The organism is uncultured Sphingomonas sp., assembly GCF_913777625.1.
Classification (GTDB): domain Bacteria; phylum Pseudomonadota; class Alphaproteobacteria; order Sphingomonadales; family Sphingomonadaceae; genus Sphingomonas.
In genome coordinates, this window is record NZ_CAJYTI010000015.1 from 1 (window position 1) to 56,124 (window position 56,124).

Annotated in this window: 54 protein-coding genes and 1 tRNA gene (1 of these 55 only partly in view); 27 read left to right on the forward strand and 28 right to left on the reverse strand. The window is 66.8% G+C overall.

All coding sequences use genetic code 11. The features are described from left to right. The 9 genes from QZ814_RS08690 to QZ814_RS08730 all read right to left on the reverse strand — a co-directional run. On the reverse strand, positions 1 to 230 hold a 230-nt coding region (locus QZ814_RS08690; RefSeq protein ID WP_294331023.1), incomplete at its 3' end, for a hypothetical protein. A 28-nt stretch (positions 231 to 258) separates the two neighbouring features. Continuing rightward, positions 259 to 873 (reverse strand): OmpA family protein, encoded by a 615-nt coding sequence (locus tag QZ814_RS08695; RefSeq protein ID WP_294331024.1) that lies wholly within the window; start codon positions 871 to 873, stop codon positions 259 to 261. A 150-nt stretch (positions 874 to 1,023) separates the two neighbouring features. Beyond that, positions 1,024 to 2,103 carry an AI-2E family transporter gene (locus QZ814_RS08700; RefSeq protein WP_294331025.1) on the reverse strand — a complete coding sequence of 360 codons (1,080 nt, stop codon included), beginning with the start codon at positions 2,101 to 2,103 and terminating at the stop codon, positions 1,024 to 1,026. Positions 2,104 to 2,356: 253 nt separating this feature from the next. Further along, a complete protein-coding gene (gene gltB / locus QZ814_RS08705; RefSeq protein ID WP_294331026.1) occupies positions 2,357 to 6,883 on the reverse strand; it encodes a glutamate synthase large subunit in 4,527 nt (1,508 codons plus the stop codon). Then, the gene (locus QZ814_RS08710) at positions 6,883 to 7,470 is read right to left on the reverse strand and encodes a DUF2059 domain-containing protein (protein ID WP_294331027.1); all 588 of its coding nucleotides are present in this window, start codon (positions 7,468 to 7,470) and stop codon (positions 6,883 to 6,885) included. The genes gltB and QZ814_RS08710 overlap by 1 nt, the downstream gene beginning before the upstream one ends. After that, positions 7,467 to 8,156 (reverse strand): DUF2059 domain-containing protein, encoded by a 690-nt coding sequence (locus tag QZ814_RS08715; protein ID WP_294331028.1) that lies wholly within the window; start codon positions 8,154 to 8,156, stop codon positions 7,467 to 7,469. Before QZ814_RS08715 ends, QZ814_RS08710 begins: the two co-directional genes overlap by 4 nt. Continuing rightward, the gene (locus tag QZ814_RS08720) at positions 8,153 to 9,619 is read right to left on the reverse strand and encodes an NAD(P)-dependent oxidoreductase (RefSeq protein ID WP_294331030.1); all 1,467 of its coding nucleotides are present in this window, start codon (positions 9,617 to 9,619) and stop codon (positions 8,153 to 8,155) included. Before QZ814_RS08720 ends, QZ814_RS08715 begins: the two co-directional genes overlap by 4 nt. A gap of 123 nt (positions 9,620 to 9,742) precedes the next feature. Further along, positions 9,743 to 10,549 carry an undecaprenyl-diphosphate phosphatase gene (locus tag QZ814_RS08725; RefSeq protein WP_294331031.1) on the reverse strand — a complete coding sequence of 269 codons (807 nt, stop codon included), beginning with the start codon at positions 10,547 to 10,549 and terminating at the stop codon, positions 9,743 to 9,745. 67 nt (positions 10,550 to 10,616) lie between these two features. Beyond that, positions 10,617 to 11,552: a complex I NDUFA9 subunit family protein gene (locus QZ814_RS08730; protein WP_294331032.1), complete on the reverse strand. Its 936-nt coding sequence runs from the start codon at positions 11,550 to 11,552 to the stop codon at positions 10,617 to 10,619. 145 nt (positions 11,553 to 11,697) lie between these two features. Here QZ814_RS08730 and QZ814_RS08735 point away from each other — a divergent pair. From QZ814_RS08735 to QZ814_RS08770, 8 genes are all read left to right on the forward strand, one after another. Beyond that, a tRNA-Leu gene (locus QZ814_RS08735) sits at positions 11,698 to 11,784 on the forward strand. A 154-nt stretch (positions 11,785 to 11,938) separates the two neighbouring features. After that, positions 11,939 to 13,525, forward strand: a complete 1,587-nt coding sequence (locus QZ814_RS08740) for a site-specific integrase (RefSeq protein ID WP_294331033.1) — start codon at positions 11,939 to 11,941, stop codon at positions 13,523 to 13,525. A gap of 60 nt (positions 13,526 to 13,585) precedes the next feature. After that, the gene (locus tag QZ814_RS08745; RefSeq protein ID WP_294331034.1) at positions 13,586 to 15,421 is read left to right on the forward strand and encodes a class I SAM-dependent DNA methyltransferase; all 1,836 of its coding nucleotides are present in this window, start codon (positions 13,586 to 13,588) and stop codon (positions 15,419 to 15,421) included. Then, a complete protein-coding gene (locus tag QZ814_RS08750) occupies positions 15,418 to 16,770 on the forward strand; it encodes a restriction endonuclease subunit S (RefSeq protein ID WP_294331035.1) in 1,353 nt (450 codons plus the stop codon). Before QZ814_RS08745 ends, QZ814_RS08750 begins: the two co-directional genes overlap by 4 nt. Then, on the forward strand, positions 16,767 to 17,810 hold the full coding sequence (locus QZ814_RS08755) for a restriction endonuclease (RefSeq protein WP_294331036.1): 1,044 nt from the start codon (positions 16,767 to 16,769) through the stop codon (positions 17,808 to 17,810). Before QZ814_RS08750 ends, QZ814_RS08755 begins: the two co-directional genes overlap by 4 nt. Next, a complete protein-coding gene (locus tag QZ814_RS08760) occupies positions 17,807 to 20,923 on the forward strand; it encodes a type I restriction endonuclease (protein WP_294331038.1) in 3,117 nt (1,038 codons plus the stop codon). The genes QZ814_RS08755 and QZ814_RS08760 overlap by 4 nt, the downstream gene beginning before the upstream one ends. After that, positions 20,920 to 23,469, forward strand: coding sequence for a DNA-directed RNA polymerase (locus QZ814_RS08765; protein WP_294331040.1), 2,550 nt, complete (start codon positions 20,920 to 20,922; stop codon positions 23,467 to 23,469). The genes QZ814_RS08760 and QZ814_RS08765 overlap by 4 nt, the downstream gene beginning before the upstream one ends. 438 nt (positions 23,470 to 23,907) lie before the next feature. After that, positions 23,908 to 24,462, forward strand: a complete 555-nt coding sequence (locus tag QZ814_RS08770) for a recombinase family protein (protein ID WP_294331041.1) — start codon at positions 23,908 to 23,910, stop codon at positions 24,460 to 24,462. Positions 24,463 to 24,518: 56 nt separating this feature from the next. Here QZ814_RS08770 and QZ814_RS08775 read toward each other — a convergent pair whose 3' ends face one another. Then, the gene (locus tag QZ814_RS08775) at positions 24,519 to 25,523 is read right to left on the reverse strand and encodes a DUF4145 domain-containing protein (RefSeq protein WP_294331043.1); all 1,005 of its coding nucleotides are present in this window, start codon (positions 25,521 to 25,523) and stop codon (positions 24,519 to 24,521) included. A 632-nt stretch (positions 25,524 to 26,155) separates the two neighbouring features. Between QZ814_RS08775 and QZ814_RS08780 the strand changes: the two genes are divergently transcribed. Next, on the forward strand, positions 26,156 to 27,781 hold the full coding sequence (locus tag QZ814_RS08780; protein ID WP_294331045.1) for an alpha-L-fucosidase: 1,626 nt from the start codon (positions 26,156 to 26,158) through the stop codon (positions 27,779 to 27,781). 39 nt (positions 27,782 to 27,820) lie between these two features. On the opposite strand, the gene QZ814_RS08785 is transcribed toward QZ814_RS08780, so the two are convergent. Further along, on the reverse strand, positions 27,821 to 28,453 hold the full coding sequence (locus tag QZ814_RS08785; protein WP_294331046.1) for a hypothetical protein: 633 nt from the start codon (positions 28,451 to 28,453) through the stop codon (positions 27,821 to 27,823). A 111-nt stretch (positions 28,454 to 28,564) separates the two neighbouring features. Here QZ814_RS08785 and QZ814_RS08790 point away from each other — a divergent pair, with 111 nt between their 5' ends. Next, positions 28,565 to 29,227: a response regulator transcription factor gene (locus QZ814_RS08790; protein ID WP_294331048.1), complete on the forward strand. Its 663-nt coding sequence runs from the start codon at positions 28,565 to 28,567 to the stop codon at positions 29,225 to 29,227. Beyond that, positions 29,224 to 30,534: an ATP-binding protein gene (locus QZ814_RS08795; RefSeq protein WP_294331049.1), complete on the forward strand. Its 1,311-nt coding sequence runs from the start codon at positions 29,224 to 29,226 to the stop codon at positions 30,532 to 30,534. The genes QZ814_RS08790 and QZ814_RS08795 overlap by 4 nt, the downstream gene beginning before the upstream one ends. Here the strand turns inward: QZ814_RS08795 and QZ814_RS08800 are convergent. After that, on the reverse strand, positions 30,531 to 31,565 hold the full coding sequence (locus QZ814_RS08800; RefSeq protein WP_294331051.1) for a LacI family DNA-binding transcriptional regulator: 1,035 nt from the start codon (positions 31,563 to 31,565) through the stop codon (positions 30,531 to 30,533). The genes QZ814_RS08795 and QZ814_RS08800 overlap by 4 nt on opposite strands. Before the next feature lie 127 nt (positions 31,566 to 31,692). On the opposite strand from QZ814_RS08800, the gene QZ814_RS08805 reads away from it, so the two are divergent. From QZ814_RS08805 to QZ814_RS08815, 3 genes are read left to right on the forward strand one after another with little or no spacing between them, the layout of a single operon-like run. Beyond that, positions 31,693 to 32,037, forward strand: coding sequence for an L-rhamnose mutarotase (locus QZ814_RS08805; protein WP_294331053.1), 345 nt, complete (start codon positions 31,693 to 31,695; stop codon positions 32,035 to 32,037). 28 nt (positions 32,038 to 32,065) lie between these two features. Beyond that, positions 32,066 to 32,212 carry a hypothetical protein gene (locus QZ814_RS08810; protein WP_294331057.1) on the forward strand — a complete coding sequence of 49 codons (147 nt, stop codon included), beginning with the start codon at positions 32,066 to 32,068 and terminating at the stop codon, positions 32,210 to 32,212. 37 nt (positions 32,213 to 32,249) lie between these two features. After that, the gene (locus tag QZ814_RS08815; RefSeq protein WP_294331060.1) at positions 32,250 to 32,477 is read left to right on the forward strand and encodes a hypothetical protein; all 228 of its coding nucleotides are present in this window, start codon (positions 32,250 to 32,252) and stop codon (positions 32,475 to 32,477) included. Between the two features lie 48 nt (positions 32,478 to 32,525). Here the strand turns inward: QZ814_RS08815 and QZ814_RS08820 are convergent, their stop codons facing one another. Both QZ814_RS08820 and QZ814_RS08825 read right to left on the reverse strand, forming a co-directional pair. Further along, positions 32,526 to 33,731, reverse strand: a complete 1,206-nt coding sequence (locus QZ814_RS08820; protein WP_294331063.1) for a DUF445 domain-containing protein — start codon at positions 33,729 to 33,731, stop codon at positions 32,526 to 32,528. A gap of 91 nt (positions 33,732 to 33,822) precedes the next feature. Further along, positions 33,823 to 34,557 (reverse strand): SDR family NAD(P)-dependent oxidoreductase, encoded by a 735-nt coding sequence (locus tag QZ814_RS08825; protein WP_294331066.1) that lies wholly within the window; start codon positions 34,555 to 34,557, stop codon positions 33,823 to 33,825. 169 nt (positions 34,558 to 34,726) lie between these two features. Between QZ814_RS08825 and QZ814_RS08830 the strand changes: the two genes are divergently transcribed. Together QZ814_RS08830 and QZ814_RS08835 are read left to right on the forward strand one after the other, a co-directional pair. Further along, positions 34,727 to 35,014 carry a DUF1488 family protein gene (locus QZ814_RS08830; protein WP_294331069.1) on the forward strand — a complete coding sequence of 96 codons (288 nt, stop codon included), beginning with the start codon at positions 34,727 to 34,729 and terminating at the stop codon, positions 35,012 to 35,014. Beyond that, positions 35,011 to 35,280, forward strand: a complete 270-nt coding sequence (locus QZ814_RS08835; protein WP_294331072.1) for a hypothetical protein — start codon at positions 35,011 to 35,013, stop codon at positions 35,278 to 35,280. The genes QZ814_RS08830 and QZ814_RS08835 overlap by 4 nt, the downstream gene beginning before the upstream one ends. Positions 35,281 to 35,665: 385 nt before the next feature. Here the strand turns inward: QZ814_RS08835 and QZ814_RS08840 are convergent, their stop codons facing one another. Both QZ814_RS08840 and gyrB read right to left on the reverse strand, forming a co-directional pair. Continuing rightward, entirely contained in the window at positions 35,666 to 36,028 is a 363-nt protein-coding gene (locus QZ814_RS08840; RefSeq protein WP_294331076.1) for a hypothetical protein, read from the reverse strand. 202 nt (positions 36,029 to 36,230) lie between these two features. Beyond that, positions 36,231 to 38,723 carry a DNA topoisomerase (ATP-hydrolyzing) subunit B gene (gyrB, locus tag QZ814_RS08845; protein WP_294331079.1) on the reverse strand — a complete coding sequence of 831 codons (2,493 nt, stop codon included), beginning with the start codon at positions 38,721 to 38,723 and terminating at the stop codon, positions 36,231 to 36,233. Between the two features lie 92 nt (positions 38,724 to 38,815). Between gyrB and QZ814_RS08850 the strand changes: the two genes are divergently transcribed. The 3 genes from QZ814_RS08850 (at position 38,816) to QZ814_RS08860 (ending at position 41,097) form a co-directional block, all read left to right on the forward strand. Continuing rightward, positions 38,816 to 39,811 carry a ligase-associated DNA damage response exonuclease gene (locus QZ814_RS08850; protein ID WP_365898399.1) on the forward strand — a complete coding sequence of 332 codons (996 nt, stop codon included), beginning with the start codon at positions 38,816 to 38,818 and terminating at the stop codon, positions 39,809 to 39,811. Between the two features lie 13 nt (positions 39,812 to 39,824). Continuing rightward, positions 39,825 to 40,430: a heme-binding protein gene (locus tag QZ814_RS08855; RefSeq protein WP_294331082.1), complete on the forward strand. Its 606-nt coding sequence runs from the start codon at positions 39,825 to 39,827 to the stop codon at positions 40,428 to 40,430. A 199-nt stretch (positions 40,431 to 40,629) separates the two neighbouring features. After that, positions 40,630 to 41,097 carry a hypothetical protein gene (locus QZ814_RS08860; RefSeq protein ID WP_294331084.1) on the forward strand — a complete coding sequence of 156 codons (468 nt, stop codon included), beginning with the start codon at positions 40,630 to 40,632 and terminating at the stop codon, positions 41,095 to 41,097. 12 nt (positions 41,098 to 41,109) lie between these two features. On the opposite strand, the gene QZ814_RS08865 is transcribed toward QZ814_RS08860, so the two are convergent. From QZ814_RS08865 to QZ814_RS08895, 7 genes are all read right to left on the reverse strand, one after another. Further along, on the reverse strand, positions 41,110 to 41,760 hold the full coding sequence (locus QZ814_RS08865) for a hypothetical protein (protein WP_294331087.1): 651 nt from the start codon (positions 41,758 to 41,760) through the stop codon (positions 41,110 to 41,112). Positions 41,761 to 41,778: 18 nt separating this feature from the next. Then, positions 41,779 to 42,615: an endonuclease/exonuclease/phosphatase family protein gene (locus QZ814_RS08870; protein ID WP_294331088.1), complete on the reverse strand. Its 837-nt coding sequence runs from the start codon at positions 42,613 to 42,615 to the stop codon at positions 41,779 to 41,781. Beyond that, entirely contained in the window at positions 42,615 to 44,120 is a 1,506-nt protein-coding gene (gene rpoN, locus QZ814_RS08875; RefSeq protein WP_294331091.1) for an RNA polymerase factor sigma-54, read from the reverse strand. Before rpoN ends, QZ814_RS08870 begins: the two co-directional genes overlap by 1 nt. 5 nt (positions 44,121 to 44,125) lie before the next feature. Beyond that, positions 44,126 to 44,860, reverse strand: a complete 735-nt coding sequence (gene lptB, locus QZ814_RS08880; protein ID WP_294331128.1) for an LPS export ABC transporter ATP-binding protein — start codon at positions 44,858 to 44,860, stop codon at positions 44,126 to 44,128. 174 nt (positions 44,861 to 45,034) lie between these two features. Next, positions 45,035 to 45,586, reverse strand: coding sequence for an LptA/OstA family protein (locus QZ814_RS08885; protein ID WP_294331093.1), 552 nt, complete (start codon positions 45,584 to 45,586; stop codon positions 45,035 to 45,037). After that, positions 45,586 to 46,230 carry an LPS export ABC transporter periplasmic protein LptC gene (gene lptC, locus QZ814_RS08890; RefSeq protein ID WP_294331096.1) on the reverse strand — a complete coding sequence of 215 codons (645 nt, stop codon included), beginning with the start codon at positions 46,228 to 46,230 and terminating at the stop codon, positions 45,586 to 45,588. Before lptC ends, QZ814_RS08885 begins: the two co-directional genes overlap by 1 nt. 56 nt (positions 46,231 to 46,286) lie before the next feature. Next, positions 46,287 to 46,907: a ribonuclease D gene (locus QZ814_RS08895; RefSeq protein ID WP_294331098.1), complete on the reverse strand. Its 621-nt coding sequence runs from the start codon at positions 46,905 to 46,907 to the stop codon at positions 46,287 to 46,289. A gap of 351 nt (positions 46,908 to 47,258) precedes the next feature. On the opposite strand from QZ814_RS08895, the gene QZ814_RS08900 reads away from it, so the two are divergent. Next, complete coding sequence (locus tag QZ814_RS08900; protein ID WP_294331100.1) at positions 47,259 to 48,062, forward strand: cold-shock protein; 804 nt, start codon at positions 47,259 to 47,261, stop codon at positions 48,060 to 48,062. Positions 48,063 to 48,226: 164 nt separating this feature from the next. On the opposite strand, the gene QZ814_RS08905 is transcribed toward QZ814_RS08900, so the two are convergent. Continuing rightward, positions 48,227 to 49,012 carry a DUF4019 domain-containing protein gene (locus tag QZ814_RS08905; RefSeq protein WP_294331102.1) on the reverse strand — a complete coding sequence of 262 codons (786 nt, stop codon included), beginning with the start codon at positions 49,010 to 49,012 and terminating at the stop codon, positions 48,227 to 48,229. Positions 49,013 to 49,080: 68 nt separating this feature from the next. After that, positions 49,081 to 50,658: a cisplatin damage response ATP-dependent DNA ligase gene (locus QZ814_RS08910; protein ID WP_294331104.1), complete on the reverse strand. Its 1,578-nt coding sequence runs from the start codon at positions 50,656 to 50,658 to the stop codon at positions 49,081 to 49,083. Between the two features lie 46 nt (positions 50,659 to 50,704). Here QZ814_RS08910 and QZ814_RS08915 point away from each other — a divergent pair, with 46 nt between their 5' ends. Further along, positions 50,705 to 51,532, forward strand: coding sequence for a metallophosphoesterase (locus QZ814_RS08915; protein ID WP_294331107.1), 828 nt, complete (start codon positions 50,705 to 50,707; stop codon positions 51,530 to 51,532). An 82-nt stretch (positions 51,533 to 51,614) separates the two neighbouring features. After that, a complete protein-coding gene (locus QZ814_RS08920) occupies positions 51,615 to 51,935 on the forward strand; it encodes a hypothetical protein (protein ID WP_294331108.1) in 321 nt (106 codons plus the stop codon). Positions 51,936 to 51,985: 50 nt separating this feature from the next. Here the strand turns inward: QZ814_RS08920 and QZ814_RS08925 are convergent, their stop codons facing one another. Continuing rightward, positions 51,986 to 52,480, reverse strand: a complete 495-nt coding sequence (locus QZ814_RS08925; RefSeq protein ID WP_294331110.1) for a DNA starvation/stationary phase protection protein — start codon at positions 52,478 to 52,480, stop codon at positions 51,986 to 51,988. Positions 52,481 to 52,709: 229 nt separating this feature from the next. Between QZ814_RS08925 and rpmG the strand changes: the two genes are divergently transcribed. Continuing rightward, on the forward strand, positions 52,710 to 52,877 hold the full coding sequence (gene rpmG, locus QZ814_RS08930) for a 50S ribosomal protein L33 (RefSeq protein ID WP_010125625.1): 168 nt from the start codon (positions 52,710 to 52,712) through the stop codon (positions 52,875 to 52,877). Positions 52,878 to 52,916: 39 nt separating this feature from the next. On the opposite strand, the gene QZ814_RS08935 is transcribed toward rpmG, so the two are convergent. Beyond that, positions 52,917 to 53,339, reverse strand: coding sequence for a response regulator (locus tag QZ814_RS08935; RefSeq protein WP_294331112.1), 423 nt, complete (start codon positions 53,337 to 53,339; stop codon positions 52,917 to 52,919). Between the two features lie 34 nt (positions 53,340 to 53,373). Here QZ814_RS08935 and QZ814_RS08940 point away from each other — a divergent pair, with 34 nt between their 5' ends. The 4 genes from QZ814_RS08940 (at position 53,374) to QZ814_RS08955 (ending at position 55,773) form a co-directional block, all read left to right on the forward strand. Then, on the forward strand, positions 53,374 to 53,640 hold the full coding sequence (locus QZ814_RS08940) for a DUF3572 domain-containing protein (RefSeq protein WP_294331113.1): 267 nt from the start codon (positions 53,374 to 53,376) through the stop codon (positions 53,638 to 53,640). After that, entirely contained in the window at positions 53,637 to 54,248 is a 612-nt protein-coding gene (locus QZ814_RS08945) for an HAD family hydrolase (protein WP_294331115.1), read from the forward strand. The genes QZ814_RS08940 and QZ814_RS08945 overlap by 4 nt, the downstream gene beginning before the upstream one ends. A 44-nt stretch (positions 54,249 to 54,292) precedes the next feature. Beyond that, positions 54,293 to 54,757, forward strand: coding sequence for a RidA family protein (locus tag QZ814_RS08950; RefSeq protein ID WP_294331117.1), 465 nt, complete (start codon positions 54,293 to 54,295; stop codon positions 54,755 to 54,757). 218 nt (positions 54,758 to 54,975) lie between these two features. After that, entirely contained in the window at positions 54,976 to 55,773 is a 798-nt protein-coding gene (locus QZ814_RS08955; RefSeq protein WP_294331119.1) for a TorF family putative porin, read from the forward strand. Positions 55,774 to 55,902: 129 nt separating this feature from the next. Here QZ814_RS08955 and QZ814_RS08960 read toward each other — a convergent pair whose 3' ends face one another. After that, a protein-coding gene (locus QZ814_RS08960) for a DUF3035 domain-containing protein (RefSeq protein ID WP_294331120.1) crosses the window boundary here: on the reverse strand, positions 55,903 to 56,124 show its 3' portion. It continues 192 nt past the right edge of the window; only the last 222 of its 414 coding nucleotides appear in the window; the start codon falls outside the window, past its right edge; its stop codon occupies positions 55,903 to 55,905.

A 56,124-nucleotide genomic window follows, 5' to 3' on the forward strand; every position in this document is an offset into this window, starting at 1 on the left:
AGCACGGAGAGCAGCAGGTGCGCACCCTGCACCACCGCCTGTTCGCGCGTATCGGGCAGCTGGTCGGCGGGCGGCGGGGTGCGCCCGATCTTCGTCGCGGCGGCGCGTTCCAGCGTGGCGAGTTCGGACGGCTGGCCGCTCTTGCGTTCGCCCGCGATCAGCAGCGCGGTGATGCCCAGCCCCGCGACCAGCCCGCCCGCGATCGCCCCTGCCCAGCGCTTGCCATCCATCACCGTCTCCTGCCCGTTATCTCAGGGCTCAGCGGTTCGGGGCGGGCGCGGTTCCGTCGGTGGCTCCGTCGGTGGCGGGGGTCAGTTCGATTTCCACCCGGCGGTTGCGGGCGCGCCCCGCCTTGTCGTCGCTGCCGTCGGGCTTGGCATTGGGGGCGATGGGGCGCGTCTCGCCCAGTGCGATCACCCGCATCCGGTCGCGGTCGAGCCCCTTGCGCGCCAGATAGTCGCGCGCCGCTTCGGCCCGCTTGCGCGACATGATGCGGTTGGCTTCGTCATCCCCTTCGCTGTCCGAATGGCCGCTCAGCGTCAGCCGCCCCTTTTTGACCGCCGCATCCGCCGCCAGCCGATTGAGCGCCGCCTTCGCCGCGTCGTTCAGCCCCGATCCGCCCTCGGGAAAGCCGATCGTTGCCAGCACGGCGCCAGACGCCGCCGCGATCGCGCCCGGCAGGGTTTCGGATCGCGGCGAACGGGGCGAGGCACCGGCGGCCGGAGGAGAGGCTTCGGGGACCGCCATCTCGATGGCCGCGCCGCTGGTGCCTGCCGCACGCGCGACCGGGGTGGTGCCGCCGTCGCAACCGGCCAGGCCGATCGCCAATATCGGTGCGAGCGCGGTCATCACCGTCCCGGCCCTCGCGTGCATTCGCATTCCCTCGCCCCCCTGGTCGCCGCTGATGTCAGGCCACCCCGCCCGGCGGCGGGACCATAGGGAGCGATTGTTGCGGTGCAAACCGGCTTTGCGTGCTTTCCCGACCGAAAACAGGCCCGTTTCCCGCGCGCGGCCGCTCCGCCCTTATTCCGCGTCGCCCGAGGGCAGGAACACGCCGCGCTGCTCGCTCAAGATACGCCAGCCTGCCAGGAACAGCGCGGCGACCACCGGGCCGACCACGATCCCGCTCAGGCCCAGCAGCTCGATCCCGCCAAGCGTCGTCAGCAGCACGATCCAGTCGGGCAGGCCGGTGTCGCGGCCGACCAGGATCGGGCGCAGGATATTGTCGGCCAGGCCGATGACCAGCACGCCCGAGGCGATCACCACCGCCCCCTGCCAGATCGCGCCGGTCGCGAGCAGATAGAGGGCGACCGGCCCCCAGATGATCGCCGGACCGATCGCGGGCAGCAGCGCGGCGATCGCCATCAGCACGCCCCAGAGCAGCGCGGCGGGCACGCCCACGATCCAGAAGGTGATCGCGCCCAGCGCCCCCTGCACCAGCCCGACGATCACCGACCCCTTGATGGTCGCGCGCACCACCGCGACGAAGGTGTCGACCAGCCGCGTCGCGACACCCCGGTCGAGCGGCAAGGCGCGCACGAAGCTCGGCCCCAGCCGGTCGCCGTCGCGGATCAGGAAGAAGGCGACATAGAGCCCGACGCCGAAGGCCAGCGCGAAGGCAAAGGCGTTGCGGCCGATCGACAGCGCCTGGGTCGCGATCTGGCTGACGCTGCTGCTCAGCGTGCGCGAGACGCGCTGTTGCAGCCCCTCGAAACTGCCGATGCCCGAATTGTCCATCGCCTGGCGCAGCCGCTGGGGCAGCGCGTCGCGGATCTGCTGGAAATATTGCGCGAAGTCGATCTGGCCGCTGCGCACCTTCAGATAGACGCCCGATGCCTGGTCGACGACCATGCTGCCGATCACCAGCGTCGGCACGACCACGGCAAAGGTGATGATGAGCATGGTCAGCCCGGCGGCCAAGCTGCGCCGCCCGCCGGTCTTGACCAGCAGCCACTGGAACAGCGACCGGAACAGGATCGCCGCCAGCGCCGCCCAGAGCAAGGCGGCCAGGAAGCTGGACACCACGGCGAGCAGCCCGATGGTGATGACGGCGAGGAAGAGGAGAAATCCTCCCCGCTCGATCTTCTGGCGGTCGATGGTCATCTGGCCCTCCCCATTCTGCATCGCGGCGTAACCGTCACGGCGACGCAACGGTTCCGTGATGGGGGTTAACCGGATGACGGGGATGTCATCAATGGGCGGGCGTCTCGGTTCAGGCGAAACGACCAGCCTATTCCTCCCCTGCAAGGGGCGGGGGCCCATGCGAAGCATGGTGGAGGGGTGTTCCGGCCAGCGGGGACACCCCTCCGTCAGCCCTTCGGGCTGCCACCTCCCCTTAAAGGGGAGGATTTTGGTCTTACTCCGCCGCGACCGCTTCGACGCTGTCGTCGAGCGGATGGGCCAGGCGGGTCAGCATTTCCTTCGGACAGACCTGCCAGAAATGCCCGGCGACGCGGTCCCAGTCCTCCAGCAAGCCCTTCGACCATTTGCTGTCGGTCCGGTCGGCATGTTCGGCGACCAAATCGCGCAACACCCCTTCCCAATGCGCCGAGGCGAGGCGCTGCCACACGATATTCTCGGGATTGGCCCGCCGCGCGAAACGCTCTTCGGGGTCGTAGATGAAGGCCATGCCGCCGGTCATGCCTGCGCCGAAGTTCGCGCCGACCTCGCCCAGCACAACGGCGGTGCCGCCGGTCATATATTCGCAGCCATTGGCGCCGCAGCCCTCGACGACCACGGTCGCGCCCGAATTGCGCACCGCGAAGCGCTCGCCCGCCTGGCCCGCCGCGAACAACCGGCCCGAGGTCGCGCCGTAGAGCACGGTGTTGCCGATGATCGTATTCTTCTGACTGGCCAGCGGCGAGCTGACCGCCGGACGCACGATGATCGTGCCGCCCGACAGGCCCTTGCCGACATAGTCGTTGGCGTCGCCAAAGACCTCCAGCGTCACGCCCTTGCACAGGAACGCGCCCAGCGACTGGCCCGCGCTCCCGCGCAGACGGACGGTGACATGCCCGTCGGCCAGCTTGCTCATCCCGAAGGTGCGGGTGATCTCCGACGACAGGCGGGTGCCGACCGCGCGGTGGGTGTTCCGCACCGAATAGGTCAGCTGCATCTTCTCGCCGCGCGAGAAGACGGCGCTCGCGTCCTTGATGATCTGCGCATCCAGGCTGTCGGGCACTTCGTTGCGGAAGGTCGACAGGCTGAACCGCCGCTCGGCATCACTCGCATCGACCTTGGCCAGGACGGGATTGAGGTCGAGATCGTCGAGATGCTCGGCACCCCGGCTGACCTGACGCAGCAGCTCGGTCCGCCCGATCACCTCGTCCAGCGACCGCACGCCCAGGCGCGCCAGGATGTCGCGGACTTCCTCGGCGATGAAGGTCATCAGGTTGATGACCTTTTCCGGCGTGCCGGTGAACTTGGCACGAAGCCGCTCGTCCTGCACACAGACGCCGACCGGGCAGGTGTTGCTATGGCACTGGCGCACCATGATGCAGCCCATCGCCACGAGGCTGAGTGTGCCGATGCCGAACTCTTCCGCGCCCAGGATCGCCGCGATCACGATGTCGCGCCCGGTCTTCAGGCCACCATCCGCGCGCAGCCGGATACGCCCGCGCAGACCGTTGAGGGTCAGCGTCTGGTTCACCTCCGACAGGCCCATTTCCCAGGGCGTGCCAGCATATTTGATCGAGGTCTGGGGCGAGGCGCCCGTGCCGCCGACATGGCCCGACACCAGGATGACGTCGGCATGCGCCTTCGCCACGCCCGCCGCGACCGTGCCGATGCCCGCCGAGGAGACGAGCTTCACGCAGACGCGCGCACGCGGGTTGATCTGCTTGCAGTCATAGATGAGCTGCGCGAGATCCTCGATCGAGTAGATGTCGTGGTGCGGCGGCGGCGAGATGAGGGTCACACCCGGCGTCGCATGGCGAAGCTTGGCGATGAACTCGGTCACCTTGAAGCCGGGCAGCTGCCCGCCCTCGCCGGGCTTGGCGCCCTGCGCGACCTTGATCTCGATCTCGTCGCAGGCGTTCAGATATTCCGCCGTGACGCCGAAGCGGCCGGACGCGATCTGCTTGATCGTCGAGTTGGCGTTGTCGCCATTGTCATAGGGCTGATAGCGCAGCTTGTCCTCGCCGCCCTCGCCCGACACGGCCTTCGCACCGATCCGGTTCATCGCGATCGCCAGCGTCTCATGCGCTTCGGGCGAGAGGGCGCCCAGCGACATGCCCGGCGTCACGAAGCGCTTGCGGATTTCGGTGATCGCCTCGACCTGATCGACCGGCACACCTTCCGAGGGGAAGTTGAACTGGAGCAGGTCGCGCAAATAGACCGGCGGCAGATCGCCGACACCGCGCGCGAATTGCAGGTAGGTCGAATAGCTGTCGGTCGCCACCGCCGTCTGGAGCAGGTGCATCAGCTGCGCCGAATAGGCATGGGTCTCGCCGCCATTGCGCTGGCGATAGAAGCCGCCGATCGGCAGTGTCGCGACATGCTGGTCCCAACCCGCTTCGTGACGGACCATCGCCGAATAATGCAGCGAGTTGTACCCCTCGCCCGAAATCTTGGCGGGCATGCCGGGGAACAGGTCGTTGACCAGCGCACGGCTGAGGCCGACGGCCTCGAAATTATAGCCGCCGCGATAGCTGGAGATCACCGCGATCCCCATCTTCGCCATGATCTTGAGCAGGCCGTCCTCGATCGCGGTGCGATGATTGGCGAGGCACTGGTCGATGGTCAGATCACCGAACAGGCCGCGCTCATGCCGGTCGACGATCGCGGCTTCGGCCAGATAGGCGTTCACCGTGGTCGCGCCGACGCCGATCAGCACCGCATAATAATGGGTGTCGAGGCACTCGGCCGAGCGCACGTTGATCGAGGCATAGCTGCGCAGGCCCCGGCGAACGAGATGCGTGTGCACCGCCGCCGCCGCCAGCACGCCCGCAATGGCGACGCGGTCCTCGGAGACATGCTCGTCGGTCAGGAACAGCTCGGAGCGCCCTTCGCGCACCGCCTGTTCGGCCTGGTTGCGGATACGCTGAATCGCGGCGCGCAGGCGATCGGGACCGCCATCGGCCTCGAAGGTGCAGTCGATTTCGGCCGCCGAACGCCCGAAATGCGCCTTCAGCCGGTGCCAGTCCGCGCCGGTCAGGACCGGGGACGGCAGGACCAGCACGCGCTCGCGCCGATCCTCGGTGTCGAGGATGTTGGCGAGATTGCCGAACCGCGTCTTGAGCGACATCACATAACGCTCGCGAAGCGAGTCGATCGGCGGATTCGTCACCTGGCTGAAGTTCTGGCGGAAGAACTGGCTGATGAGGCGCGGCTTGTCGGAGATGACCGCCAGCGGCGTGTCGTCACCCATCGAGCCGATGGCTTCCTTGCCGCCCTCGGCCATGGGCGACAGGATCAGCTCCATATCCTCCATGGTCTGGCCCGCCGCGACCTGACGACGCAGCATTTCGGGCCGCGGCATCCGCACCAGCGCCTCGTCCTCCGACGGCTGGGGCAGCTGGTCCATGGTCAGGAACTCGCCGATCATCGCGGCATAGTCCTGCTCGCCCGAAATCTGGTCCTTGATCGCGCGGTCGTCGTACAGCTTGCCCTCGGCCAGATCGACCGCGATCATCTGCCCCGGCCCCAGGCGACCCTTGGCGGTGATGGTCGATTCCGGCACCACGACCATGCCGCTTTCCGACCCGACGATCAGCAGGCCATCGGCGGTCAGCGTGTAGCGCAGCGGGCGCAGCGCGTTGCGGTCCATGCCCGCCACCGCCCAGCGGCCATCGGTCATGGCAAGGGCGGCCGGACCATCCCACGGCTCCATGACGGAGGCGAGATACTGGTACATGTCGGCATGCGCCTTGGGCGTATCGAGGTCCTTCTGCCACGCCTCGGGCACCAGCATCAGCTTGGCGGTCGGCGCGTCGCGGCCCGAGCGGCAGATCGCCTCGAACACGGCGTCGAGCGCGGCGGTGTCCGACGCGCCGGCAGGGATCACCGGCTTGATGTCCTCGCTCTGCTCGCCGAACGCGATGCTCGCCATCTTGATCTCGTGGCTGCGCATCCAGTTCTGGTTGCCGCGGATCGTGTTGATCTCGCCGTTATGCGCCAGGCAGCGGAACGGTTGCGCCAGCCACCATTGCGGGAAGGTGTTGGTGGAATAGCGCTGGTGGAAGATCGCAACGCGGCTCTCGAAGCGCGAATCGGTGAGGTCCGGATAAAAGTCGGACAGCGATTCGGCGAGGAACAGCCCCTTGTAGATGATCGAGCGGCACGACAGCGAGCAGATGTAGAAGCCGCCGACCTGGGCTGCGATCACCCGCTTCTCGATGCGGCGGCGGATCAGGTACAGCTGGCGCTCGAACTCGGCGGCGTCCATCGCCTCGGGCATCGGCCCGGCGATCATGATCTGCTCGATCTCGGGGCGCGTGGCCTGCGCCTTCATGCCGATCACTGACACGTCGACCGGCACCTGGCGCCAACCATAGATGGTGTAGCCGGCCTCGATGATCTCGCTCTCGACGATGGTGCGGCAGGTCTCCTGCGCCCCCAGATCGGTACGCGGCAGGAAGATCATGCCCACGGCGAGGCGGTTCGGCAGCACGCGGTGGCCGCTGGCGACGATCTTCTCGTCGAAGAAGCGCAGCGGCAGGTCGACGTGCAGGCCGGCGCCGTCGCCGGTCTTGCCGTCGGCATCGACTGCGCCGCGGTGCCACACCGCCTTCAGCGCATCGATCGCCGACTGGACGACGCGGCGCGACGACTGACCGTCGGTCGCCGCGACCATGCCCACGCCGCAGGCATCGCCTTCATATTCGGGGCGGTACATGCCCTCACGGGCGAGGCGCTCGCGCTCGGTTGCCAGCGTCTTGGTCATCACTTCTTGTCCTGTTCTGCAGCGATATCCTGCGCGATCTTCTGCGCCATTACCTGGGCCCGCTGTTGCAGGCCCTCCATCGCCTTCGTCATCATCGTCCGCTGGGCGGCGAGCATGTCGGGATCGGCCATGATCGTGCTGGCCTGCGCCGCATAGACCTTGCCGGTGGGGGTATCGAAGAATGCGCCGATCTCGGCCATCTGCGCCGTGGTGAAGCGGCGCGCATAGGCACGCGCCATGGCCTCGAGCATGGTCGGCATCCATTGCTTGGTGAGGGCGATCGACCGGGCGAACTCGTCGTCGAGGAACGTATCGAACGTCGCCTTCGCCTTCGGCATCTTTTCCAGCGCCTGCTGCATCTCCGGGTTCGACAGCATCGCGTTGCGCAGGTTCGCCATCATCGGCCGCATCATCTGATCGACCGTCTCGTTGATGCGCGCCGGCGGCATGATCCTGGCGATCAGCGCCTGGGCAGCGGCGATGCGCGCGGGGTCGGGCGCCGGTGCCGGTGCGGTCTGCGCGGTCTGGGCAAGCGCCGGTAGCGGCGCGGCGGCGGCCAGCACCAGCGCGAAGAGGCCCCGCCTCACTTGGCCTTGCCCTTGGCCAGGAACTCGGCCTCGGCCGCTTCGCGCGTCGCCTTGAGCTTCGCCGCGTTGGCGCTGCCGACCTGCAGACCCCATGCCTGGCTGGCCGCCATGATCTTCGGGTTGACCAGCTGCATCTTCTTCGCCGCAGAGCTGCTGGCGAAGGCAGTCAGCGCCGGATAGTCCTCGGGCGTGAGGTCGCCGATCGCGGCTTCGGCGGCAGCCTTCTGCCCTTCCTCCGCCGAAGCCGGTGCCTGCTTCTGCATCGCCGCAACGACGCGGGCGCGGATCTTGGTGCCGGTAGGACTTTCGAAGAACGCCAGCGTGTCGACGATCTCTTCGGGCTCCATTTCGTCGTGGACAATGCCCGCCAGTTGCTCGCGCAGCGCCGGCAGATCGGCCGCGGCAAGCCTGCCCAGCGTGTCGGACACGCGCTGGACGACGAAGTCTTCCATGCCGGGATTGGCGTCGTACAGCGCCTTCGCCGTCGCATTGGCGGCGATGCTGGTCGCAAATCCGCGGCGGAATCCCGCTGCGATCAGGCTGGGCATCTGCGTGTCCGGCACGATCAACCCGGCCAGCTTGGCGGCATCGCCCGCCTGGGGCGCGCGGGTGGTCGGCTCGGCCTGAGCCAGCGCGAGCGCAGGCGTGGCGCCCGCGATCAGCAGCGCGGCGAACAGCGTCTTCATGCCAGGGTCTCCTCGCGCGCCGGGGCCTTCGCGGCGGGCGTATTCGCATGGGCCTTCATCCAGGCGTGCATGTGTTCCGCCACGTCGCGGCCGTCGCGGATCGCCCAGACGACCAGGCTCGCACCCCGGACGATGTCGCCGGCAGCGAACACGCCGTCCAGGCTGGTCATCATCGTCTTGCCGTCGGTCCGCAGCGTGCCCCAGCGGGTGACGCCCAGTTCCTCGGCGCCGAACAGCTTGGGCAGGTCCTCGGGCTCGAAGCCGAGCGCCTTGATGACGAGGTCGGCCGGCATCTGCAGCGCCCCGCCCGGATCGACTTCCGGCGCACGGCGGCCGGACGCATCGGGCGCACCCAGCCGCATCTTGGAGGCGCGCACGCCGGTCACCTGCTCGGTGCCCTCGAACGCCTCCGGTGCGGAAAGCCAGACGAACTCGACGCCTTCCTCCTCGGCATTGGCGACTTCGCGCTGCGAGCCCGGCATGTTCGCCCGGTCGCGGCGGTAGAGGCACTTCACCGACGCCGCGCCCTGGCGGATCGCGGTGCGGACGCAGTCCATCGCGGTATCGCCGCCGCCGACGACCACGACATGCTTGCCGAGCGCGTTGAGGCTGCCGTCCTCGAACGCCGGCACGCTGTCGCCGAAGCTCTTGCGGTTGGAGGCCGTCAGGTAATCGAGCGCATCGACCACGCCCTTGGCGCCGACGCCCGGTGCCTTGATGCCGCGCGGCTTGTAGACGCCGGTGGCGACCAGGATCGAATCGTGGCGCTGGCGGAGTTCGCCCAGCGTCGCGTCGCGGCCGACCTCGAAATTGCGGTGGAAGACGATGCCCGCCTGTTCGAGCCGGTCGACGCGGCGCATCACCACGTCCTTCTCCAGCTTGAAGCCGGGGATGCCATAGGTGAGCAGCCCGCCCGACCGGTCGTAGCGGTCGTAGACATGGACTGCATAGCCATAGCCGCGCAGATATTCGGCAGCGGCGAGCCCCGCGGGCCCCGCACCGATGATGCCGACCGACTGCCCGCGATCGCGCCCGACCTGCACCGGCTCCACCCAGCCTTCGGCCCAGGCGGTATCGGTGATGAACTTCTCGACCGAGCCGATCGTCACCGCGCCGTGGCCGGAGAATTCGATCACGCAATTGCCTTCGCACAGCCGATCCTGCGGGCAGATGCGGCCGCAGATCTCGGGCATGGTCGAGGTGCTGTTGGAGAGCTGATAGGCCTCCTTGAGCCGCCCCTCGGCGGTCAGGCGCAGCCAGTCCGGGATATGGTTGTGCAGCGGGCAGTGCACCGAACAATAGGGCACACCGCACTGGCTGCAGCGCCCGGCCTGCGATTCGGCATCGGGTACCGCATAGCGCTCCGCGATCTCGCGAAAGTCTTCCGCGCGCAGCTGGGCGGGGCGCTTGGCCGGATACGCCTGCGCGCGTCCGACGAATTTGAGCATAGGATCGTCAGCCATGTCGCACCCCGTACAGGAGAGCGACGGAGCGATAAAGACAGCACTGCTTACCTATCTGCGTTCAGGCAGGCAAAATATCCTAATTCACACCGATTTTGTTGCCCGCATAGGGCCGATCCGGACTTAACGAATGGAAAGCCAAATCAGCGCCGCAACTCCCGCAACAATACGATAATAGGCGAAGGGCGTGAAGCCGTGCTTGCTCACGATCCCGACGAACCACTTGATTACTGCGAGCGCGACGACGAAGGCGACGACGAAGCCGACACCAATCTCGCCCCATCCGACGCCGCTGGTGGTCAGCATGGCGCGGTTCTTCACCAGCTCCAGCACCGTGGCGCCGAGCATGGTGGGAATGGCGAGGAAGAAGCTGAACTCTGCGGCCGTGCGCCGCTCGACGCCCAGCGACAGCGCGCCCATGATCGTCGCGCCCGAGCGGCTGACGCCCGGCACCATCGCGAGGCACTGGACGAAGCCGATGCCGATCACGCGGACCACGGGGATCTCGGCAATGCCGTGGATCGTCGCGGACTTTACCGCCCGCTCGATCAGCAGGATCGCGACACCGCCGACGATCAGCGCCCAGGCCACCACCTTGGGGGCGCCGAGCAGTGCCTCGATATGCTTGTGGAGCGCCAGGCCGATCACGGCGGCGGGGATAAAGGCGAGCAGCAGGTTGCGCACGAACCGGATCGACACCGGGTTCAGCTTGAGCAGCCCGTCGAGCACCGCCCAGAAGGTGCGCCAGTAGAGCACCACGACCGCCAGGATCGCGCCCAGCTGGATGACGACGTTGAACATCGCCCAGCGCGCCGAATCATAGCCCATCAGCTCGCTGGCGAGAATCAGGTGCCCGGTCGAGGAGACCGGCAGGAACTCGGTAACGCCTTCGACGATGCCGAGCAGGATCGCCACCAGCAACGTGGTCATGAGGAGGTTCCTTGCAGGGGTACGCCATGCGGCCCCTGCGAGGAACCGCCTGGCCGGACGATCGCGATCAGGCGGGGGTGCGGAAGCGGCTGAACCGGCCCGCCTGGCGGAAACGAACCAGCCAGCTCGGCGCCACCGTTGCCATGGGCGTCGGCGTCACGCCCAGCGCGGCCAGCCCCTCGGCACCGGCGGGCACGACGTTGTCGACCTGGAGCATCGCGAGCTGGTCGCGGGTGATCGGCGTGCCGGGCAGTGCCGCGATCAGGCCGCTCAGCGAGTCGGGCAATTCGATCAGGCACGGCTTGCGGCCGATCGCGCCGGCAATCCAGCGCAGCAGCGCGGTCATGCGCAGCACATCGGGCCCGCCGAGGGTGTAGGTCTTGCCGCCATGCGCCGCCGGGTCGGCAAGCGCCGCCGTGATGGCCTGCGCCACGTCGACGACGAACACCGGCTGGAACTTGGCCTCGCCGCGCACCACCGGCACGATGCCGCGCGGCGCGCTGGCGATCATTCCGGCGAACAGGTTCACGAACCCGTCCTCGCGCCCGAACACGATTGACGGACGCAGGATCGTCGCGCCCGGGAAGGCAGCGAGCACGGCCTGCTCGCCCGCCGCTTTGCTGCGGCCATAAGCGGACGGCGAATTCGCATCGGCGCCGAGTGCCGAGATGTGCACGAGTGCCGAAGCGCCGGCCGCGCGGGCCGCTTCGGCGACGTTGCGGGCGCCCTGCACGTGCACCTTCTCGAAATCGCCCGAGAGGATGCCGACGAAGTTCACCACCGCGTCGCTGCCCTGCAATGCGCGGGCGAGCGTTTCCGGCTTGGTGATATCGCCGACGACGAGCTGGGTCTGGCCGAGATTGCCCTGGGTCTTGAGGAACCAGGCATCGCGCGGCTTGCGCTCGACGACGCGGACGCGCGCGCCGGCGGCGAGCAGCTCCTGCGCCACGTAGCGGCCCAGAAAGCCACCACCGCCGATCAGGGTTACCAGCCGATCCTTCATCTTGCGCCTCATTGCCTCGCGTAGCTCGCGGCCCCAATGCCGCCTGGACGGCTAAACGGCAAGCGGGACGCGAAGTCCAATATTTTTCGCAAAAAGTGTTTGACACCTCCTGCAAACCTCCACTAGAGGCGCCGGCCTACCCCGTGCCCAGATGGCGGAATTGGTAGACGCACCAGCTTCAGGTGCTGGCGATCGCAAGGTCGTGGAGGTTCGAGTCCTCTTCTGGGCACCACTTCCCCTTAGGGGGTTGAAAACACGTATTTTCAATGTCTTCCAGGCGGCCAGTGCTACACAATAGTGCTACGCAAAGGCTTGAGAAGATGTTCCGATTGAGTCGTCGTAAGGGCTCCAGCTTGTGGCAGGTCCGCAAGCGTTGGCCCAGCGATGTGGCTGCGATCCTGCCAGGCGAATTCACGAAATCGACGGGTGAAGCGGACCGGAAGAAGGCGCAGGCGATGCTTGTGCTGATCGCTTCCGAATACGAAGCGCGCGTGCAGCAGGCGCGGGACCGTTTGGCGGACAGCCAATTCCGCGACTTGGCCGAACCAGAGATCGCGCGCCTTACCGCCCTCTTCTATCGCACAGCGCTGCCGGCCTACCGGATCAACCGCGCGCTATCCCCGGCGGAAGCGAAGGCAACGCTGACGGAGGTGCAGGGCCGCGTGGCGTCGCTTGAGGCGGCGCAGGCCCGGCAGGACTATTGGGCAGTCGAAAGCGCTGCGAACACCCTCATCGCGCAACAGGGCCTCCCGATACCCGAGGATAGCCCCAGCCGAGATGCGTTGAAGTCGATGCTGCACCTCGCGTTCACCGAACTGCATCGGAGCATCGCACAGCAGTTGCAGGGCCAGGAGCAAGCCGCTCCGTCTGATCCCCGACTGGCCCGCGCTCTGGAGGTCAAGGCCGATGCGCCGGACCACACCGTCAATGCGCTGATCAAAGCGTATAAAGAGGCCAAGTGGGAGGACTGGAGTGCATCGAGCCGTGAGGCCGTCGAGGCGCCCTTCCGAGCCCTGAAGGACATCCTCGGGGAGCGAGACGCCTCCTCGGTCACCCGCGAGGATGCGCGCGGGGTGGTCGCCATGCTGCGCGACTTGCCGGCTGGGATGGGCCGCCATGCCGCCCTGAAGGGATTGTCGGTGCCGCAGGCTATCGAGGCAGGCAAGCGCCTGAAGATCGAGCCGATCAAGCCGGCAACGATCAACCGCGCCTACCTCGCGCACATCGCGGCGCTCTTCAAATGGGCGATGAAGGAAGGCTGGATCACCAGCACGCCCTTCACTGGCCTAGCCGTCAAGGATAGCGTGGCGGAGATCGACAAGCGCGATCCGTTCACCGCACCCCAGCTCCAGACTCTGTTCACCTCTGATCCCTGGGTTGCCCCCGTGAAGCCCGACACGGCCCGGCCGGGGCGCTTCTGGATTCCGCTGGTCGCGCTATTCACCGGCGCGCGGCTGGGTGAAATCGCCGGGCTGCGCATCGCGGACGTCGAGGAAGTGGATGGCCTGACCGCGCTCCGTATTCGGGCACATGCCGGCCGCTCCTTGAAGACCAGCTACAGCCGCCGCGACTTGCCGCTGCACCCCGAGTTGGTGCGCCTGGGCTTTGCCGCCTTCCTCAAACATCGCTGCAAGGTCGCCAAACCGGAGGAACTACTGTTCCCCGACGCGAAGGCGAATGTGCGGGGCCAAGCCGGCGCGAAGCTGGGCGAATGGTTCGTGAAGACCGTGAAGGACCTCGGCCTCACCGGCACGAAGCTGGGGATGCACAGCTTCCGGCACGGCGTGGAGGATCGCCTGATCGCTGCCGACCTCTATGGCACCGCGCTGGGCCGGGCGCTGCTCGGCCGTGAATCCGGCGGCTCGGAAAAGAGCTACGGCAAGGGCTTCACGGTGAAGGATTTCGCCAAGGCGCTGGAGCGGATTACCTACCCGGACCTGGATCTGTCGCACCTCTATGCGGCCAAGGACTAATCTCGACTTTACTCGCGTCACAGAAACTCGCCATGGTGGGCGAGGTTCGAAGGGGGAAACATGAACCACCAGGCACTGTCGGCTTTTATCTGGTCGGTCGCGGACTTGCTGCGCGGCGACTACAGGCCGGCTGACTACGGCTCCGTTATCCTGCCCTTCACGGTCCTACGGCGCCTCGACTGCGTCCTGGAGCCAACGAAGGCGGATGTTCTGGCGGAGTTGGAATTGCGCACGAAGGCAGGTCTCAACGCCGAACCTTTCCTGCGTCGCAAGGCCCAGACCTACTTCTTCAACACCTCCCCGATGGACCTCCAGAAGCTGCTGGGGGACTCGGACAACATCGCCGCGAACCTCACCGCCTACGTGCAGGGCTTCTCGGAAGAGGTGCGGGACATCTTCGAGAAGTTCGAGTTCCACAACCAGATCGACAAGCTCGCCCGCGCCAAGCTGCTGTTCCTGGTCACCGAGAAGTTCGCCGGGGTCGACCTGCACCCGGACAAGGTGCCGAACAGCCAGATGGGCCTGGTGTTCGAGGAGCTGATCCGCAAATTCGCCGAGGCCTCGAACGAAACCGCAGGCGACCACTTCACGCCGCGTGAGGTGATCAACCTGATGGTCAACCTGATCTTCGTCGAGGACGACGCGGCGCTCTCCAAGCCCGGCGTGGTGCGGACGATCTACGATCCCACCGCAGGCACCGGCGGCATGCTGTCGGTCGCCGAAGAGCGTCTGGCGGAGCTGAACCCCGGTGCGCGCCTGACCATCTCGGGCCAGGAGCTCAACCCGGAGTCCTACGCAATCTGCAAGGCGGACATGCTCATCAAGGGGCAGAGCGTCTCCAACATCGCCTTCGGGAACACGCTGTCCGAGGATGGGCACCCCGGCAAGACCTTCGACTATATGCTGGCCAACCCGCCATTCGGCGTCGAGTGGAAGAAGGTCGAGAAGGAAGTCCGCCGCGAGCATGAGCAGCAGGGCTTCAACGGGCGCTTCGGCCCCGGCCTGCCCCGCGTCTCGGACGGCTCGATGCTGTTCCTGCTCCACATGCTGGCGAAGATGCGGCCGGCGACGGAGGGCGGCTGCCGTTTCGGCATCGTACTCAACGGCTCCCCGCTGTTCACCGGCGGCGCCGGCAGCGGCGAGAGCGAGATCCGGCGCTACCTGCTGGAGAACGACCTGGTCGAAGCCATTATCGCGCTACCGACCGACATGTTCTTCAACACCGGCATCGCGACCTATATCTGGATCGTCTCGAACCGGAAGCCGGCCGGCCGCAAGGGGCTGGTCCAGCTGATCGATGGCTCAAGCTTCTGGGGCAAGATGCGCAAGTCGCTCGGCTCCAAGCGCAAGGAACTGGGCGAGGAGCATATCCGACAGATCACCGAGCTGTTCGGCCGTGCGGAAGCGGCGGAGATTGCCACCGTGCTCGATGCAGAGGGCAAGGAAGTGGCGCGCGAGATCGTGTGGGCCGGTGACAAGGCCCCGGAGGCACCGCAGGGCGGCAAGGTGAAGCTTGCGCCGCTCTCCCGCATCTTCGCCAACAGCACTTTCGGCTACCGCACGATCACCGTGGAGCGTCCGCTGCGCGACGCGGCGGGCAAGATCGTCCTGGGCGAACGCGGCAAGAACAAGGGCAAGCCGCAGGCGGACAGCGCTCTGCGCGATACCGAGAATGTGCCGCTGGCCGAGGACGTCGACGCCTATTTCAAGCGCGAGGTGCTGCCGCACGCGCCGGATGCGTGGATCGACGAGAGCAAGACCAAGGTCGGCTATGAGATACCTTTCAATCGCCAGTTCTACGTGTTTGAGGCGCCCCGGCCGCTGGAGGCCATCGACGCAGACCTCAAGGAGGTTACCGACCGCATCAAGGCGATGATCGAGGGACTGGCTGCGTGAGCTTCCAAACATACAGCTCGTATGTCGACAGCGGCGCTTCGTGGCTCGGCCACATACCGTCGCATTGGCGACCCGCCCGCCTTAGGACGGTCTTCGATATCAGGAAGCGCATCGCGGGAGTCGAGGGCTATGAGGTGCTCTCCATCACCCAGCGAGGCATTAAGGTTCGCGATACAGAAAGCAATGACGGTCAGTTGGCCGCTAGCTACGCGAATTACCAGATTGTTGAACCTGGCGATTTCGCTATGAATCACATGGACTTGTTGACTGGTTGGGTGGATCGCTCTCGCCAGCTTGGAGTAACGAGCCCGGACTATCGCGTATTCGCTATTCGATCTGACGCAGAGGTCTCACCTGCTTTCGCACTGTATCTCCTTCAGAACGGCTATACGCAGAAGGTCTTCTTTGCTTTCGGTCAGGGATCATCGCACCTCGGACGGTGGCGTCTACCGACAGACGGATTCCTTAACTTCATCGCGCCGCTCCCGCCATTGGCTGAACAAGCCACCATCGCCACCTTCCTCGACCGCGAGACGGCCAAGATCGATGCGCTGGTGGAGCAGCAGCGGCGGCTCATCGAGCTGCTCAAGGAGAAGCGCCAGGCCGTCATCTCCCACGCGGTGACCAAGGGGCTCGACCCGACGGTGCCCATGAAGGACTCCGGCGTTGAGTGGCTGGGCAACGTTCCGAAGTATTGGAAGGTTGCCCGTCTCAAATGGGCTGTCCAGTCGATCGAGCAAGGCTGGAGCCCGCAATGCGAGGCCTCTCGGGCGGAAGGGCCCGAAGAATGGGGCGTCCTAAAGGTAGGCTGCGTCAATGGCGGGATATTCCGCCCCGAGGAGAACAAGGCGCTCCCGCGTGAACTTAATCCAATGCCGGAACTCGCCTTACAACGGGGCGACATTCTCGTGTCGCGAGCGAACACTCGCGAGCTCGTCGGTAGCGCCGCCCTTGTCCCGCAAGATTATTCGCACCTAATGTTGTGCGACAAACTGTACCGCCTGCGCGCCAACGAAGCCATTGCCCTCCCGGATTTCTTAGCTCTTTACTTGCAATCAAACATTGCCCGGGAAGCATTTGAACTCGCTGCCACAGGAGCGAGCGCGTCGATGGTAAACATTGGCCAAGGAACCGTAATGAACCTTGTCATCACGCTCCCCAGTCTATCCGAACAGCAGGCCATTATCGACTTCATCCATAGCATGCAGCAGCGCGCAGATGCTCTGGTCCGGGCAAGCGAAACCGCCATACACTTCCTCGGAGAGCGCCGCGCTGCTCTCATATCCGCAGCAGTGACCGGCCGGATTGACGTGCGGAGCCCCTTCGGCCGACAGGCGGAAGCAGCATGACCCGCCTTTGGATTGTCCGCGCCGGGCGCAATGGCGAACGCGAGCTGGATGCTATCCAGCAGGGCAAATTGATGCTCGGCTTCAACGAAGTCGACGACCTAAGCCGATATCAGGACCGCGCTGCCATCCTCGCGCATCTCGAAGAGGCCATGCCAGATGCCAGCGCCAACCGACGGAAGAACTTCGCGGCCCAGCTGAATCAGTTCGCCCATGTGATCCAGATCGGGGACCTCGTGGTGCTGCCCCGCAAGCTCACCAGCGGCGTAGCCATCGGCGAAGTTACCGGCCCCTATAAGTTCGAGCCGGACGGGATCAGCAAACAGACGCGTGCTGTGAGGTGGCTCAACGAGGCCGTGCCCCGCGACGCTTTCAAGCAGGACCTACGACACTCCTTCGGCGCGTTCATGACCGTATGCGAGATCAAGCGGAACCAGGCGCTGGAACGGGTCAAGGCGGTGCTGGCAACGGGACAGGACCCCGGCGCACTGCTCGGCAAACAAGGTACGGCGACGGTCGCCGCGTCCGACGAGGTCGTGGACGCGGACGATATCGCAACGGACATCGAGGATATCGCGAACCAGCAGATCATCTCGCTGATCAAATCCGAGTTTGCCGGGCACGCGCTTGCGAACCTCGTCGCGGAGATACTGGAGGTCGAGGGCTACACGACCAAGGTGTCTCCTCCGGGTGCAGACGGTGGCGTCGACATCCTGGCGGCAGGGGGAACGTTGGGGCTTGGAGAAGACCGCATCTGCGTACAGGTTAAGTCCGGGGATGGCGCTGCAAACCATGACGTGGTTCTGCGCCTGATCGGATCGGTGTCGAACAGCCAGGCGCGCACGGGCCTGCTGGTGAGCATCGGCGGCGTGAACGCCGTCGCCCAGAAGGAACTCGACAACAACTTCTTCAAGCTGCGCCTGTGGCAGATGCCAGACCTGTTGAAGGCGCTGTTCCGCACCTACGCGCAACTCCCCGTCGAAACGCGAGCAAAGTTGCCGCTGAAGCAAATCTGGGCGCCTCTCGCTGGACCCGAAGCGTGAACCGCCTCCACGAGGAGATCAGCTTCGAGAGCGAGGTCTGCACCATCCTCGCATCCAAGGGCTGGCTGTACGAGGCGGGTGATGCGCAGGCCTATGACCGCAAGCGCGCGCTATTCCCGGCTGATTTGCTAGCCTGGATACAGGAGACCCAGCCAAAGGCTTGGGAGAGCCTAACCAAGTTGCACGGCGCCTCGGTGGAGGCGCTGCTGCTCGACCGCGTGCGCAAGTCGCTGGACGACCGGGGAACGCTCGACGTGCTGCGCAACGGCGTCGACACCATCGGTGTGCGTGGCACGATCCAGCTTGCCCAGTTCAAGCCCGCGATGGGCATGAATCCGGATATCGTGACGCGCTACAGCGCCAATCGGCTGCGGGTGGTGCGGCAGGTCCGCTACAGCCTGGCCAACGAGAACTGCATCGATCTGGTGCTGTTCCTCAACGGCCTCCCCGTCGCCACCGTCGAGCTGAAGACCGACTTCACCCAGTCGGTGCAGGATGCCGTCGACCAGTACAAGCACGACCGGCTGCCGCAGCAGAAGGGGCACGAACGCGAGCCGCTGCTGAGCTTCCCATCGGGTGCACTGGTGCACTTCGCCGTCTCGAACCGCGAAGTGATGATGACGACCAAACTCGCGGGGCCGGCCACGCACTTCCTGCCGTTCAACCAGGGCGATCATGGCGGCAAGGGCAACCCCACGCTGCCCTTCGGCCACGCCACGTCGTACCTGTGGGAACAGGTGTGGCAGCGCGACAGCTGGCTGGAGCTGCTGGGCCGTTACCTAGTCACCCAGCGCGACGACAAGAAGGCCATCCGCGCGTTCATCTTCCCGCGCTATCACCAGCTCGACGTTACGCGGAAGCTCCAGGCCGCGATCCTCCAGGAGGGCGTGGGTGCGAAGTACCTCGTCCAGCACTCGGCGGGATCGGGCAAGACCAACTCCATTGCCTGGACCGCGCACTTCCTCTCCGAGCTCCACGACGCGAACGACGAGAAGCTGTTCTCGACGGTGATCGTCGTGTCCGACCGGCGGGTGATCGACGGACAGTTGCAGGACGCGCTGTTCGATTTCCAACGCACCACCGGTGTCGTCGAGACGATCAAGAGCGAGAGCGGCAGCAAGAGCGCGCAGCTGGCCGACGCGCTGAAGGCCGGCAAGAAGATCATCGTCTGCACCATCCAGACCTTCCCCTATGCGCTCCAGGCGGTGCGGGAGCTGGCTGCAACCGACGGCAAGCGCTTCGCCGTGATTGCGGACGAGGCGCACAGCTCGCAAACGGGCGAGGCAGCAGCGAAGCTCAAGGAAGTGCTCTCGCCCGAGGAGATTGCAGAGCTCCAGGACGGCGGCGAGATCGACACCGAAGACCTGCTGGCGGCCCAGATGGCGGCGCGGGCTAGCGACACCGGCGTGACCTACGTCGCCTTCACGGCAACCCCGAAGGCGAAGACGCTCCAGCTCTTCGGGCGCGTGAAGCAGCCGGGCGGCCTCCCGGAGCCCTTCCACGTCTATTCGATGCGGCAGGCCATCGAGGAGGGCTTCATTCTCGACGTGTTGAAGAACTACACGCCTTACAAGCTGGCGTTCCGCCTGGCGCACGACGGCAAGGAGCTGGAGGACACCGAGGTCGAGCGTTCGGCAGCGACGAAGGGGATCATGCAGTGGGTAAGCCTGCACCCCTATAACATCGCGCAGAAGGTCCAGATCGTCGTCGAGCACTTCCGCGAGAACGTGCAGCCCCTGCTCGACGGCAAGGCCAAGGCCATGGTGGTGCTGGCGAGCCGCAAGGAAGCCGTTCGGTGGAAGCTGGCCATCGACCGCTACATCAAAGGCAAGCGCTACCCGCTGGGTACGCTCGTTGCTTTCTCGGGCGAGGTGAACGATCCGGATTCGTCGCTCGAGCCGCTGAGCGAGGCGAGCAAGGAGCTCAACCCGAACCTGAAGGGCCGCGACATCCGCGACGCTTTCAAGGCGACCGACTATCACCTGCTGCTCGTGGCGAACAAGTTCCAGACCGGATTCGACCAGCCGCTGCTGTGCGGCATGTATGTCGACCGGCGCCTTGCCGGCGTCCAGGCAGTGCAGACGCTTTCGCGCCTCAATCGCGCCCATCCGGGCAAGGACACGACCTACATCCTCGATTTCGTGAACAGCTCCCAGGAGGTGCTAGCTGCGTTCCGGACCTACTATGAGACGGCAGAGCTGGAAGGCGTCACTGATCCGAACCTCGTCTACGACATGCGCGCGAAGCTCGATGCTGGCGGCTGGTACGACAGCTTCGAGGTGGATCGTGTGGCGGCCGTCGCGATGGACCCGAAGTCCACCCAGGGGGACCTTGCCGGAGCGCTTGGGCCAGTCGCGGATCGCCTGCTGAAGCGCTTCGCCGCAGCCAAGGCCGCCAAAGAGGCCGCCGACGCGCTTGGGGACGAGAAGGCTGGGCAGACGGCAAGCGACGAGATGGGCACGCTCACGCTCTTCAAGACGGACGCGCAGACCTTCATCCGCATCTACACCTTCCTCAGCCAGATGTTCGACTACGGCAACACGGACATTGAGAAGCGCTTCCTGTTCTTCAAATACCTCGTGCGGCTGCTCGATTTCGGGCGGGAGCGCGTGGCGGTGGATGTGTCGCAGCTGCAGCTCACGCACCACGCGCTGAAGAAGATGGACAAGCAGCCGATGCTGATGGGCGGCGAGGCCCCGAAGATTCCGCCGGTGGGCGAGGCCGGCTCCGGTTCGATCCAGGAGAGGCAGAAGGCGCTCCTCCGCGAGATCATCCAGCGCGTGAACGACCTGTTCGAGGGCGACCTGACCGACGGCGATCAGCTCGTCTTCGTCAATGAGGTGATCAAGGGTAAGCTGCTGGAGTCCGACGAGCTCACCATGCAGGCGATGAACAACAGCAAGGCGCAGTTTGCTGCCTCGCCGACGCTAGACAATGAGCTGCTGAACGCGATCATCGACGCGCTCGACGCGCACCAGAAGATGAGCCAGCAGGCGCTCGGCTCGGACAAGGTGCGCGCGGGGCTGAAGGACATCCTGCTCGGCCCTGGGCAGCTCTACGAAGCACTGCGGAAGGGCGAAGGCGTCGTCGAAGAGGAGGCCGCCGCCGGTTGATCGACCCAACGGACGGCCAAAGTATCAGGACCATCACCATTACCGACGTTGATCTCATTGAGGTCCAGCAGGACCTTGAAGCCGAATCCCGTGCGCTCGGGAAGGCGCGCTATCGGAACAAGCGCAATGCGCCCTGGATCGACGCCATCGGCCCCGGTAGCGACGAGGCATCGCTACCACCGGGGCGGGCGATGCTGCGGCGGACGCTCAAGCCAACAGCGGACGCAATTCGCGCCTTCCTGGCGGATGCGAAGTCAGGGCGAGCAGGGCGGCGCCACGCAGCCTTTGATCTCCTCGACTGCGCGCAAGCGGAGCCGGAGCCTCTCGCCTATCTCACCCTACGCTGCGCTATCCAGGCAGGCGCCCGCGAAGTTCGCGCTCAGGGTGTGGCGAAGACCATCGGAAATGCGGTGCTCGACCACCTGCGAGCCGAGGAGTTCACCCGCCTCAACCCAGAGGGCGCCGAGGGACTCCAGCGGAGCCTCGCGGGGCGCGTAATGGTTAGCCAGAAGCGTCAGCGCGCCATCGAAGCGATCCAGGACGCCGAGGGCGTCGCGCTCAACTGGTCCCAGCACGAATTGGTGACGGTCGGGCTCAAGCTGATCGAACTCGCCATAGAGGCCACCGGCCTGTTCGAGCTGAAGCTGATCCAGACCAACGTCGGCAAGCAGATCCGCCGCGAACGTAGGCTGTGCCTCACGGAGGCGATGCACGACTGGCTCGAAAGGCAGCACGAGCGTTGCGAGCTGTTGGACCCGATCCCTCTACCCATGGTGGTTCCGCCTTGTCCGTGGACGACCCCGACAGACGGCGGATACCTCACGCCGCCCGTCGGGACGCGGCTAGTAGGCTCGCACAGCCGTGCCTACGCCGACGAACTCAGCAGCGTCGATATGCCTATCGTCTATCGGGCGGTGAACGCAGTCCAGGCGACTGGCTGGCGCGTGAACCGGCCGCTGCTGGAGGTCCTGGAACGCCTCACGACCGAAGGTGGCGCCCTGGCCGGCGTTCCGCCGCGCGAGCCCGAGCCGATCCCGGCCCGCCCACTGGAGGAGGACGATCCGGAGGCAGTCGAGCGCTGGAAGCGGGATGCCGCCAAGGTTCATGCACGCAACGCTGCCGGACGTGGCAAACGTCTGGCCTTGGCGCAACAGCTCTGGGTCGCACGGAAGCTGGCCGACTTCCCTGCCATCTACTTCCCGCACGATCTCGACTTCCGGGGGCGCGTTTATCCGATCCCGCAGGGTGGGCCCCACCCGCAAGCAGGCGACATCGGCCGCTCCCTGATCGAGTTCGCTCGTGGGAAGCCGCTGGGCCCCTCGGGTGCGCGCTGGCTTGCGATCCACGTCGCCAATGTCTTCGGGATCGACAAGCTCCGCTTCGAGGAGCGTATCGCCTGGGTCGAGCAGCACCGGGCTCAAATCCTCGATAGCGCCAGCGATCCGTTGGACGGCGCTCGCTTCTGGACGACCGCGGACAAGCCGTGGGCGGCGCTCGCCGCATGCTTTGAATGGGCGGGCTATCTCCGGCACGGCGAAGCATTCGTCTCGCACCTGCCAATCGCCATCGATGGGTCGAACTCCGGTCTCCAGCATCTCACGGCGCTGCTTCGCGACGCCCAGGCGGCTCCGCATGTAAACCTTACGCCCAGCGACAACCCAGGCGACATCTACGCACTCGTCGCGGCAAAAGCGCAGGCGATGATCGATGCCTCGCGGGACCCCGGCGCGGCTCCTTGGAAAGACGGCAAGATTACGCGCGGGATCGTGAAGCGGCCCTGCATGACCTACGTCTATTCCGCGACGGCGCGCGGCATGGGCGACCAGATCAGAGCCGAGCTGGGCCGCCTCGACGAAGCCGCAGCCAGCAACGGCCAGCCGCCCCATCTCGGGGGCGAGGACAACTTCGCATCGGCGACGTGGCTCGCGACGCGGCTCTATCGCCTGATCGGTGATACGGTGCCCGCAGCTCGCGCCGCGATGGAGTGGCTCAAAGCGGCAGCCAAGGCGATCAGCGCGCTCGACCTGCCGCTGTGGTGGACGACGCCGGCTGGCCTGCCTGTCCTGCAGCGATATCCGAACACGAAGGCAGGGCGCATCGAGACGACGTTTCGCGGCAAGCGGCTGCAGCTCCAGATCGCGGAGGAAGCGGGAGCCCGAACACTCGCCGAATGGATCGATGAGAAGCGCGCGCCGATAACGGACAGCCGGCAGGCGCAGGCGGGGATCGCTCCCAACTTCGTTCATTCGCTCGACGCCGCACACCTCATGCTAACCGTCGTGGCAGCCCAGGACGCAGGAATCTGCGACCTCGCAGTGATACACGACAGCTTCGGCACGCACGCTGCCGACACGGATCGCCTCGCGGCAATCCTGCGCGAGACGTTCGTCGCAATGTACGAGGCCGATCCGCTGGCGCGTTTCAGGACCGAGTTGGTGGAGCAGTTGGAGCCGCACACCAAGCTGGTTGCCGCTCTGCCGCCGCTGCCCGCTGTCGGGGAACTCGACCTCCAGACCGTTCGAGGGGCGACGTACATGTTCGCGTGATCACCCGCCGACCCATTTCCCCTTTTTAGTAGTGTGAGCGCTCAGGAGACCTAGGCACGTGGCTCGGGGGTCGTGGTCGAATGGTTCTGGCTCAAAAATCCGAAGCGCCATAGCGAGGATGGACCGTCGCCACCGCCCCCCCTTACCCCCTCCTCCACGATTGCCTGCCTCCGCAATCGCCAGCCATTGCTGGGTTCTGGAACCAGGGACGGTGGGGCGTGAGGGACCAGCGCTCAGCTTGCCTAGGAGCGTCGAAGGACAGGCGAACCCGCCACCACCCAAAATCCACAATCTCGGTCGCCCCTTCGGATGGTGGTGTCCCAGTCGGGTATACTCTGGACGACAAGCGTGATGAGACGCTCACAGCGTCCCAATAGGGTTGAATTTCGATTTTCGAACATATACCCATAGAAGGTCTAGAACCAATTGGGACAGTTCATGACCACAAAGACCTATGGCTACGCCCGCGTCAGTACGGACGATCAAGATTGCTCGGTCCAGGAATCGGCGCTCTCGGCAGCTGGCTGCGACCTCGTCCGGTGCGAAAAGAAGAGTGGTGCGACGACGGAGGGGCGTCGGGAGCTGGAAATCCTGCTCGACTTCCTTCGCCCTGGCGATACTCTCATGGTCACTCGCGTCGACCGCCTTGCCCGTTCCGTTGCGGACCTCGAGAAGATCGTCAGCATCCTGAACGAGCGCGGCGCATTCCTGCGGGCCACTGAACAACCCATCGACACTTCCACGCCAGCCGGTGTCGCCTTCCTCCAGATGCTCGGGGTTTTCGCTCAGTTCGAAACGGCCATTCGTCGGGAGCGGCAGTTGGAGGGAATCGCGAAGGCCAAGGAGGCCGGCGTCTACAAGGGCCGCCAGCCGTCTGTTCCTGTCGATGAGGTCCGGCGTCTCAAGGCGGAAGGTGTCCGGCCTGCCGACATCGCTCGCCGGCTCCAGATTGGCAGAGGAAGCGTGTACCGAGCCTTAGCGGGCGCCGCGTAGGCCTTGGCGCGCTTCCGCTTGGGCCTGCTTTTTTCCTGCCTATGCCCCGTGCCCATTTAACCGCCTCTCCTCGGACGAGGCGGCCGGGGTGGAACGGCCTGCTGGAGAGTTGCGATCCTGCCGGGCATGATCGTCACGCGGTTTAAGAAGTCTTCGGCTGCAATCAGAGCTGTCTCAAGTTGCTCTAGCTCGGGCCTCCAACCTCTGTGGACTGCGGCGCTGCCCGCATCTGTCAGAACGACAAATGTCGCATGCTCGTCGTCACCGATGATCCCCCTGTCACGAAGTGAACTAAGCTTCTGGTCGAACCGCCCCCCCGCATCCGCGCCAGCCAATTCGAATGCTCGGTCGAGCACTGCGCGCACGCCCATACCGGCTAGCGTCAACAATCCGGCATTGATTGCCCCATAGGTTTCATCGAGAAGCTGCCGAGAGATTTCGTCAGTCAATGCGGCAAACCATTCGGGCCGAGACCTACGCGCATATTCCGGCCAGTAGCTGACCGTAGGGCGTAGAGTCGTCTCCCACTCCCCACTAATGGGATTCTGTTCGTGCTCTTCATCCTCGGAAAAAACGGCCTCACGCTGCACGTACAACGTGCCGCATCCCCCGCATTTGAGTACATTGAACTGGATAATCTCGAAGACAAGCCCGTCAGGCGGGTTGCGCTCAGTGTAGCTCGCAACCACCTCCGCACGTCTATTTGGACCACAGACCGGGCATTGCGCTACGATCACCTTCGGTCGCGTACTCAGCTGCGTTTCAGTCTCTACGGGTTCATCAGGGCGAGGTTCCAGCTTTTCAAATTCTGCCCAGCCTTTAGCGGTGATTCCCCAGCCTCCGTCGTCAGTCATTTTGATATGTCCGTCGCTGAGCGTCTGATCTAACAGTTCTGACACTCGCTGGCCGTCCCGAGCACCGACTACGGCCGCAAGAGTATTGTATGCCGGCGCGCGCACCGAGCCCAGACGATCATCGTCTAAGATTTCGGCCATCCATCGCAGCAGATTGTGCCGCTGCATTGCCAGCGTCGGCAACCGCGTGGCGATCAATTCGTCCAAGTTACCGCTGCTGATGTTCAGCCAATGAGCTTCCGAGGTCCGGTGACGAACAGCGTAGCTCAGTCGAGAAGCCGAGATGGGATTCTCCCCGACCCTAGAGCTAAGCATGGCGCGTGCAGTGCGGGTTATCTCGTATGGTCCACATCGAGGGCATCGTACTTGGCGATAGTCACCGCTCCCGCCCTGTTCGGAAGGCTCGCGGCAGATAGGACATGGCTGTGACATAGCGATTAACTACGAGAAGAATGTGGGCAGCGAAAGGAGGCGGAACGACCGAGATCGACTCAACAGAACTCGGCCTTGCTCCGGCACCCCACCGCTGCTACACAACTGCCCGCACGGAAAGCCTTAAGTCATTGAATTTGGTTACCTTAATGGCAGGTTTTGCCTGTCCTCTTCTGGGCACCACTTCCCTCCGTTGACGGAGGAAAGCAAAAATCCACATCTACCAACGCTTTGGCGCTCCGGTCTCAGGACTAGCGGCGTCGCGTTGCGTTGGGCGCGCGCGACTGCTTGGGCATCGCGGCGACAGAAGATATCGCCGGTGAAAACCGGTAATCACTTGCGAAATCGATCTACTGATCTAGCCTCGACCGAGGGCCGACGAGAACGGCCATGAGGAGGAGGATTCCATGCGCCTGGACCGTCGATCACTGTTGTCCGCCACCGGCCTCGGCGCCGTATCGCTTGCCGGCAGCGTCCGCGCCGCGGCGGGGGAAGGTCCGTTCAGGGGCGACTGGCAGTCGCTGGTGCGGGGCTATCGCGCGCCGGACTGGTTCCGCGACGCCAAGTTCGGCATCTGGGCGCATTGGTCGGCGCAGTGCGTGCCAGAGGCGGGCGACTGGTATGCGCGCGAAATGTATCTGCAAGGCTCGCGCGCCTACAAGCACCACCTTGCCACCTACGGCCATCCTTCGCAGACCGGCTTCATGGAGATGTACCCGCGCTGGACCGCGGCGCACTGGGATCCCGAACGGCTGATCGATCTCTATCACCGCGCAGGCGCCAGATATTTCATGGCGCTGGCCAACCATCACGACAATTTCGACTGCTACGCCTCGCGCCATCACGCATGGAATGCCACCCGGATCGGCCCGCGGCAGGACATTGTCGGCCGCTGGGCGAAGCTGGTGCGGGCGAAAGGCATGCGCTTCGGCGTATCGAACCACTCCGCGCATAGCTGGCACTGGTACCAGCCCGCGTACGGCTATGATCCCGAGGGTCCGATGGCCGGCAAGCGCTACGACGCGGCATGGCTGCGCAAGGAAGGCGGCCGCGGCAAATGGTGGGACGGGCTCGATCCGCAGCAACTCTACACCGGCGCGACGATGCCGATGCCGGACGGCTTCACCACCATCAAGGACGCCAACGCCTGGCACGAGAAGCACGACCGGGTGTGGGACGAGGCGGCCCCCGCGGCCAATCCCTGGTTCACCAAGAACTGGTATGCGCGCTGCCAGGATCTTATCGACCAGTACCGGCCGGACATGGTGTATTTCGACAATTTCACCCTTCCGCTGGGGCAGGCCGGGCTCGACATCACCGCGCATTTCTACAACCAGTCGATGCGCTGGCATGGCGGGCGCAACGAAGCGGTGGTGACTGCCAAGGGCACGCCCGTGGAGCGGCGCGCGGGCATCGTCGACGATGTCGAGCGCGGCGTCCATGACGACATCCAGCCCTATCCCTTCCAGACCGATACCTGCATCGGCAACTGGCACTATGACCGCGAGCTCTACGAGCGCGACGGCTACAAGACGCCGGCCAAGGTGCTCCACACGCTGTGCGACGTGGTATCGAAGAACGGCAACCTGATGCTGTCGGTGCCGGTCCGCGGCGACGGTACGATCGACGAGAAGGAAGAGGCGATCGTCGAGGGCATCGCCGCCTGGATGGGGCAATATGGCGCGGCGATCTACGGCACGCGCCCGTGGCGGCTGTTCGGCGAAGGGCCCACGCGGCCGAAGAGCGGCGATTTCAACGAGGGCTCGAAGGAGTCGCCCTACACCGCGCAGGACATTCGCTATGTTCGCAAGGGCGCGGCGGTGCATGCGCTGGTGCTCGGCTGGCCCGAAGGAGGCGTGGCGACGCTCCCGGCGCTCGCCAAAAGCGGCACGGTGCGGCGCGTCACCCTGCCGGGCAGCAGCGCACCGCTGGCGTTCCGGACGGGGCCCGAGGGGCTTAAGGTGACGCTGCCCGAGGCGCGACGCAACGCGATCGGCGTCGCGCTGATCGTCGAGGGCGACCAGCTGGTGTAACGGCCCCCGCACCGAACGGGTGCGAGGGCCATACGCGGCTCAGCGGCGCGGCGTGGCGCTGGGTGTCGGCACCGGAACCGTGCCGCCAACCGGGGGCGGTGTCACGCCTGCCTCGGGCGGGGGCGGAGGCACCGCGCCTGCTGCGGGCGGCACCGCGCCGGGCGCGGGCGGAACAGCGCCCGGCGGCGGGGGCGGCGGTGCCCCGGCACCCGGAGGCGGCGGCGGCGCGCCCGGGCCACCGGGCGGGGGCGGCGGAGGACCGCGACGATCGCGCGGCGGATGCGGCGGCGCACCGACGGCCTGCACATTGCCCTGGCCGTCGACCAGGAACGAGGCGTGCAGCTGCCCCTCGACATAACGGCCCTGCACGGTCACCGTGCTGCCGCTGGCGACCCCGTTCCCCGCCGGACCGACATCGATCAGCGCGCGGCCCGATCCGTCCTGCAACACAAAGCGATCGCCATAGGTCTCGGCGACCCGGCCCTTCACCGTCACGATACCATTGGTCTGCGCGAGCTTCGCGGTCGCGGTCGGCACGGTGGGGGCCATTTCCACCGACGGGCGGGTAAGCTGGACCGCACCGGCGCCGCCCGCGGCGCCCACTGCAAACAATGCGGCCGCAGCGAGCGTCAGCCGGGTACGCGGCGAGACTCTGTTCTTCCAATCGGTCATTCCATCAACTCCTCTTGGGTGTTCGATGGCATCGTTCTACCGAGTCGCACCCGACCCGCGCTGAACCCCGCGGTTCAGATTGGGTTTAGGCCGGGGAGCTAGGCGAAACGCATGCGGATCCTCTTGGTAGAAGACGACCCCGATCTCGGCCCCGCCATCGCGCGGGCGCTGCGCGCGGAGCATTGCGCGGTCGATCTGGCGGCGGACGGCGTGGATGCGCAGCATCTCGGCGAGACCGAAGCCTATGACGCGGCGGTGCTCGACCTGGGCCTGCCCGGTCGAACGGGTGCGGAGATCCTTGCTGCCTGGCGCGCGGGCGGCCGTACCCTGCCGGTGCTCGTCCTCACCGCCCGCGAGGCCTGGGCCGACAAGGTCACCGCGTTCAAGGCCGGTGCCGACGATTATCTGACCAAGCCGTTCCGCGTCGAGGAACTGATGATGCGCCTGCGCGCGCTGGTCCGCCGGGCCGCCGGCCATGCCCAGACGCGGATCGCGTGCGGCCCGCTCGCCTTCGAGAGCCAGACCGGCCAGTTCGAGCTGGACGGCCTGCCCTTGAAGCTCACCGCCTTCGAATGGCGTGTGCTTTCCCAGCTGATTCTGCGGCGCGACGTGGTGATCGAGCGGCTGGAATTGCTCGAGCGCGTCTACGAGGGCGACGCCGATGTCGATTCGAACAGCCTGGAAGTCATCATCGGCCGCCTGCGGCGCAAGATCGGCGCAGAGCGGATCGAGACGGTGCGCGGCCGCGGCTACCGCCTGACCTGCCCGGCATGAGCCGCCGCTCGCTCCGCACCCGGATGATCCTGCTGTCGGCGCTGGCGACGCTGGCCGCGCTGGCACTGGCCGGCTGGACGATGGCCGGCGTACTCGGGCGGGTCGTCGTCGGTGGGATCGACCAGCGGCTCGATGCGCAGCTGGCGGTGCTGGCGAGCGCCGTGCGCGACGACGGCAGCGTCGATCGGGCGCGGCTTGCAGCGCGACAGGGCAGCCTCGCCGCCGGGCCGGGATGGCGCTGGCGGATCGAGACCCCTGACGGCACGATCGGTTCGGGCGACGTTCCCGTGCTGCACACGCCGCTGCCGGGCGTGGCCGATCCACGCCTGCCCCCGCTGCCGCCGACGCCGCTCGACGGCGAGGACGATCACGGCCGCGTCCATGCCCGCCGGCTGGTGCTGACCAGCGACCGCGGGGCGGTGACGCTGACTGCCGCTGCCCCCGGCCGCGTGATCGGACGCCCGATCCGCGACGCGTTGCTGCCGCTCGCCACGGTGATCGTCGCGCTCGCGGTGATCTTCGCGCTTGCCGCCTGGCTGCAACTGCGCTTCGCGCTGCGGCCGCTGGCGACGCTGGTCGGGCAGATCGCTGCCATCCGGCGCGGCGAGCGCGACGCTGTCGACGAGGCGCAGCCGCAGGAACTCCAGCCGCTGGCGACCGAGCTCAACGCGCTCGCCGCCGCCAACGCCGCGACGCTGGCGGCAGCGCGGCAATCGTCGGCCAACCTGGCCCATGCGCTGAAGACGCCGGTCGCAACGCTTGCCCTGACCCTGGAGCCGGACAGTGCCGAGGCCGCGCAGGTCCGGCGGATAGAAGGGGTGATCCGACATGCGTTGGCGCGTGCGCGCGCCGTCGCCATCAACCAGCGCGCCCGCACCAAGATTGCCCCCGTTGCGGCCGACGTGGCGGGAGTGATCACCACGCTGCGTCCCGCGATCGCCACCCGTCTGGAGGTTCCGGAAGGCCTGCAGGTGGCGATCGATGCCCATGACCTGGCGGACATCCTGGGCAATCTGCTCGACAACGCCGCCCGCCATGCCCGCAGCATCGTCACCGTCACGGCGGCGCCGTCTCCGCCCGGGGCCGTGCGGGTGACGATCGAGGACGACGGCCCCGGCGTCCCGGCGGACCGCCGCGACCAGGTGCTGCAGCCGGGGGTGCGGCTCGACGAAGGGCCGGCAGGCGACGGATTCGGGCTCGCCATCGTACGGGATCTGCTGGCGCTGTATGGCGGCAGTCTGGCGCTGGAAGACAGCAGCTTGGGCGGCCTGCGCGTCGTGCTGCACTGCCCGGACGGGCGGGGCTAGGCCGGCGGGGCCGCCGTCGAGCTGCGCGCGACCATCGCATGATCGAGCACGCGGTCGCGCCGCACGCGATGGCCGGGTACGTTGCTGCGCGCCGCATCCGCCACCAGCGCCAGCGCCTCTGCGGCAAGGCGGCGGACCGGCTGGTGGACGGTGGTTAGCGGCGGCCACAGCGTCACCGCTGCCGTCGTGTCGTCGAAGCCGACGACGGTGAGCTGGCGCGGCACGTCGAGCTGGCGGCGATGCGCGACCGAGACGATGGCGGCGGCCATATCGTCGTTGCTGGCGAAGATCGCGGTCGGCGGCGCGGGACCGTCGAGCAGTGCCTCGCCGGCGGCCAGGCCCGAGGCATAGCTGAAATCGCCTTGTGCCACCTGCACGCTGGCATCGGGCTGCTCGCGCAGGGCATCCTCCAGCCCTGCCCGCCGCTCGGCGCTGGCCGCCTGGTTGGGATTGCCGGCAACGAAGCCGAGCCGGCGATGGCCCTGGTCGAGCAGATGCCGCGTCATCTCATAGGCGGCACGGCGATCGTCGATCCGCACGCAGGTGGCACCGGGTGTGTGATAGGCGCCGATCGCCGCGATCGGCACCTCCAGCCCGCGCAGCGCTTTCAGTACCGCCGGTGCCTCGCCGAGCGGCGGTGCCAGCAGCACGCCGGAAAGGCCGGAAGCGGCGAACCGGGCCAGGGCTTCCTCCGACGGCGCCCGCGCCCCCTCGCCCTTCAGCAGGATCAACCGGGCGCCGCGCGTGGAGGCTTCCTCGAACACGCCGGTCAGCAATTCGCTCATGAAGGCGGCGCTGGGGTTCGAATAGACGACGCCGATCCGCAACTCGGCCGAGGTAACCAGGCTGCGCGCAGCCACATTGGGGACGTAGCTCAGCTCGGCGATGGCGCGCTCGACGATTTCGCGGGTCGCGGCGCTCACCCCGCTGCGGCCATTGATCACGCGCGACACGGTCATGGCAGAGACGCCGGCCTTGGCCGCCACGTCGATCACCGTCGCTCCTTGCACCGGCCTTCCCGCCTTCGCCACGCCGCACTCCCTATGCCCCTGTCCCCCCGGGGTACGCGATGGAAACCGATCGGAAAAGCGGCGATGCGCGGCTTGCCCCTGGGGCGGCACCCGGTATGCAGGCGCTCCCCACGCCGGAGCCTTTGCCATGCGCCATGTCCTGCTGCTCGACCTGAACGACGATCCGGCGGCCATCGCCGCCTATCGCCACTGGCACCGCCCCGGCGGCCCGCCCGCTGCCGTCACGCAGTCGATCCGCGCGGCCGGCATCGATTCGATGGAGATCTGGCACGCCGGCGACCGGCTGGTGATGGTGATGGAAACCGGCCCCGGCTTCGATCCCGACGCCAAGCGCGCCCGCGACGCCGCCGATCCCGACGTACAGGCATGGGAAACGCTGATGGACGGCTTTCAGCGCCGGCTGGCCTTTGCCGAGCCGGGCGTGAAATGGGTGCCGACCGAACAGATCTTCGCGCTCGCCGACCAACCCTGACCAGCCCCGTCCCTTTGTTCTGAACGACTTGGTGCCGGTCGAAGCGCACGCGCAGGTGCTGCACACCAACCTGATTGGCCATCTCCACGAGGCGCGTGCCGCTGGAACACTGGCGATCGTCGGCGGCGCGGCACTGCTGCACGTTCGGGACGTGGCGAGCGCCAAACGGGCATGATAGGCGTTGCAGCGAGGCTAGACCGAAAGGAACGCCGATGACGACCAATCCCCCGCGCGACCGCTCCGAGACCGAACGCCATGCCCATGCGGTCGACGCCCAGCACCGACTGCCCCGCGAGGGACGCGTCGATGCGCTTGCCGGCACCGATGCAGAGGGCATTCCGTTGACCGGGGAAGAGGACCCGTTCGTGGAAGTCGAAGGCTTTCGCGACGCCTGCCCCGTGCCGGACCCGGAGGGGGACGCCGAGGCGCATCCGTCGTAACGAGACCATCGAGTCCTTCCCCTCCTCCAAGGAGGAGGGCAAGCAGCGTCAGAGCAGCACATCCACCGCGTGGATCGCGACACCGACCAGGCCACCGACCACCGTGCCGTTGATCCGGATATATTGCAGGTCGCGTCCCACGGCATTCTCCAGCCGCGAGGTGACCGTCTGCGCATCCCAGCCGCGGATCGTGTCGGAGACCAGCCGGACGATGCCGTCGCCATAATCCGACGCCGCCCCCACCGCCGAGCGGCGCACGAAGCGGTTGATCGTCCGCGAGAGCCTTGCGTCCGTCTGCAGCGTCCCGCCGAACTGGCGCAGCGCCTCGCCCATCCGGCCGCCCAGCGCCCGCTCGGGATCGCGCGCCAGCCGCAGCATCGCGGCGCGGCTCTGCTCCCATAGCCCGTCGATCCAGCGCTGGAAGCCCTGGTTCTCCAGCATCTCCAGCTTGAAGCTCTCGACCCGCGCCTGGAGTTCGGGATCGTGCTGCAGGCGATCGGCGAGGCTCTCCAGCCCTTCCTCGATCTTGGCGCGGACGGCATGGTCGGGATTTTCCGCCATCTCGTCGATCAGCTTCTTCAGCCCCTCGATGATCTTGGTCGCCAGCGTCTCGTCCAGCCCGGTCCAGCGCATGACCGACCCTGCGCGGGCATGGACCATCTCGCGGATCAGATGCTCGTTCGCCTCCAGGATCCGCGCCGCACCCCGGATCATCGAATCGAGCAATGGCAAGTGCCGGCCATTGGCGATCGCCGCTGCCAGCGCCTGGCCGAACAGCGGCGCGACTTCGATCGCGCGCAACCGGCTCGCGATCGCGCCCTTGGCCATACCGCCCAGCCGCTCCTGATCGAGCGATTCGAGGATGTTCGCCGCCAGCCGCGAGGCGCCCGCGCCGATCCGCCCGGTGCCGTGCGAGGGGGCCGCCAGCCAGCGCCCCGCCGCGCCTGCCACGTCGAGCCGCTGCATCCGCCGCGCCACCACGCGCGGGATCAGGAAGTTGGCGCGAAGGAACTGGCCGAGCGTCTCGGCGATGCGATCCTTGTTGCGCGGGATGATCGCGGTGTGGGGGATCGGCAGGTGGAGCGGGTGGCGGAACAAGGCCGTCACCGCGAACCAGTCGGCGAGACCGCCGACCATCGCCGCCTCGGCAAAGGCGCGGACGAAGGGCAGCGCCGGGTGCAGGCCCTGGAAATGACGGGCGACGAGGAACAGCGCCGCCATCGCCAGCAACAGGCCGGTCGCGACCATCCGCATCCGGCGCAAACCGGCGGGCGGAGGGTCTTGGCGAAGGCGAGGGGTAAGGCTCATGACCGATGCAACGCCGGGAAGGCCGCGCGCGCTCCGCTCAGCCTTCGCGCTGGACCGCGAACGGGCCGTTGGCCTGGTTCACCGGCATCAGCTCCAGCGTGTTGACCGCGAAGTGCGGCGGCAGCGTCGCCACCCACAGCATCGTCTCGGCGATGTCCTCGGCCGTCATCGGGTTCACGCCTGCATAGACCTTGTCCGACGCCTCCTGGCTGCCGGTGCGGACCAGGGTGAACTCGGTCTCGACCATGCCCGGCTCGATCGAGGTGACGCGCACCCCGGTGCCGATCAGATCGGCACGCAGGTTGAGCGTGAACTGGCGGACGAACGCCTTGGTTGCGCCGTACACATTGCCGCCCGGATAGGGATAGGTGGCGGCGACCGACGACAGGTTGATGATCCCGCCCTTGCGCCCAACGAGCCCCGGCAGCAGCTTGTGGGTGATCGAAACCAGCGCGGTGACGTTGGTGTCGATCATCGTCCGCCAATTGTCGAGCGACGCCTTCTGCGCGGGCTCCAGGCCGAGGGCGAGACCGGCATTGTTGATCAGCAGGTCGATCTCCGAAAAGGGCGCCGGCAGGCCGTCCAGCGCGGCGTCGCGGGCGGCTTCGTCGCGGATGTCGAAGGCGAGGGTGTGGACGCGCTCGCCGGCGAGCGTCGCAAGCCGATCGGCGCGGCGGCCGGTCGCCACGACATGCCAGCCGGCGTCCGCGAAGGCGCGGACCGAAGCTTCGCCGATCCCGGCGGTGGCGCCGGTGATGAGTACGGTAGGCATGGCAACTCCTGAATGACGTTTCGTCCGTCTATACGCGCACGCAGGCGGTTTGGATCAGCTTTTTGCGAGGGGCACCGCAAGCACGCCGTAGCCGACGGGGAACGGTCCGCCGCTCGGAACTCCGCCCAAGCTCGTGCGGTTTCGATCCCCTAGCGATGGAGTATTGGGAATGGCCGCACAGCAGCTGGAGATCGACGACACCACCCCGTTCGACAATCTCGACGATCGTCAGGTCGAGTTCGGCGGCCATGTCGACGGCGAGGCGTATCAGTTCGCCGTGCAGTACAGCGTCCTCGAGGCGCTGAGCGGCAGCCAGCCCGACGGCGATGCCGAGGACCGCTTCCGCCGCTATCGCGCTGCGATCGAGTACGCCGCCCTCGCCGCGCTTGCCAAGGGCCCGGACCGGCCGATCATCGTGATCAGCGAGAACGACCTCGACCGCGAGGACCAGGCATGACCGAGGCACGCTGGGGCGAGGACGCCAAGAACCCGCCGATCGACTGGACGATGAGCGCGGCGCTGGAGAATGTCGTGCGCGGCGGCAGCGACATTGCCGAGGTCACCAATCTGGGCGAAGCAGTGCGCGCATGGCGCGACCTGGATCCCGAGCATCGTGCGGATGCCGTCCTGCTCCTCGACCACCCGGTGCACATCGACGGCGCAGCGGCCAATCGCTTCGAAGGCGAAGGGATCGCGGCGCTCGCGGAGCGCCTCGCCGACTAGATAGCGCGACGCTTCGCGTTCGTTTTGCTGCAGGCCTGCTTAGGAACCGGAAGCGGTGGCGAACGGTCGCGCCGGGGGTGCGTCCACCTGTCAAAGTTTAGGAAGTTTAGGCGTGGCCGCGTTTGCGCCGGTATCGCAACCGGCCGGCAGCGGAGGCGAAGTTTAGGAAGTTTAGGCGCGCGTCGACTGCGGGGGCAAAGCACGACGCCGCGATCCGCGCCGCTTCCCGCGCGGGAGCAACAGTGTCGAACGGATCAAAGAGCGGCGGCCTGTAGACCGGACATCGGAACATATGGAGGCCGAAAAGGGGCGCGCAAGAGGGCGGCTACTGCGCTCAAAGCCGGGCGGCGATGGATGTCCAAATTCGGTGGGAAGCCGCCATTCCTCAGGGACCCCACCGTTCCCACTCTTTGGCTTCGATGTCGCGGTCGAAGGCGAGCATAACTCGACCGTGCGGCAGTGATTTGAACGACCGTTGATATGCTTCGAAAAATGCTCGATATAACGTCGCATAGCTTTCGACGCCGATGACGACTTCCGCAGTTTTGGCTGAAACACCAAGTGTCCAGATATATACCGGCCCATGTTCATCAGAGTGCTTAGAACTTGAAGCGTAAAAGGACGCTTCTCGTCTCCCGCTAACGAAAAGGGCGAAGCGCTGACCAACTCGCTGACCTTCATGGCGCATCTGATACTTGCCGCCTTCGGCGACCCAGCCCCCTTGCGACTCGTGAAATTCGACCGCCATGAGCGCAGATTAGTGCCTCCAACTATCGTCCGCTATTGGGTCGTCAGCAGCTATCCCGCTTTGCGATTCTAAGGCCAGGTCGCAACAACGGACGGGTTCAAGGTGCCTCCGTGAATACTGCGAGGGGACGCGTAAAAGCCGAAACCGACTTCACTTGCCCCCTCGCCCGTAAAAACCTCGTGTCAGCGGCCAGCCGCAGGAATCAAACGTCGAGATTCGCCACGCTGAGCGCATTCTCCTGGATGAAGTCGCGGCGCGGTTCGACCACGTCGCCCATCAGCTGGGTGAAGATCGCGTCGGCCACGTCGGCCTGGTCGATCGCCACCTGCAGCATCGAGCGGTTCTGCGGATCGAGCGTGGTCTCCCACAGCTGCTCCGCGTTCATCTCGCCCAGACCCTTGTAGCGCTGGATCGCCAGCCCCTTGCGCCCGAAGGCGAGGATCGCGTCGAGCAGCTGCGACGGGCGCGACACCAGGCTCTCGCCCTTGCCCACCGCGACGGGCGCCTCGTCCTCGGGCACCGGCGCATCCACCTCGGTCGCAAGGCCCTTGTTCGAGACGAGCTTCGACGGCGTGAGATAGGCCGCCGCCTGCTCGCTCGCCAGCGTGTGCAGCTTGCGTGCCTCGGCCGAGACGAGGAAGTTCGCCTCGACGATGTGGTGATCGGTCACCCCGCGCCACAGCCGCTCGAAATGATAGCCGCCGTCCTCGGTGATGCGCGCGCTCCACCGTGCTTCGGTGTCGGCGGCGTCGAGGCGGTGGACGACCGTCTTCAGCTCCTCGGCGTGGCGCTCGCGGCTCACCGACGGATCGAGCGCGCCGCCGAGCGCGAGCGATTCGATGATCATCGGATCGTAGCGGCGCGGCACGTAGCGCATCAGCGTGCGCATGCGGCGGGCATGCTCGACCAGCGTGCGCAGGTCCTCGCCGGAGCGCTGGCTGCCATTGGTGTCGAGCACGGTGCCGCCGACGCCGGCATCGACCAGATACTGGTCGAGCGCGGCATCGTCCTTCAGATACACCTCGGACCGGCCCTTGGTCGCCTTATAGAGCGGCGGCTGGGCGATATAGAGGTGCCCGTTGGTGATGATCTCGGGCATCTGCCGGTAGAAGAAGGTCAGCAGCAGCGTGCGGATGTGCGCGCCGTCGACGTCGGCGTCGGTCATGATGACGATCTTGTGGTAGCGCAGCTTCTCGATGTTGAAATCGTCGCGGATGCCGGTGCCGAGCGCGGTGATGATCGTGCCGATTTCGCGGCTGGCGAGCATCCGGTCGAAGCGCGCGCGCTCGACGTTGAGGATCTTGCCGCGCAGCGGCAGGATCGCCTGGAAGTGGCGATCGCGGCCCTGCTTGGCCGAGCCGCCGGCCGAGTCACCCTCGACGAAGAAGAGTTCGGACTTGGCGGGATCGCGTTCCTGGCAGTCGGCGAGCTTGCCGGGCAGGCTGGCGATGTCCATCACGCCCTTGCGGCGGGTGAGCTCGCGGGCGCGCTTGGCGGCCTCGCGCGCGGCGGCGGCGTCGATCACCTTCTGGATGATCTGCTTGGCGACGGCGGGGTTCTCTTCCAGCCACTCGGCCAGCTTGTCGGCCATCAGGCTTTCGAGCGGCTGGCGGACTTCGGAGGAGACCAGCTTGTCCTTGGTCTGGCTGCTGAACTTGGGATCCGGCAGCTTGACCGAGACGATCGCGGTCAACCCCTCGCGCATGTCGTCGCCGGTGAGGGAGACCTTCTCCTTCTTCAGCATGCCTGACTTGTCGGCATAGTTGTTGAGCGTGCGGGTCAGCGCCGCGCGGAACGCCGCGAGGTGGGTGCCGCCGTCGCGCTGCGGGATGTTGTTGGTGAAGCAGAGGACGTTTTCGTAATAGCTGTCGTTCCACTCCAGCGCGACGTCGATCGTCACGTCGTCGCGGGTGCCGCTGATCGCCACCGGATCGGGCATCAGCGCGACCTTGTTGCGATCGAGATACTTCACGAACGCGGCGATGCCGCCCTCGTAGAACAGCTCGATTTCCTTCACTTCCTCGTGCCGCGCGTCGCGGAGGATCAGGCGCACGCCCGAATTGAGGAAGGCGAGCTCGCGGTAGCGGTGCTCGAGCTTCTCGAAGTCGTATTCGGTGATCTTGAACGTGTCGGGGCTGGCGAGGAAGGTCACGCGCGTGCCCTTCTTGCCGTTCGCCGGGCCGATCACCTTGAGCGGCGCCTCGGCGTCGCCGTGGCGGAAGCGCATGTAATGCTCCTCGCCGTCGCGCCAGATGTTGAGGTCCAGCCACTCGCTGAGCGCGTTGACCACCGACACGCCTACGCCGTGCAGACCGCCCGAAACCTTGTAGGCGTTGCTGTCCGAGGTGTTCTCGAACTTGCCGCCCGCATGGAGCTGGGTCATGATCACTTCGGCAGCGGACACGCCCTCTTCGGAGTGGATGCCGGTCGGGATGCCGCGGCCGTTATCCTCGACCGAAACCGATCCGTCCGGATTGAGCGTGATCAGGATCAGGTCGCAATGCCCGGCCAGCGCCTCGTCGATCGCGTTGTCGGAAACCTCGAACACCATGTGGTGGAGGCCCGAGCCGTCGTCGGTGTCGCCGATATACATGCCGGGGCGCTTGCGGACCGCGTCGAGGCCCTTGAGAACCTTGATGGAATCTGCGCCGTACTCGTTCGCGTTGGGATCGTTCGTCTTCGGAGTGTCTGCCATGCCGAGGATATAGGGATTCAGACGCCGGAACGAAAGCAAAATGGGCAGTTGCACGCCTCGCAATCGGGGGCAGCGCTCCCATATCGGCGGGCATGGCGCTCGGCAGCTGGCTCACCCCCGATCCTTGCGGGATCTACCTTCCGGAAGCGGATGCGTGGATCGACCCGTCCAGGCCGGTCGCCCGCGCGATCGTCACCCATGGCCATGCCGATCACGCGCGCGGCGGGCACGGCGAGGTGTGGGCGACGCCGGGCACGCTGGCGATCATGGCGGCGCGCTACGGGCCGCAAAACGGGCGGCCGGTCGACTATGGCGAAAGCGTCACGCTCGGCCCGATCGAAGTCGGCTTCGTCCCCGCCGGGCATGTGCTGGGCTCGGCGCAGGTGGTGCTGGATCATGCCGGCGAGCGGATCGTCGTCTCGGGCGACTACAAGCGCCGCCCGGACCCGACCTGCACGCCGTTCCAGCCGGTGAAGTGCGACGTGTTCATCACCGAGGCGACCTTCGGCCTGCCGGTGTTCCGCCACCCCGAGACCACCGACGAGATCGACAAGCTGCTGTCCGCGCTGCGCACCGAGCCCGAGCGCTGCGTGCTGGTCGGCGCCTATGCGCTGGGCAAGGCGCAGCGGGTGATCGCCGAGCTGCGCGGCATGGGCTTCGACGATCCGATCTATATTCACGGCGCCTTGCAGGCGCTGTGCGACCTCTATGTCGAGCACGGCGTGGCGCTGGGCGAGCTGCGCCCGGCCACCGGCGTCGCGAAGAAGGAACTGGAGGGGCGGATCATCCTCTGCCCGCCCGGCGCGCTCAACGATCGCTGGTCGCGGCGGCTGCCCGATCCGATCACCGCAATGGCGAGCGGCTGGATGCGGGTCCGCCAGCGCGCCCGCCAGCGCAATGTCGAGCTGCCGCTGATCCTGTCCGACCATGCCGATTGGGACGAACTGACCCGCACCATCGAGGAACTGGCCCCCCGCGAAGTGTGGGTGACACATGGCCGTGAGGATGCGCTGGTACATTGGTGCCGGCTCCGGCAGATACGCGCCCGTGCGCTCGATCTCGCCGGGTTCGAGGACGAAGACGATTGAGGGAGACATGGTGATGGCAAAGGGCAAGACCTGGGCCTGGGTAGGCGGCCTGCTGGGCGGTGCGGTCGTGGCAGGCGCCGCGGCCTATTACGCCTTCGAGAAAGCGAGCGAGCAGCCGCCCTTCACGCTGGTGGAAAAGGACGGCAAGTTCGAGATCCGCGACTATCCCGAGCTGGTGGTGGCGGAAACCCGCGCGATCGGCGCGCGTGACGCGGCCCTCAACGCCGGCTTCTCGCGCCTCGCCGACTATATCTTCGCCAAGCGGCGCGGCGATAATGGCGGTAGCGGCGGCGAGAAGATCGCGATGACTGCCCCGGTGCTCAGCGCCAGGCAGGATGCCAGCTGGCGGACGCAGTTCGTCATGCCGTCCAAGTTCACCCTGGCGACGCTGCCCAAGCCGTCGGACAATGTCGACCTCGCGACCCGCCCGGCCCGCCGCGTGGCGGTGCTGCGCTTCGCGGGCACACCCGACGACGCGGCGCTCGCCGAGCGCGAGGCCGAGCTGCGCAGCTGGCTGGCGGCGAAGGGGTTGAGCAGCGGCGCGGTGGAATATGCCTTTTACAACTCGCCGTTCATCCCCGGCCCGCTCCGCCGGAACGAAGTGCTGATCACGCTCTGACTTTGAAAGTTTGCGCTCCCCTCCCGCTTGCGGGAGGGGTCGGGGGAGGGGATGTTCGCTTGCCGAGCCGCCGCAGCAAGAGCCACCACATCAGCCCCTCCCCTAGCCCCTCCCGCAAGCGGGAGGGGAACGCCCGGGCTTGGCGGCGGCACCCGAATCTCGTCTAAGAAGTGCCGCGATCCGCGCCTAGACAGGCCCCATGACGATTCGCCCGCTCCTCGCCGCCGCGGCGGCCTTTGCTTCGTTCCTCGCCATCCCCGCCGCCCAGGCCCAGGTGCGCGACCCGTTCGGCGAGTGCCTGCGCGCGCACAGCAGCCGGGCCGATCGCGACGTGCTGATCCGCTGGGTCTATGCCGCGGTCTCGCAGAGCGCGGCGGTGCGCGACATGGTGCGGCTGGACGAAGGCCGCCGGGTGCAGGCCAGCCAGCAGGCCGGCCAGCTGATCACCCGCCTCGTCACCCGCGACTGCCGCGTCGAGGCGATGGACCGCATCAAGCGCGATCCCGGCGCGATCCAGAACAGCTTCACCGCGCTCGGTCGTGCGGCGCTGATGGACCTGGCGCAGGATCCCGCCGTCGTCGGCACGCTCGCCGGCGTGCTGCAATATACCGACATGGGCAGCATCACGATGATGCTGATGGAAGGCGGCCTGCGCCCGGGCGGCTGAGGCCACGCTTGCTCAGTAGATTGGCTGCACCTTCCAGCCGGTGAGTTTCAGCATGGCGAGCCCGACCGAACGCACCCCACCGCGCTCCGGGCTCCAGCGCTTCGTGAAGTGATAGCCGCTGCTATCCGCAACCTCGATCAACCATTCGGCCCCGTCCATGCCGAAGGGCGCACATTCGGGCAGCGGCGCTCCCGGTTTTCTGGGCGGGAACAGAGCCGCTTCCGCCAAGGCGGCCTGCAGCGTTGCGGCCTCGTCCGCGCTGAGCGGGCGATCGATATGCTGCTCAATGTCGCCCGGGCCATAGCCGCCCTGCCCCGACAGGCGGCTTGCGACAAGCTTCGGCGCTGCAGAGCCGAGCCCCTCCGCCCGCACGAGGATCGGCGCATGGAAGCTGCGCAGCCACGTGAACCGAACAACGGTCTTGGACCGCACGTCCGCCGCAGACAGGGACGGCTCCTTCGCCGCGCGCAACATGCTGCCATACCAGCGGCGCTCGATGTCGCTCAGCGTCGGTGCGCTATCTACCTTGCCGTTCCATCGGCATCTCGGAACGGGCACGGAGAAAGAGGCGGGAAAATAGCCTGCGGGGTCCGCCGGCACGGTCTGCGTTAGCAGAAGCAACCATCCCAAGAGCATCGACATCTCCCGCATGCCGAGCGACACGGCGTGACGTTGCAGAGGCTAGCGGTCGAATCGCAGCCGCGCCACCACGGGATAGTGATCGCTGGGATACACCGCGCCCTGGTGGCTATCCACCGTCGCGATCCGCTCGACGGTGAAACCGCGCGTCAGGATCCAGTCGATGCGGCTGTCGCCCTTGCCGGTGAAGCCGTGAAAGGTGAAGGCCGGACCCTGATGGTCCGGGCGCGCTAGCCAGGCGTCCGCCAGCGTAGCGGTCAGCACCCGGTGCGCGCCCGAGCTGTCGACCGTGTTGAAGTCGCCGGTCAGGATCACCGGCAGGTCCTTCGGCCCCGCGGCAATGCGCGCAGCCAGCATCGTCGCCGCCTGCTCTCGGGCGCCTTCATCCTGGTCACGGTGCGGGAAATGCGTGTCATAGAGGCGGAACTTGCGGCCGTCCCTGGTCTGGAAGGTTGCCCAATTGACCATCCGCGGCAGGTCGATCCCCCAGCTCATGCTGCCGGGCACCTCTGGGGTCTCGGACAGCCAGAACTGGCCGTGCTCGACGATCTTCAGCCGATCCCGCCGGTAGAAGATGCCCATATGCTCGTTGGCATGGCCGCCATAGCGGTCGGTGCCGAACCAGCTGTACTGCGGCAGCGCCTTGACGACATCGTCGCCCTGGCGCTGGAACAGCTCCTGCGTGCCGATCAGGTCGGGGTCCGCCGCACGGATCGTAGCGACGGTAAGGTCACGGCGCTTTTCCCACAAATTCACGCCGTCATCGGCACTCGGCATGCGGATGTTGAGGCTCATCACCGTCAGCGCTTCCTGCGCGCAGGCCGGCGCGCACGCCAGCATCGCAGCCAGCGCCGCCACAAAACCCCAGAACCGCCGCATCAACCCGCTCCTTCGAGTGCCTTTTGCCGTCGGCGTTGCACCGAGCTGCCGATCCCCATCGCCTCGCGGTATTTGGCCACCGTCCGGCGCGCGATGTCGAAGCCCTTGGCGTTGAGCAGCTCGACCAGCGTGTCGTCGGACAGGATCTTCTTGGGATCCTCCGCCGCGATCAGTGCCTTGATCGCGCTCTTCACCGCCTCGGCCGAAACCGCCTCGCCGCCATCGGCCGACTGGATCGCGCTAGTGAAGAAATATTTCAGTTCGAAGAGGCCGCGCGCGCAGCTGAGATATTTGTTGCTGGTGACGCGGCTGACGGTCGATTCGTGCATCTCGATCGCGTCAGCCACCTGGCGCAGCGTCAGCGGGCGGAGATGCGCCACGCCCTTCAGGAAGAAGCCTTCCTGCTGCTTCACGATCTCGCTCGCCACCTTGATGATCGTGCGCTGGCGCTGGTCGAGCGCCTTGACCAGCCAGTTGGCGCTGGCGAGCATGTCGGTAAGCCAGGCCTTGCTCGCCTTGTCCTGCTTGCCCCCCGAAACCTCGGCATAATAAGCGCGGTTGACCAGCAGGCGGGGCAAGGTCGCTGCGTTGATCTCCACCGCCCAGCCCTGCCCGCGCCGCGCGACGAACAGGTCGGGCGTCACCGCCGGCACCGGATCGCCGCCATAGCGGCAGCCGGGCTTGGGATCATAGCTGCGCAGCTCGCGGATCATGTCGGCGAGGTCCTCGTCGTCGACATTGCAGATCCGCCGCAGCCGGCCGAGATCGCCCCGCGCCACCAGCTCGAGATTGTCGATCAGCCGCGCCATGCAGGGATCGTAGCGATCCGCCTCCTTGGCCTGGAGCGCCAGGCATTCGGCCAGATCCCGCGCGCCGACGCCGGTCGGATCGAAGGTCTGGATGATGGCGAGCACCGACTCGACGCGGGCGAGCGGCACGCCCAGCCGATCGGCGATCTCGCGCAAGGCAACGGTGAGGTAGCCGCACTCGTCGATCTGGTCGATCAGATGCTGGGCGATGAACAGGTCCGGCCCGGCGACGGTCGATCCCGCCTGGGCGAGCAGGTGATCGGCAAGGCTCAGCTCGCCGCTACCCAGGCTGTCGAGGTCGGGCCCGTCCTCCGACGCACCGCCGCTCGCGCCGTTCAGCCCCAGGCTGCCATCCAAGCCACCGATCATGTCGCTGGCCGAATCATGGTGGAAGGCCTCGGTCGCGAGATCGACATCGAGCGCCGCCTCGCCGCTCGCCTCGCCGCCGCCGAGAATCAGTTCGCTGGCATCGGCTGGGCCGTCACGCGGCTCGAAGTCCTCGGCATCACCGATCGGCTCGGACGGCCCATCGTCCCCACCCCCGGCGTCGAGCAACGGGTTGCGCTCAACCTCCTCGGCGATGAAGGTCTCGATCTCGAGGTTGGACAGCGCCAGCAGCTTGATCGCCTGCTGGAGCTGCGGCGTCATCACCAGCGATTGCGATTGCCGCAGATCGAGGCGTGGCGCGAGACTCATGGCGCTTAGAGCGAGAAGCTTTCGCCGAGATAGAGCCGGCGGACATTCTCGTCGCGCACCAGATCGTCCGGCGAGCCGGCGAACAGCACGCGGCCGTCATAGATGATGTAGCCGCGGTCGACGATTTCCAGCGTCTCGCGCACATTATGGTCGGTGATCAGCACGCCGATGCCGCGCTGCTTGAGCTGCTTCACCAGATCGCGAATGTCGCTGATCGAAATCGGATCGATGCCGGCGAACGGCTCGTCGAGCAGGATGATCGTCGGGTTCGCGGCCAGCGCACGCGCGATTTCGGCGCGCCGACGTTCGCCGCCCGACAATGCCATCGCCGGCGAGGTACGCAGCCGGGTAAGGCCGAACTCGTCGAGCAGTTCCTCCAGCCGCGCCTCGCGCGCATCGCGATCCGGCTCGGCGAGTTCGAGCACGGCGGAGATGTTCTTCTCGACGCTGAGGCCGCGGAAGATCGAGGTTTCCTGCGGCAGATAGCCAAGCCCCAGGATCGCGCGGCGATACATCGGCAGGCGGGTGATGTCCTCGCCATCGAGCATGATGCGGCCGCTGTCCGGCTTCACCAGGCCCATCACCGAATAGAAGCAGGTCGTCTTGCCGGCGCCGTTCGGCCCGAGCAGGCCGATCACCTCGCCACGCCCGACCGACACCGAGACGTCGGTCAGCACCGTGCGCTTGTCGTAGGACTTGGCGATCGAGACCACCGCCAGCCCGCGATCGGGCAGCGGCATGGGATCCGGGACGGACTGTTCGGGGGCGGCGATGGCGACGTCGGTCATGACGGCTCCTGCTAGGTAAACGCTGGTCTGGTCCCCACCCTCGGCGTGGCCGCTTGGGCAGGGTTCCTGCATGATAACGCGCGCAAAGAAAAGACTTTGCGCGGCGCGCCGTGGCAACGCCCCGGCTTACTGCTTCGGCGCGTCGCTCGAATCGCGCTTCGGCACGGTGAAGCGGCCGGTGACACGGCCGCCGCTGTTCTGCGTGTTCGGGCCCGAGGGCGCGCCGCCGAAGGTCGCGCGGCTGGTGTCGAGATTGATCGTCAGGCGCGGGCCCGCGGCATTGGCGGTATTCGAGCCCGCCTGCTGCAGCGTCACGTTGCCGATCATCGTGATGATGCGGCGGTCGACATCATAGACGGCATAGCTGGAGCGCGCGGTCTGGTTCGGGCGGGTGACGGTGACGCCGCCGCTGGCATCGACGCGTGTCGCGGCGGGCGTGCCGCTCACCGCGCTACCGGTATAGGCGATGGTCACGCGCGCGGCGCGCAGCGTCATCTCCGCCTGCTTGATCACCACGTCGCCGCTCAGCAGCGCACGGCTCGCCTTGTCGTCGAGCTGGATGCTGCGCGCGTCGAAATCGAGCGGGGCATCCGAATTGTGCTTCGATTGCACCGCTGCGGGAGCGGCAGCGAGCAGCAGCGGCAGCGCGAGGGCGAGCGGGGCGAGAGCGCGGGTCATCAGGGCCTCCTTGCCGGCTTCGGCATCATCCGCAAGTGCGCATGGCCGTCGAGCGAGATGACGCGCTTGTCGAGATCGGCGCGCAGGCGGTCGGCGCGGAAGGTGCCGGTGGGGGTGTTGCCCGTCACCGCCCCGCCGCTCTCCAGCTGCCGCGTCTTGAGGTCGATCGTCGCGTCATTGGTGTTGAGCGTGTAGCCGTCGCTGGTCTGGAAGCGGATCGGCCCGTCGACCATCATCTGGTCGGTATTGAGATTGTAGCGCCCCTGATTCGCGACGATCGTTGCCGGACCGTCGGTGAGGCTGAGGCGCGCATTGAGCTCGTGGATCTGCACGATCGGCTCGGCCGAGCTCTTCTGCACGGCGGAGCCCGCATGCAGTTCGAACTGCCGCCCCTTCGAATCCTCGCCACGATAGTCCGCCGCGACGATCTTCAGACGCTCGGGCGACATCGCCACCTTGTTCTTGTCGAGCACGAAGCTGACATCGCCGCCCATGAACAGCGGCGCGCTGATCAGGAACGCCGCCAGCGCGCCGATCAGGACCGGCAACAGCACCAGCGCCACGCGCACCGCACGATCATGCGTGCTGCCGGGATGGGCCCAGGCGCGGCGCTGCGTGCGCAATCGAGCGGCGATCTCAGACATGGGCTTCCTTGTGGGGAGCCGTAACGGTCAAGACAACCACTCGATCCGCAACACGATCAGGCATGCGCAAAGATATCCACTTCCGGCCAGCCGGCGATGTCCAGCTCGGCGCGCCAGGGGAGGAAGTCGAAACAGGCCTGCGCCATCTCCATGCGGCCCTCGCGCTCGAGTCGCTTGTCGAGCTCGACCTTCATCGCGTGGAGGAAGCGCACGTCGGAGGCAGCATAGTCGCGCTGGGCATCGCTGAGATCCGGGCCGCCCCAGTCGGACGATTGCTGCTGCTTCGAAATGTCGGCCCCGACCAGCTCGCGCGCCAGATCCTTGAGGCCATGGCGATCGGTATAGGTGCGCACCAGCCGCGAGGCGATCTTCGTGCAATAGACCGGCCCGGCGGTGACGCCGAGATAGAAGCGAATCGCCGCCAGATCGAATCGGGCGAAATGATAGAGCTTCAGCCGCTCGGGATCGGCCAGCACCGCGCGCAGGTTCGGCGCGGCATAGTTGGACTGCGGGCCGAAGCGCACGAGATGCTCGTCGCCCGAACCATCGGAGAGCTGGACCAGGCACAGCCGGTCGCGCGGCGTGATCAGGCCCATCGTCTCGGTGTCGACGGCGATGGCGGCGCCGGGCGCGAACACGCCCTCCGGCAGATCTTCTTCGTGAAAATGGACGGTCATCGCGTCCGCGTAGCGGGGTTGGCGCCGCACCTCAATGCTTTGCGTTGCCTGCACGGCCTTGCAAATCCTGATTCGCCGGATACAGCGTAGACAGCGGTGACATCCTCCCGGTTGGATCCAACCCGATCCTTTCGGCAACGCCTTCGCCATGACAAACGGCCAGGATCGTTGCCCGGCGGACACTTTCCTGCCGCAAACCGCCCGATCGCGCGATTTTCGTTCGCGCACCCTGTTTTTTTGGGGTATGACTCGGAATGTGGCGCTACGTTAGCGCCGTAAGACCTGCGTTTTTCGTCCGGCGCTCGGGTTTTGATTGGTAGTTTGAGGGCGAACCGGGAAGACGAACAGGGCATGAGTTTCGATAGAGGACGTCGCGGCGAGCGCGGTGGGCGCGGCAGGGACAAGCGCGATGGTTTCGGCGACGATAACTTCGGCGGCGGCGGCTTCGGCGGCGGCTTCGAAGATCGCGGCGGCTTTGGTGGCGGCAATCGTGGCGGCTTCGGCGGCGGCGGTGGCGGTGGCTTCCGTAGCGGCGGCGGCTTCGGCGGCGGCGGTGGTGGCGGCTTCGGCGGCGGCGGTGGCGGTGGCTTCCGCGGCGGCGGCGGCGGCGGCATGCCCCCCCAGGTCATCGGCGAAGGCACCGGCGTCGTTAAGTTCTTCAACGCGCAAAAGGGCTTCGGCTTCATCGTTCGCGATGACGGCGGCGAGGATGTGTTCGTGCACATCTCAGCCGTCGAGCAGGCCGGCCTGACGGCACTGGCCGAAGGCCAGCCGCTCGGCTTCACGCTCGTCGATCGCGGCGGTCGCATCTCGGCGACCACGCTGAAGATCGACGGCGAGCCGATGGAAGTCGTCGAGCGCGCCCCGCGCGAGCAGGGCGCTGGCGGCTTCGGCGGCGACCGCGGTGCACCGCGTGGCGGCCCGCAGCGCCAGCTGACCGGCGAGAAGGCGACCGGCACGGTCAAGTTCTTCAACGCGATGAAGGGCTTCGGCTTCATTCAGCGCGATGACGGCCAGCCCGACGCGTTCGTGCACATTTCTGCGGTTGAGCGCGCCGGCATGCCGACGCTCAACGAAGGCGACCGGCTCGAGTTCGAGCTGGAGGTCGATCGTCGCGGCAAGTACGCGGCAGTGAACCTCTCGCCGCAGCAGTAACCCGCACGGGTGACGCAATAGAAAGGGGCCGGGCGGCAACGCCCGGCCCCTTTTCTGTTGGAGCGACATCGCGAGCGGATCGGCGCGGTCCAGGCGCTCCAGGGCCCGGCAGCCCCGTTCGCGGCCGGCCCGCCACGGTGCGGACCGGCTGCGATCCCGCCGGATCAGCGAATGAAATACCCCGCCACGCGCCAACCGTCGCTTTCGCGCACGAGGATGACGGTTTCCGTCGAATCGCTGCGCTCGGCGAAGCGCGTCCGGAACTTCAGAACCTCATACTCCGCGTCCGGTGCGCCCGGCAGCGTCCTGGTCCGCACGACCGACTCGAAGGTGCGACTGACGACCGCGCCCAGGGGCTGCCGGACCGGAGTGACCATCTCCGCCCAGCGCGCATCCCCAATCTGGCTTCGGAACATTGCCGCAGCGGTCTGCCAGCTCTCGTGCCACTTGCCCTGGTCGACCAGCGCGACCCAGGCCTTGGCAGCATCGAGGCTGGCGGGGGCCGCTTCGGCAACAGAAACGGCAGCGGGTGCCTGCGCGACGGGGCCGGACGGTGCGTGCAGCACGGTGGCGGCAACGGCGGCGATGAGCAGCGACATGATCAGCATTCCTCCACTGAGCCAGGCCAGCCGGAACGTCCGGCGCTCTGGTCGGTCGGAAAAGACCATGGGTGCACCCGCCGCCGACACCCCGAACGCCTGGTCCCCGAGATTTTGGGGGGCCGCGCCCTCGCTCTCGGCGAGCCGTCGGGCCGCCTCGCGACTGCTGGCCGCCCCCAGCTTGCGCCGCGCTTCGCGCAGACGTTCGTTGACGGTATGCACCGACAGGCCGAGCTCGCGCGCGATCGACTTGGCGTCGTGCCCGGCCAGCAGAAGGCGCAGCGTCGCCTTCTCGCGATCGGTGAGTGCGGCACGATCGCGCCGCTGCAACGCTGGTTCCCCCTCGGCCATGCCCGCCTTGTATCCAGTGGCGGGCGGCACAGCCACTCTCCGCGATTACTATACAAGAAATTTGTACTTCAGGTGACCAGCCGCCGCAGCCCGGCGATGGTGTCCGCTTCCGCTACGGGCTTGTCGGTGCGGATTCGCGCGATCCGGGGAAAGCGCATCGCCAGGCCGGACTTGTGCCGCTTCGATTCGTGGAGCGAATCGAACGCGACTTCCAGCACCAGCGACTTGTCGGTCTCGCGCACCGGGCCGAAACGGTTGACGGTGTGGGTGCGCACGTGCCGGTCGAGCCATTTCAGTTCTTCGTCGGTGAAGCCGAAATAGGCCTTGCCGACGGGCAGCAACTCGCCTTCTTCGGTCCAGGCGCCGAAGGTGAAGTCCGAATAGAAGCTGCTGCGCTTGCCCGAGCCGCGCTGGGCATACATCAGCACGCAGTCGGCGGTGAGCGGATCGCGCTTCCATTTGTACCACAGCCCCACCCGGCGCCCGGCGACATAGGGGGAATCGCGGCGCTTGAGCATCACGCCCTCGATCGCGGCGTCGCGGGCGCCGGCGCGAATCTCCTCCAGCGCGGCGAAATCCGGGGCGTCGATCACGGCGGAAAGGTCGAAGCGCGCAGGGTCCAGGCGGGGAAAGAACGCCTCCAGCCGCGCGCGGCGCGCCTGCCACGGCAAGGCGCGCAGATCCCCCGCGCCGTCGAACATTATGTCGTAGAGCCGCACAAAGGCCGGGAATTCGGCGAGCGTCCTGGCCGACACCACCTTCCGCCCCAGCCGCTGCTGCAGTGCGTTGAAGCTGCCCGCCTCGCCGCCCTGCACCTCGCCCCGCACCAGCAGCTCGCCATCGAGCACGCCGGGGGTCGTGAAGCTGGCGGCAACTTCGGGAAAGCTGCGAGTGATGTCGTCGCCTGCCCGGCTATACAGCCGCGTCTCGCCGCCGGCATGGACGAGCTGGACGCGGATCCCGTCCCACTTCCACTCCGCGGCATAGTCGGCGAGGTCGACCTGCGTTTCCTCCAGCGGGTGGGCGAGCATGAAGGGGCGGAATACCGGCACGTCCTCGGCGCGCGGCTGGGCGGCGCGGCCCTCGGCCCAGTCGAACAGCAGCGCGTAGGGCGGCTGCAGCCCGTGCCAAACCTCCTCCACTGCGTCGACGTCGAGCGCGAAGGCCTGCGCCAGCGCGGTCTTGGCGAGCCGCGCCGAGATGCCGACACGCAGCGCGCCGGTTGCCAGCTTGAGCAGGGCATAGCGCTCGTCGGCCTCCAGCCGGTCGAGCATCGCCGCGAGCACCGCCGGCGCATCGGCGCGGGACAGCGCGGCCAGCGTATCGACCGCCTGCGACAGCGTGAGCGGGCCCGCATCCGGCGGGGGCACTGCCGATTCGGGCCAGAGCAACGCGATCGTCTCGGCCGAATCGCCGACGAAGTCGCGGCTCATGCCGTAGAGTACCGGATCCACTCGCGCCTCGATCATCGCCCGCAGCAGCGCCGGCTTGACCGCGGGCAGATCGAGCGTGCCGGTCAGCGCCGCCATCGCCCAGCCGCGATCGGGATCGGGTGTCGCGCGCAGATAGGCGCCGATCAGGCGGAGCTTGGCATTGCGCGAGCGGGTGTAGATCAGCCGGTCGAGCAGGTCGGCAAAGGCGCGCATGGAAACTAGATGGTCGTGCAGGGGCACCCGCGCTAGGGGCGAAGCGATGAAGCGCCTGTTCCTTCTGCTCGCAGTCCTGGCGATCGGTATTGTTGCCCTCGGCTATGCCACCGCCACGCGCGATCCGGTGGTCCGGCGGCTGACCCTGCATCTGCGCGACTGGCCCGCGGGCGCCGCGCCGATGCGCGTTGCGCTGATCAGCGACCTGCACGTGGCTGGCCCCGACATGCCGCCGGCGCGGCTCGCGCGGGTGGTGGCGCAGGTGAACGCGCTGCACCCCGATCTGATCCTGATCGCGGGGGACATCGAGCAGGATCGGTTCGTCTCGACGCGGATCTATGGTGCCGCGGAGGCAAGCGCGCCGCTCGCCGCGCTGCGCGCGCGCTACGGGACCGTCGCGGTGCTCGGCAACCATGATTATGTCTATGGCGTCGGATCGGACCTGCCGCCCTATCTGGCGGCGAACGGCATCACCGTGCTGCGCAACCAGGCGGTCCGGCGCGGCGCGCTGACCATCGCCGGCGCGGACGACCTCTATCACGGCAAATTCTGGCCCGACCGGCTGACCCGTGCGGCGGCCCGCCTCCCCAAGCCGGTCGTGGTGCTCAGCCATACCCCCGACGTGGCGCCGATGCTGCCCGACTGGTTTCCCCTCGTGCTGGCCGGCCACACCCATTGCGGCCAGATCGTGCTGCCGTTCTTCGGACCGCCGAAGACCGCGTCTCGCTATGGCCGCCGCTATCTGTGCGGGCTGATTCGGGAGCCGGGCCGGGACGTGCTGGTCACGGCGGGCATCGGCACCAGCGGGGTGCCGCTGCGCATCGGCGCGGTGCCCGATCTGTGGCTGCTCACCTTCGACGGCGCCCCCCGCTGACCGATTCGCAAAGCTGCCTCATTTCGCAGCTAGCCTCCCCCTCCGGGCGCGGTCGTGCGCTCGCTCAGGGAGAGCCTTTCCAATGAAGCTTCTTGTCGCATGCGCGCTCGCCGCGGCCTTGATCAGCCCCGCCGCGATGGCGCAGCAGACCCCGGCGCCTGCCGTGGCCCCGGCTGCCGTCGCGCCGGCCAGCAAGTTCAATCTCGACACCCCGATCGAGGCGCTGATCGCCGACGCCAAGGCCAAGGCCGTGCTCGATGCCGATCTGCCGGGCATCACCACCCATCCCGCGCTGGATCAGTTCAAGGCGATGAGCCTGCACGCGGTACAGCCCTTCTCGAACGGTGCGCTGACCGACGAGGCCCTGGCGAAGGTCGAAAAGGATCTCGCCGCGATCAAATGATGCGGCCATCGGCCGGCGCTGCCCCGCGGGCGCGCCGGCCGAATGTCGGCTCAGCCCTTGCGGCTGGCCTCGAACAGGAACCAGGCGCGCTCTTCGGCCTGGTCGGTCCATTCGTCGACGATACCGCTGGTGGCATTGTCCTTGGCCGCTTCCGCCGCATCCTTGACCGCGCGGAAGCTCTCGACGAGCTTGAGATTGTCGTCGCGCAGTTCGGCGAGCATGTCGCCGGGCGCCACGAACTCCGCATCATTGTCCGAAATCGTCTGGCGGCGCGCGACGTCGCCGATCGAGCGCAGCGTGGTGTTGCCAGTCTTGCGCACGCGCTCGGCGATCGCGTCGGTCACGCCCAGGATCTGCGCCGCCTGATCGTCGAGCAGCAGGTGATAGTCGCGGAAGTGCGGGCCCGAGACGTGCCAGTGGAAGTTCTTGGTCTTCAGGTACAGCGTGAAGCAGTCGGCCAGCGCGCTGTTCAGGGCGTCGGCGACGCTCTTGGTGTCGTTCCGGTTGAGGTCGGTCGGCGTAGCAAGGGCGGGATTTTCAGCCATGGGGTTCCTCCGAGATATTCGATTCGTGCTGATAACGATCGGCATATAGGATTGGGTTCCCGGGTGGAGCCAGCCATACGCTCGCATTATCTCGATCAGCCTCATCGACGCAGCGCATCGCAGGATGCTTGACTTTTCCACACGATTCGCGCATCCGCCTCCGCCTGTCAGCGGTGTGCTCACAAGCGCGCCGCTCTTTTCTTTTCGCACGAATCAAGGGTTCCGGGTCATGGCAAAGCCGACCACCGTAAAGATCAAGCTCGTCAGCACGGCGGATACGGGCTTCTTCTATGTCACCAAGAAGAATCCGCGCACCCAGACCGAGAAGCTGAGCTTCCGCAAGTACGATCCGGTCGTGCGCAAGCATGTCGACTTCAAGGAAGCGAAGATCAAGTAATCCTGCCGGGCGCGCTGGCCGCGCCCGCACGGTTCGATCTTATCGCGCCGGATCCTCGCGGGGGTCCGGCGTTTTCGCTGCATCGACGTCCCCCGCCGAGGCCAGGAGCTTCTCGACCTGGTCGACGAAGCGCGCGAGCGAGATCGGCTTGGCGACATAGGAGCGCGCGCCGGCGGCGCGAATCCGCTCCTCGTCTTCATGGCTCGAATAGGCCGTCACCGCCATGATCGGGATGCGGCCCAGCGCCGAATCCATCTGCATCTGGCGGATCAGCTCGAAGCCGGTGACGTGCGGCAGCTGCACGTCCATGATCACCAGATCGGGCTGGAAGCGCCGCGCCGCGGGCACGGCTTCGCGCCCGTCGCGGACCGGCTCGGCCTCATAGCCGTGCGCCCGCAGCAGGTCACAGAACAGCTTCAGGTTCAATTCGTTGTCCTCGACAACGAGTACTCTTTTTGGCACGCGCTACCCTCAACTCTCCGGGGGGTGTTAGGCGATGGCGGACGCAGTGACAAATCCGGAAATGCTAGCGCTGCAGGCGCTTGTTTGGGTGCTCGGCGAATCGGGCCGGGCGAATCGCCTGCTCGACCTGACCGGCCTCGATCCCGCCACGCTGCGCGCCCGCGCCGGGGAACCCGCATTGCTCGCCGCGACGCTCGGTTTTCTCGAATCCTACGAACCCGACCTGATCGCCTGCGCCGAGGCGCTCGATCTTTCTCCGGCAGCGCTGGTCGCAGCGCGCCGGCAGCTGGAACAGGCATGAAACCGCTTCTGATCACCGATTGCGACGAGGTGCTGCTGCACATGGTGCGCCACTTCGGCGAATGGCTGGGCGAGACCCACGACATCGATTTCGCGCTGAACGGCAGCGACTTCGCCGAGTCGATGCGCCGCCGCAGCGACGGCAGCACGGTGGCGACGCCGGAAATGTGGGCGCTGCTCGACGGCTTCTTCCCCGCCGAGATGGAACGCCAGACGCTGGTGCCGCACGCCCGCGAGGCGCTGGGCCGGATCGCCGAGGTGGCGGACATCGTCGTCCTCACCAACCTGCAGGACCATTGCCGCGACCACCGCATCACCCAGCTGGCGACTCACGGCATCGTCCACCGGGTGGAGTGCAACCAGGGCGGCAAGGGCGTGCCGGTGGCGAAGCTGGTGGAAGAGCATGGCGCCCCGGTCGCAGTGTTCGTCGACGACCTCCCCGTGCACCACGAATCGGTCGCCCAGCATGCGCCCGACGTGTTCCGCCTGCACATGGTGGCCGAGCCCGGCCTCGCCCCCAAGGTGCCCCCCGCCCCCCACGCCCATGCCCGGATCGACGACTGGCGCGCGGCGGAGACGTGGATCCTGGAGCGCTTCGCCCAGGCCTGAGCGCGCCCCTTGACCCTGCTCCCGGCCGGTGGTTGGGTCGCGCCATGACCACTGCCATCGATCGCAAGCTCGCCGAGCTTGGCCTCGCCCTTCCCGAGGCCGCCGCTCCCGTCGCCGCCTATGTTCCGGTCGTCGAGGCCGGCGGGCTGCTCCACGTCTCCGGGCAGCTGCCGTTCAAGGACGGCGCGCTGATGACCGGCCGCCTGGGGGACGACCGCGACATCGCTTTCGGCACCGAGGCGGCGCAGCGTTGCGGGCTGATGCTCGTCGCGCAGATCAAGAAGGCGCTCGACGGCGACCTCAGCCGGGTGAAGCGCGTGGTGAAGCTGGGCGTGTTCGTGAACTCGACGGCCGAGTTCACCGATCAGCCCAAGGTCGCCAACGGCGCGTCCGAGCTGATGCAGGCGCTGTTCGGCGAAGCCGGCCGCCACGCCCGCAGCGCCGTCGGTGTCGCCACGCTGCCGCTGGGCGCCGCCGTGGAAGTCGACGCGATCTTCCAGCTTGCCTGATCCCGATGCCCTGCCCGGTATGTCCGGGCAGGGCTGTGTCTTCCCGGCAACAGTTTATAACAAACCATTGCTCGGTTCCGCGAATATTGTTGTGCGGCGCGGCATATATCGGGCAATCTTTGTTTGCCGGTCGGAAGTCGCCGGGCCGCAGAGCCCTTTCATATGCGATGCCGACGGCAGCAGGCGGAAAACCTTTAGTTGCAAATGAAAGGGATTCCATGCGCTTCACCTCGATCAGCCTCGGCGCACTCCTGCTCGCCACGACCGCACCGGCGATGGCCCAAGAGGCAGCTCCCGCCGCCGCCCCGGCGATCACGCTGAACGGCACTGCCACGGTGATCAGCGACTACAAGTTCCGCGGCATCTCGCAGACCGATGGCAATTTCGCCGTGCAGGGCGGCCTGACGATCAGCCACGCCTCGGGCTTCTACGTCTCCGCCTGGGGTTCGTCGATCGACGATTACGTCACGACGCATGGCACCGCCCATCAGGAACTCGATCTGATCGCGGGCTACAAGCACGCCTTCAAGGGCGGCGTGACGCTCGACGTCGGCGCGCTCTACTATGTCTATCCGGGCACCCGCCCGGGCTTCACCGGCGACAAGAGCTCGTCGGACTTCATCGAGCCCTATGCCTCGGTCACCTATGCGATCGGCCCGGTATCGGCGAAGGCGACGGTCAACTATGCGCCGAAGCAGAAGGCGCTGTCGCTCGACCAGGGCCAGAGCGGCACGCTCAAGAGCAACGACAATGTCTATCTGGCGGGCGACGTCTCGGCCGCCATCCCGCATTCGCCGATCAGCCTCACCGGGCATCTGGGCCACACCTTCGGGCCGAGCTGGCTCGTCCCCATCCAGCGCAAGGAATATACCGACTGGTCGGTCGGCGCGGCCTATACCTGGAAGAACCTGTCGCTCGGCGTTTCCTATGTCGGCACCGACGTGAAGTACATCACGCCGACCGGGCACGATGCGGCCAAGGGCAGCATCCTGGGGTCGATCGGCGTCAGCTTCTAACGCAGCGTGCCGGGGGGGCGCGGGAGCGGCATGGGGGCCGCTCCCGTTTGCCCCTGGCAGCCAGGACACAAAAAAGCGCCGGCCCGCACTCCTGCGGACCGGCGCTTTTTCATGCCCGAAGGCGAAGGCTTATTGCGGCGTCTTGACGCTGGCGTCCTTGTTGTCGCCCTGGGGCGACTTCAGGATGTCCTGGGTGGTCTTGCCCTTGTCGACAACGGTGGTCGTCGGGCTGCCGGCATTGCTGCGGACGCCGGCATCGGCGCTCGCGGCGCCGGCCTGGTCGAGCGTCGCGGTCTCCGCCGGGCTGCGCGCCGCGGTGCCGCCGAACAGCGCTTCCAGCGCTTGGTCGGA

Bases quoted from the DNA above. Each gene is read 5' to 3' on its own strand.
- rpoN (WP_294331091.1), bottom strand. From the start codon at position 44,120: ATGAGTCTCGCGCCACGCCTCGATCTGCGGCAATCGCAATCGCTGGTG.
- QZ814_RS08950 (WP_294331117.1), top strand. From the start codon at position 54,293: ATGACCACTGCCATCGATCGCAAGCTCGCCGAGCTTGGCCTCGCCCTT.
- QZ814_RS08715 (WP_294331028.1), bottom strand. From the start codon at position 8,156: ATGAAGACGCTGTTCGCCGCGCTGCTGATCGCGGGCGCCACGCCTGCG.
- QZ814_RS08850 (WP_365898399.1), top strand. From the start codon at position 38,816: ATGGCGCTCGGCAGCTGGCTCACCCCCGATCCTTGCGGGATCTACCTT.
- gltB (WP_294331026.1), bottom strand. From the start codon at position 6,883: ATGACCAAGACGCTGGCAACCGAGCGCGAGCGCCTCGCCCGTGAGGGC.
- QZ814_RS08835 (WP_294331072.1), top strand. From the start codon at position 35,011: ATGACCGAGGCACGCTGGGGCGAGGACGCCAAGAACCCGCCGATCGAC.
- lptC (WP_294331096.1), bottom strand. From the start codon at position 46,230: ATGTCTGAGATCGCCGCTCGATTGCGCACGCAGCGCCGCGCCTGGGCC.
- QZ814_RS08940 (WP_294331113.1), top strand. From the start codon at position 53,374: ATGGCGGACGCAGTGACAAATCCGGAAATGCTAGCGCTGCAGGCGCTT.
- QZ814_RS08920 (WP_294331108.1), top strand. From the start codon at position 51,615: ATGAAGCTTCTTGTCGCATGCGCGCTCGCCGCGGCCTTGATCAGCCCC.
- QZ814_RS08840 (WP_294331076.1), bottom strand. From the start codon at position 36,028: ATGGCGGTCGAATTTCACGAGTCGCAAGGGGGCTGGGTCGCCGAAGGC.
- QZ814_RS08795 (WP_294331049.1), top strand. From the start codon at position 29,224: ATGAGCCGCCGCTCGCTCCGCACCCGGATGATCCTGCTGTCGGCGCTG.
- QZ814_RS08925 (WP_294331110.1), bottom strand. From the start codon at position 52,480: ATGGCTGAAAATCCCGCCCTTGCTACGCCGACCGACCTCAACCGGAAC.
- QZ814_RS08830 (WP_294331069.1), top strand. From the start codon at position 34,727: ATGGCCGCACAGCAGCTGGAGATCGACGACACCACCCCGTTCGACAAT.
- QZ814_RS08695 (WP_294331024.1), bottom strand. From the start codon at position 873: ATGCACGCGAGGGCCGGGACGGTGATGACCGCGCTCGCACCGATATTG.
- QZ814_RS08900 (WP_294331100.1), top strand. From the start codon at position 47,259: ATGAGTTTCGATAGAGGACGTCGCGGCGAGCGCGGTGGGCGCGGCAGG.
- QZ814_RS08785 (WP_294331046.1), bottom strand. From the start codon at position 28,453: ATGACCGATTGGAAGAACAGAGTCTCGCCGCGTACCCGGCTGACGCTC.
- QZ814_RS08945 (WP_294331115.1), top strand. From the start codon at position 53,637: ATGAAACCGCTTCTGATCACCGATTGCGACGAGGTGCTGCTGCACATG.
- QZ814_RS08905 (WP_294331102.1), bottom strand. From the start codon at position 49,012: ATGGCCGAGGGGGAACCAGCGTTGCAGCGGCGCGATCGTGCCGCACTC.
- QZ814_RS08745 (WP_294331034.1), top strand. From the start codon at position 13,586: ATGAACCACCAGGCACTGTCGGCTTTTATCTGGTCGGTCGCGGACTTG.
- QZ814_RS08895 (WP_294331098.1), bottom strand. From the start codon at position 46,907: ATGACCGTCCATTTTCACGAAGAAGATCTGCCGGAGGGCGTGTTCGCG.
- rpmG (WP_010125625.1), top strand. From the start codon at position 52,710: ATGGCAAAGCCGACCACCGTAAAGATCAAGCTCGTCAGCACGGCGGAT.
- QZ814_RS08790 (WP_294331048.1), top strand. From the start codon at position 28,565: ATGCGGATCCTCTTGGTAGAAGACGACCCCGATCTCGGCCCCGCCATC.
- QZ814_RS08720 (WP_294331030.1), bottom strand. From the start codon at position 9,619: ATGGCTGACGATCCTATGCTCAAATTCGTCGGACGCGCGCAGGCGTAT.
- gyrB (WP_294331079.1), bottom strand. From the start codon at position 38,723: ATGGCAGACACTCCGAAGACGAACGATCCCAACGCGAACGAGTACGGC.
- QZ814_RS08700 (WP_294331025.1), bottom strand. From the start codon at position 2,103: ATGACCATCGACCGCCAGAAGATCGAGCGGGGAGGATTTCTCCTCTTC.
- QZ814_RS08825 (WP_294331066.1), bottom strand. From the start codon at position 34,557: ATGCCTACCGTACTCATCACCGGCGCCACCGCCGGGATCGGCGAAGCT.
- QZ814_RS08725 (WP_294331031.1), bottom strand. From the start codon at position 10,549: ATGACCACGTTGCTGGTGGCGATCCTGCTCGGCATCGTCGAAGGCGTT.
- QZ814_RS08855 (WP_294331082.1), top strand. From the start codon at position 39,825: ATGGCAAAGGGCAAGACCTGGGCCTGGGTAGGCGGCCTGCTGGGCGGT.
- QZ814_RS08870 (WP_294331088.1), bottom strand. From the start codon at position 42,615: ATGCGGCGGTTCTGGGGTTTTGTGGCGGCGCTGGCTGCGATGCTGGCG.
- QZ814_RS08885 (WP_294331093.1), bottom strand. From the start codon at position 45,586: ATGACCCGCGCTCTCGCCCCGCTCGCCCTCGCGCTGCCGCTGCTGCTC.
- QZ814_RS08770 (WP_294331041.1), top strand. From the start codon at position 23,908: ATGACCACAAAGACCTATGGCTACGCCCGCGTCAGTACGGACGATCAA.
- QZ814_RS08910 (WP_294331104.1), bottom strand. From the start codon at position 50,658: ATGCGCGCCTTTGCCGACCTGCTCGACCGGCTGATCTACACCCGCTCG.
- lptB (WP_294331128.1), bottom strand. From the start codon at position 44,860: ATGCCGCTGCCCGATCGCGGGCTGGCGGTGGTCTCGATCGCCAAGTCC.
- QZ814_RS08815 (WP_294331060.1), top strand. From the start codon at position 32,250: ATGACGACCAATCCCCCGCGCGACCGCTCCGAGACCGAACGCCATGCC.
- QZ814_RS08820 (WP_294331063.1), bottom strand. From the start codon at position 33,731: ATGCGGATGGTCGCGACCGGCCTGTTGCTGGCGATGGCGGCGCTGTTC.
- QZ814_RS08805 (WP_294331053.1), top strand. From the start codon at position 31,693: ATGCGCCATGTCCTGCTGCTCGACCTGAACGACGATCCGGCGGCCATC.
- QZ814_RS08730 (WP_294331032.1), bottom strand. From the start codon at position 11,552: ATGAAGGATCGGCTGGTAACCCTGATCGGCGGTGGTGGCTTTCTGGGC.
- QZ814_RS08860 (WP_294331084.1), top strand. From the start codon at position 40,630: ATGACGATTCGCCCGCTCCTCGCCGCCGCGGCGGCCTTTGCTTCGTTC.
- QZ814_RS08915 (WP_294331107.1), top strand. From the start codon at position 50,705: ATGAAGCGCCTGTTCCTTCTGCTCGCAGTCCTGGCGATCGGTATTGTT.
- QZ814_RS08955 (WP_294331119.1), top strand. From the start codon at position 54,976: ATGCGCTTCACCTCGATCAGCCTCGGCGCACTCCTGCTCGCCACGACC.
- QZ814_RS08780 (WP_294331045.1), top strand. From the start codon at position 26,156: ATGCGCCTGGACCGTCGATCACTGTTGTCCGCCACCGGCCTCGGCGCC.
- QZ814_RS08755 (WP_294331036.1), top strand. From the start codon at position 16,767: ATGACCCGCCTTTGGATTGTCCGCGCCGGGCGCAATGGCGAACGCGAG.